The organism is Blastococcus sp. SYSU DS1024, assembly GCF_054050795.1.
On sequence record NZ_JBJHAA010000003.1, the window covers coordinates 166,937 to 223,840 of the forward strand.

General features: G+C 75.1%; 54 protein-coding genes and 2 tRNA genes. 25 read left to right on the forward strand and 31 right to left on the reverse strand.

The genetic code is table 11. The annotated features are described in order from the left end of the window. Window positions 1–61 precede the first annotated feature (61 nt). Window positions 62–760 carry a YbaK/EbsC family protein gene (locus tag ACI79S_RS04180; RefSeq protein ID WP_456592182.1) on the forward strand — a complete coding sequence of 233 codons (699 nt, stop codon included), beginning with the start codon at window positions 62–64 and terminating at the stop codon, window positions 758–760. 7 nt (window positions 761–767) lie between these two features. Here the strand turns inward: ACI79S_RS04180 and mscL are convergent, their stop codons facing one another. The 3 genes from mscL to ACI79S_RS04195 form a co-directional block, all read right to left on the reverse strand. Continuing rightward, on the reverse strand, window positions 768–1,202 hold the full coding sequence (mscL, locus tag ACI79S_RS04185; protein WP_456592183.1) for a large conductance mechanosensitive channel protein MscL: 435 nt from the start codon (window positions 1,200–1,202) through the stop codon (window positions 768–770). A 32-nt stretch (window positions 1,203–1,234) separates the two neighbouring features. Further along, the gene (gene cpaB / locus ACI79S_RS04190; RefSeq protein ID WP_456592184.1) at window positions 1,235–1,864 is read right to left on the reverse strand and encodes a Flp pilus assembly protein CpaB; all 630 of its coding nucleotides are present in this window, start codon (window positions 1,862–1,864) and stop codon (window positions 1,235–1,237) included. Between the two features lie 97 nt (window positions 1,865–1,961). Next, window positions 1,962–2,294, reverse strand: a complete 333-nt coding sequence (locus ACI79S_RS04195) for an FmdB family zinc ribbon protein (protein WP_456592185.1) — start codon at window positions 2,292–2,294, stop codon at window positions 1,962–1,964. A 326-nt stretch (window positions 2,295–2,620) separates the two neighbouring features. On the opposite strand from ACI79S_RS04195, the gene ACI79S_RS04200 reads away from it, so the two are divergent. Then, window positions 2,621–3,472, forward strand: a complete 852-nt coding sequence (locus tag ACI79S_RS04200) for an alpha/beta fold hydrolase (protein WP_456592186.1) — start codon at window positions 2,621–2,623, stop codon at window positions 3,470–3,472. A gap of 62 nt (window positions 3,473–3,534) precedes the next feature. On the opposite strand, the gene ACI79S_RS04205 is transcribed toward ACI79S_RS04200, so the two are convergent. The 11 genes from ACI79S_RS04205 to ACI79S_RS04255 form a co-directional block, all read right to left on the reverse strand. Further along, window positions 3,535–4,791, reverse strand: a complete 1,257-nt coding sequence (locus ACI79S_RS04205) for an APC family permease (RefSeq protein ID WP_456592187.1) — start codon at window positions 4,789–4,791, stop codon at window positions 3,535–3,537. A gap of 40 nt (window positions 4,792–4,831) precedes the next feature. Further along, entirely contained in the window at window positions 4,832–5,755 is a 924-nt protein-coding gene (locus ACI79S_RS04210; protein WP_456592188.1) for a cation diffusion facilitator family transporter, read from the reverse strand. Further along, complete coding sequence (locus tag ACI79S_RS04215) at window positions 5,752–6,444, reverse strand: cation diffusion facilitator family transporter (protein WP_456592189.1); 693 nt, start codon at window positions 6,442–6,444, stop codon at window positions 5,752–5,754. The genes ACI79S_RS04210 and ACI79S_RS04215 overlap by 4 nt, the downstream gene beginning before the upstream one ends. Then, window positions 6,441–6,830, reverse strand: a complete 390-nt coding sequence (locus tag ACI79S_RS04220; protein ID WP_456592190.1) for an ArsR/SmtB family transcription factor — start codon at window positions 6,828–6,830, stop codon at window positions 6,441–6,443. Before ACI79S_RS04220 ends, ACI79S_RS04215 begins: the two co-directional genes overlap by 4 nt. Window positions 6,831–6,866: 36 nt before the next feature. Next, entirely contained in the window at window positions 6,867–9,242 is a 2,376-nt protein-coding gene (locus ACI79S_RS04225; RefSeq protein ID WP_456592191.1) for an ATP-binding cassette domain-containing protein, read from the reverse strand. Between the two features lie 94 nt (window positions 9,243–9,336). Next, entirely contained in the window at window positions 9,337–9,747 is a 411-nt protein-coding gene (locus ACI79S_RS04230; RefSeq protein WP_456592192.1) for a VOC family protein, read from the reverse strand. A 5-nt stretch (window positions 9,748–9,752) separates the two neighbouring features. After that, window positions 9,753–10,202 (reverse strand): helix-turn-helix transcriptional regulator, encoded by a 450-nt coding sequence (locus ACI79S_RS04235; protein ID WP_456592193.1) that lies wholly within the window; start codon window positions 10,200–10,202, stop codon window positions 9,753–9,755. Window positions 10,203–10,234: 32 nt separating this feature from the next. Further along, window positions 10,235–10,714: a DUF5313 family protein gene (locus tag ACI79S_RS04240; protein ID WP_456592194.1), complete on the reverse strand. Its 480-nt coding sequence runs from the start codon at window positions 10,712–10,714 to the stop codon at window positions 10,235–10,237. A 134-nt stretch (window positions 10,715–10,848) separates the two neighbouring features. Beyond that, complete coding sequence (locus ACI79S_RS04245) at window positions 10,849–12,378, reverse strand: carboxyl transferase domain-containing protein (protein WP_456592195.1); 1,530 nt, start codon at window positions 12,376–12,378, stop codon at window positions 10,849–10,851. Next, a complete protein-coding gene (locus ACI79S_RS04250) occupies window positions 12,375–13,568 on the reverse strand; it encodes a CaiB/BaiF CoA transferase family protein (protein WP_456592196.1) in 1,194 nt (397 codons plus the stop codon). Before ACI79S_RS04250 ends, ACI79S_RS04245 begins: the two co-directional genes overlap by 4 nt. Before the next feature lie 108 nt (window positions 13,569–13,676). Beyond that, window positions 13,677–15,014: an SLC13 family permease gene (locus ACI79S_RS04255; protein ID WP_456592197.1), complete on the reverse strand. Its 1,338-nt coding sequence runs from the start codon at window positions 15,012–15,014 to the stop codon at window positions 13,677–13,679. Window positions 15,015–15,185: 171 nt separating this feature from the next. Between ACI79S_RS04255 and galU the strand changes: the two genes are divergently transcribed. The 6 genes from galU (at window position 15,186) to ACI79S_RS04285 (ending at window position 20,107) form a co-directional block, all read left to right on the forward strand. Continuing rightward, complete coding sequence (galU, locus tag ACI79S_RS04260; protein WP_456592198.1) at window positions 15,186–16,106, forward strand: UTP--glucose-1-phosphate uridylyltransferase GalU; 921 nt, start codon at window positions 15,186–15,188, stop codon at window positions 16,104–16,106. Between the two features lie 114 nt (window positions 16,107–16,220). Next, window positions 16,221–17,645 carry a molybdotransferase-like divisome protein Glp gene (glp, locus tag ACI79S_RS04265; RefSeq protein WP_456592199.1) on the forward strand — a complete coding sequence of 475 codons (1,425 nt, stop codon included), beginning with the start codon at window positions 16,221–16,223 and terminating at the stop codon, window positions 17,643–17,645. Between the two features lie 12 nt (window positions 17,646–17,657). After that, window positions 17,658–18,290: a GNAT family N-acetyltransferase gene (locus tag ACI79S_RS04270; RefSeq protein WP_456592200.1), complete on the forward strand. Its 633-nt coding sequence runs from the start codon at window positions 17,658–17,660 to the stop codon at window positions 18,288–18,290. Between the two features lie 190 nt (window positions 18,291–18,480). Next, on the forward strand, window positions 18,481–19,185 hold the full coding sequence (locus ACI79S_RS04275) for a hypothetical protein (RefSeq protein ID WP_456592201.1): 705 nt from the start codon (window positions 18,481–18,483) through the stop codon (window positions 19,183–19,185). 66 nt (window positions 19,186–19,251) lie between these two features. Next, window positions 19,252–19,325 (forward strand) — tRNA-Ala (locus ACI79S_RS04280). A 137-nt stretch (window positions 19,326–19,462) separates the two neighbouring features. Next, on the forward strand, window positions 19,463–20,107 hold the full coding sequence (locus tag ACI79S_RS04285; protein WP_456592202.1) for a ScbR family autoregulator-binding transcription factor: 645 nt from the start codon (window positions 19,463–19,465) through the stop codon (window positions 20,105–20,107). A gap of 1 nt (window position 20,108) precedes the next feature. Here the strand turns inward: ACI79S_RS04285 and ACI79S_RS04290 are convergent, their stop codons facing one another. Next, on the reverse strand, window positions 20,109–20,432 hold the full coding sequence (locus ACI79S_RS04290) for a hypothetical protein (RefSeq protein WP_456592203.1): 324 nt from the start codon (window positions 20,430–20,432) through the stop codon (window positions 20,109–20,111). Window positions 20,433–20,740: 308 nt separating this feature from the next. Beyond that, window positions 20,741–22,276: a dolichyl-phosphate-mannose--protein mannosyltransferase gene (locus ACI79S_RS04295; protein WP_456592204.1), complete on the reverse strand. Its 1,536-nt coding sequence runs from the start codon at window positions 22,274–22,276 to the stop codon at window positions 20,741–20,743. Window positions 22,277–22,379: 103 nt separating this feature from the next. Here ACI79S_RS04295 and rsmI point away from each other — a divergent pair, with 103 nt between their 5' ends. Together rsmI and ACI79S_RS04305 are read left to right on the forward strand one after the other, a co-directional pair. Beyond that, complete coding sequence (gene rsmI / locus ACI79S_RS04300) at window positions 22,380–23,219, forward strand: 16S rRNA (cytidine(1402)-2'-O)-methyltransferase (protein ID WP_456592205.1); 840 nt, start codon at window positions 22,380–22,382, stop codon at window positions 23,217–23,219. Window positions 23,220–23,343: 124 nt separating this feature from the next. Next, entirely contained in the window at window positions 23,344–24,201 is an 858-nt protein-coding gene (locus tag ACI79S_RS04305; RefSeq protein ID WP_456592206.1) for an endonuclease domain-containing protein, read from the forward strand. A 93-nt stretch (window positions 24,202–24,294) separates the two neighbouring features. On the opposite strand, the gene corA is transcribed toward ACI79S_RS04305, so the two are convergent. Further along, window positions 24,295–25,404 carry a magnesium/cobalt transporter CorA gene (gene corA, locus ACI79S_RS04310; protein ID WP_456592207.1) on the reverse strand — a complete coding sequence of 370 codons (1,110 nt, stop codon included), beginning with the start codon at window positions 25,402–25,404 and terminating at the stop codon, window positions 24,295–24,297. Between the two features lie 199 nt (window positions 25,405–25,603). Between corA and ACI79S_RS04315 the strand changes: the two genes are divergently transcribed. The 7 genes from ACI79S_RS04315 (at window position 25,604) to ACI79S_RS04345 (ending at window position 33,296) form a co-directional block, all read left to right on the forward strand. Further along, window positions 25,604–26,272: a hypothetical protein gene (locus ACI79S_RS04315; protein ID WP_456592208.1), complete on the forward strand. Its 669-nt coding sequence runs from the start codon at window positions 25,604–25,606 to the stop codon at window positions 26,270–26,272. Window positions 26,273–26,333: 61 nt separating this feature from the next. After that, complete coding sequence (metG, locus tag ACI79S_RS04320; RefSeq protein WP_456592209.1) at window positions 26,334–28,130, forward strand: methionine--tRNA ligase; 1,797 nt, start codon at window positions 26,334–26,336, stop codon at window positions 28,128–28,130. Beyond that, a complete protein-coding gene (locus ACI79S_RS04325) occupies window positions 28,127–29,020 on the forward strand; it encodes a TatD family hydrolase (protein ID WP_456592210.1) in 894 nt (297 codons plus the stop codon). Before metG ends, ACI79S_RS04325 begins: the two co-directional genes overlap by 4 nt. A gap of 196 nt (window positions 29,021–29,216) precedes the next feature. After that, window positions 29,217–30,056: a hypothetical protein gene (locus tag ACI79S_RS04330; RefSeq protein ID WP_456592211.1), complete on the forward strand. Its 840-nt coding sequence runs from the start codon at window positions 29,217–29,219 to the stop codon at window positions 30,054–30,056. A gap of 345 nt (window positions 30,057–30,401) precedes the next feature. After that, entirely contained in the window at window positions 30,402–31,493 is a 1,092-nt protein-coding gene (locus tag ACI79S_RS04335) for a ubiquitin-like domain-containing protein (RefSeq protein WP_456592212.1), read from the forward strand. Window positions 31,494–31,527: 34 nt separating this feature from the next. Then, window positions 31,528–32,364, forward strand: a complete 837-nt coding sequence (gene rsmA, locus ACI79S_RS04340) for a 16S rRNA (adenine(1518)-N(6)/adenine(1519)-N(6))-dimethyltransferase RsmA (RefSeq protein WP_456592213.1) — start codon at window positions 31,528–31,530, stop codon at window positions 32,362–32,364. Then, a complete protein-coding gene (locus tag ACI79S_RS04345; protein ID WP_456592214.1) occupies window positions 32,361–33,296 on the forward strand; it encodes a 4-(cytidine 5'-diphospho)-2-C-methyl-D-erythritol kinase in 936 nt (311 codons plus the stop codon). Before rsmA ends, ACI79S_RS04345 begins: the two co-directional genes overlap by 4 nt. A 36-nt stretch (window positions 33,297–33,332) precedes the next feature. On the opposite strand, the gene ACI79S_RS04350 is transcribed toward ACI79S_RS04345, so the two are convergent. Next, window positions 33,333–34,298: an acyl-CoA desaturase gene (locus tag ACI79S_RS04350; RefSeq protein WP_456592215.1), complete on the reverse strand. Its 966-nt coding sequence runs from the start codon at window positions 34,296–34,298 to the stop codon at window positions 33,333–33,335. Between the two features lie 232 nt (window positions 34,299–34,530). Here ACI79S_RS04350 and ACI79S_RS04355 point away from each other — a divergent pair. The 4 genes from ACI79S_RS04355 (at window position 34,531) to cysC (ending at window position 38,237) form a co-directional block, all read left to right on the forward strand. Beyond that, a tRNA-Gln gene (locus ACI79S_RS04355) sits at window positions 34,531–34,603 on the forward strand. A 73-nt stretch (window positions 34,604–34,676) separates the two neighbouring features. Continuing rightward, window positions 34,677–36,143 carry a bifunctional UDP-N-acetylglucosamine diphosphorylase/glucosamine-1-phosphate N-acetyltransferase GlmU gene (gene glmU, locus ACI79S_RS04360; protein ID WP_456592310.1) on the forward strand — a complete coding sequence of 489 codons (1,467 nt, stop codon included), beginning with the start codon at window positions 34,677–34,679 and terminating at the stop codon, window positions 36,141–36,143. A 13-nt stretch (window positions 36,144–36,156) separates the two neighbouring features. Then, window positions 36,157–37,137, forward strand: coding sequence for a ribose-phosphate diphosphokinase (locus ACI79S_RS04365; protein ID WP_456592216.1), 981 nt, complete (start codon window positions 36,157–36,159; stop codon window positions 37,135–37,137). Window positions 37,138–37,199: 62 nt separating this feature from the next. Next, entirely contained in the window at window positions 37,200–38,237 is a 1,038-nt protein-coding gene (cysC, locus tag ACI79S_RS04370) for an adenylyl-sulfate kinase (protein WP_456592217.1), read from the forward strand. Between the two features lie 3 nt (window positions 38,238–38,240). On the opposite strand, the gene ACI79S_RS04375 is transcribed toward cysC, so the two are convergent. The 4 genes from ACI79S_RS04375 to ACI79S_RS04390 all read right to left on the reverse strand — a co-directional run bounded on the left by ACI79S_RS04375 (window position 38,241) and on the right by ACI79S_RS04390 (window position 41,517). Next, window positions 38,241–38,489: a hypothetical protein gene (locus ACI79S_RS04375; RefSeq protein ID WP_456592218.1), complete on the reverse strand. Its 249-nt coding sequence runs from the start codon at window positions 38,487–38,489 to the stop codon at window positions 38,241–38,243. A gap of 102 nt (window positions 38,490–38,591) precedes the next feature. Then, entirely contained in the window at window positions 38,592–39,833 is a 1,242-nt protein-coding gene (locus tag ACI79S_RS04380; protein ID WP_456592219.1) for a sulfate adenylyltransferase subunit 1, read from the reverse strand. Further along, the gene (cysD, locus tag ACI79S_RS04385) at window positions 39,833–40,744 is read right to left on the reverse strand and encodes a sulfate adenylyltransferase subunit CysD (protein ID WP_456592220.1); all 912 of its coding nucleotides are present in this window, start codon (window positions 40,742–40,744) and stop codon (window positions 39,833–39,835) included. Before cysD ends, ACI79S_RS04380 begins: the two co-directional genes overlap by 1 nt. Then, window positions 40,741–41,517, reverse strand: a complete 777-nt coding sequence (locus tag ACI79S_RS04390) for a 3'(2'),5'-bisphosphate nucleotidase CysQ (RefSeq protein WP_456592221.1) — start codon at window positions 41,515–41,517, stop codon at window positions 40,741–40,743. Before ACI79S_RS04390 ends, cysD begins: the two co-directional genes overlap by 4 nt. 240 nt (window positions 41,518–41,757) lie before the next feature. On the opposite strand from ACI79S_RS04390, the gene ACI79S_RS04395 reads away from it, so the two are divergent. From ACI79S_RS04395 to ACI79S_RS04405, 3 genes are all read left to right on the forward strand, one after another. Beyond that, window positions 41,758–42,471 (forward strand): 50S ribosomal protein L25/general stress protein Ctc, encoded by a 714-nt coding sequence (locus tag ACI79S_RS04395; protein WP_456592222.1) that lies wholly within the window; start codon window positions 41,758–41,760, stop codon window positions 42,469–42,471. 86 nt (window positions 42,472–42,557) lie between these two features. Next, complete coding sequence (gene pth, locus ACI79S_RS04400) at window positions 42,558–43,127, forward strand: aminoacyl-tRNA hydrolase (RefSeq protein WP_456592311.1); 570 nt, start codon at window positions 42,558–42,560, stop codon at window positions 43,125–43,127. Window positions 43,128–43,325: 198 nt separating this feature from the next. Next, entirely contained in the window at window positions 43,326–44,831 is a 1,506-nt protein-coding gene (locus ACI79S_RS04405; RefSeq protein ID WP_456592223.1) for a sugar transferase, read from the forward strand. Between the two features lie 61 nt (window positions 44,832–44,892). Here ACI79S_RS04405 and ACI79S_RS04410 read toward each other — a convergent pair whose 3' ends face one another. Continuing rightward, window positions 44,893–45,840, reverse strand: coding sequence for a glycosyltransferase family 2 protein (locus tag ACI79S_RS04410; RefSeq protein ID WP_456592224.1), 948 nt, complete (start codon window positions 45,838–45,840; stop codon window positions 44,893–44,895). Then, a complete protein-coding gene (locus ACI79S_RS04415) occupies window positions 45,837–46,820 on the reverse strand; it encodes a sulfotransferase (RefSeq protein ID WP_456592225.1) in 984 nt (327 codons plus the stop codon). Before ACI79S_RS04415 ends, ACI79S_RS04410 begins: the two co-directional genes overlap by 4 nt. Window positions 46,821–46,930: 110 nt before the next feature. On the opposite strand from ACI79S_RS04415, the gene ACI79S_RS04420 reads away from it, so the two are divergent. Beyond that, window positions 46,931–47,719, forward strand: a complete 789-nt coding sequence (locus ACI79S_RS04420) for a WecB/TagA/CpsF family glycosyltransferase (RefSeq protein ID WP_456592226.1) — start codon at window positions 46,931–46,933, stop codon at window positions 47,717–47,719. 64 nt (window positions 47,720–47,783) lie between these two features. Here the strand turns inward: ACI79S_RS04420 and ACI79S_RS04425 are convergent, their stop codons facing one another. The 7 genes from ACI79S_RS04425 to ACI79S_RS04455 all read right to left on the reverse strand — a co-directional run bounded on the left by ACI79S_RS04425 (window position 47,784) and on the right by ACI79S_RS04455 (window position 56,761). Further along, a complete protein-coding gene (locus ACI79S_RS04425; RefSeq protein ID WP_456592227.1) occupies window positions 47,784–48,758 on the reverse strand; it encodes a sulfotransferase in 975 nt (324 codons plus the stop codon). Window positions 48,759–48,763: 5 nt separating this feature from the next. Next, window positions 48,764–50,374 (reverse strand): oligosaccharide flippase family protein, encoded by a 1,611-nt coding sequence (locus tag ACI79S_RS04430; protein ID WP_456592228.1) that lies wholly within the window; start codon window positions 50,372–50,374, stop codon window positions 48,764–48,766. Beyond that, complete coding sequence (locus ACI79S_RS04435) at window positions 50,358–51,245, reverse strand: sulfotransferase domain-containing protein (protein ID WP_456592229.1); 888 nt, start codon at window positions 51,243–51,245, stop codon at window positions 50,358–50,360. The genes ACI79S_RS04430 and ACI79S_RS04435 overlap by 17 nt, the downstream gene beginning before the upstream one ends. Beyond that, window positions 51,242–52,471 carry a hypothetical protein gene (locus ACI79S_RS04440; protein ID WP_456592230.1) on the reverse strand — a complete coding sequence of 410 codons (1,230 nt, stop codon included), beginning with the start codon at window positions 52,469–52,471 and terminating at the stop codon, window positions 51,242–51,244. Before ACI79S_RS04440 ends, ACI79S_RS04435 begins: the two co-directional genes overlap by 4 nt. After that, on the reverse strand, window positions 52,468–53,841 hold the full coding sequence (locus tag ACI79S_RS04445; RefSeq protein WP_456592231.1) for an O-antigen ligase family protein: 1,374 nt from the start codon (window positions 53,839–53,841) through the stop codon (window positions 52,468–52,470). The genes ACI79S_RS04440 and ACI79S_RS04445 overlap by 4 nt, the downstream gene beginning before the upstream one ends. A gap of 47 nt (window positions 53,842–53,888) precedes the next feature. Then, window positions 53,889–55,529: a Wzz/FepE/Etk N-terminal domain-containing protein gene (locus ACI79S_RS04450; protein ID WP_456592232.1), complete on the reverse strand. Its 1,641-nt coding sequence runs from the start codon at window positions 55,527–55,529 to the stop codon at window positions 53,889–53,891. 191 nt (window positions 55,530–55,720) lie between these two features. Next, on the reverse strand, window positions 55,721–56,761 hold the full coding sequence (locus ACI79S_RS04455) for a sulfite exporter TauE/SafE family protein (protein WP_456592233.1): 1,041 nt from the start codon (window positions 56,759–56,761) through the stop codon (window positions 55,721–55,723). Window positions 56,762–56,904: the final 143 nt, after the last annotated feature.

A 56,904-nucleotide genomic window follows, 5' to 3' on the forward strand; every position in this document is an offset into this window, starting at 1 on the left:
AAGGGATCCCGCCACGGGACCCGGCTGCGGTGCGCCGGCGCCGTGCCGCAGGATCGGGGGCATGCCCGACCCTGCCCCCCCTGTCCTCGGCTCCCTGCGCTGGCTGCCGGCCGCCGGGCGACCCGACCTCCTGGCCCCGCCGGTCGCCGCCGCGCTGCCGGCGCTGGCCGGCCCGGCCTGGGTCGCGGAGATCGCCGACGACCTCGCCGACACCGCCGCCTTCACCGACGCCTACGGGGTGCCGCTCGCCGCCTCGGCCAACTGCGTCGTCGTCGCCGCCCGTCGCGCCGGGGAGACGACGCTGGCCGCCTGCCTGGTCCTCGCCACCACCCGCGCCGACGTCAACGGGCTGGTGCGCCGGCACCTCGGCGCCCGCAAGGCGTCGTTCGCGCCGCAGGACGTCGCCGTCGCCGAGAGCGGCATGGCCTTCGGCGGCATCACGCCGGTCGGGCTCCCCGCGGCCTGGCCGGTGCTCGTCGACGCCGCCGTCGCGGCGGCCGACCTGGTCGTCATCGGCTCGGGCACCCGCGGCAGCAAGCTCGCCGTGCCCGGGGCGGTGCTGGCCGCGCTGCCCACGGTGCAGGTGCTCGAGGGGCTGGGGCAGCCGCTGCCCGCCGAGCCGCCGGCGCCGCCGCAGCCGCTGCGGCTGGACCGGGCGCCGGACGACACCGACGTCGGCTGGGGGGAGCGGCCCGCCGACGGCTCCGACGACGACCGGCGCTACTACGAGGACAGGCCGCCGCACTGGGGCAGCGACTGACGGGCGCTCAGGGCTGACCGGGCGGCGTGGTCGCGCGTCCGGCGGAGTCCGGGCCCGGGCCCTGGCCCTGCTGGGCCCGCAGCAGGTCGCGGATCTCGACGAGCAGCTCGACCTGCGTCGGTGCCACCGGGCCGGGCTCCTCACCGGCCGCCCGTCGGTCGAACAGCCGGCGCACCGGGAGCACGACGACGAAGTAGAGGATCGCCGCGGTGAGCACGAAGGTGATCACCTGGCTGAGGAAGGAGCCCCAGGGGAAGGTCTGACCGTCCACCTGGAAGGTCCCGCCCAGCTCGCCGCCGCCACCGACCAGGCCGATCAGCGGGGTGAGGAACGACTCGGCGAAGGCGTTGACCACGTCGGTGAAGGCCGCACCGATGACCACCGCGATGGCGAGGTCGACGACGTTGCCGCGGAACAGGAAGTCCTTGAAACCCTTCAGCACGGGATCATCCACCCACACCCGGCCCCGGGGGGTCAGCTCAGGGGTGGCGGCAGGCTGACGGTGAGCGTGCCGCCGGCCGCGGCGGCCGCGAGGCGGGCCGCGGTGTCCCCGTCGACGGCGAGGACCAGCAGCCCGGCGCCCGCCTCGGCGTCGTCCCCGGCAACGGCGGCGAGCACGAGCGCGCCGGCCGCCACCCGCTCGGCCGGGCCGCCGCCCGGTCCGGCGGACAGCACGTCGACCCGGTCGCCGGCGCGCAGCAGCGCCGCGACCGCCAGGTCGGCCAGCCGCACCGGGGCCGCCACCTGGCCGGGCGGCAGCAGGGCGGTCAGCCCGGCGCCGACCAGCCGGGCGTCGGTGAGCGGCTCCCCGCGGCGGACGGGCCCGGCGAGCACCCGGCGCTCGAGGTGCTCCGGGGCGGCCACCACGCCATCGGGCACCGCGCCGGGCGGTAGCCGGACGAGCGCCAGGTGGTCACGGGTCAGCCGGGTGCCGGCGGGGAGGTCGGCGCCGGCGGCGACGACGGGGACGTCGCGTGGCTGCGCGCCGTCGGCCGGGGCGGGGGCGGGGCGCAGCGCGAGCCCCACGGCGAGGGCGGTGAGCAGCGCGGCGGCCAGTCGGCGGGCCGTCAGCAGCGGGAAGCGGGGTCGGCGCAGTCGGAGCACGCCACCGACCCTGCCCCCGGCGGGGCCGGGCGGGGAAGCGGTCGGTCGGAGCTGTGGAGCGGCGGCGGACCTGTGGACGAGGCCCGGCCGCCCTCGCTCAGTTCGCGGCCTTGGCCCCGCTTCCGGAGGTCGACGCCGGCGTCGAGGAGGCGGTGGAAGGGCTCGGCGAGCTCTCCTTGGCCGGGGTCGACGACGAGGTGCCCGTCGAGGACCCGTTGCTGGCCGGGGCCTCCGACGTCTTGCCGTTCGACCGGCTGTCGGTGCGGTAGAAGCCCGAGCCCTTGAAGACGACGCCGACCGAGCCGTAGACCTTGCGCACCGCGGCGCCGCACTCGGGGCACTCGTTCACCGGGGCGTCGGTGAAGGACTGCACGACCTCGAACTCGTGCTTGCCCTCGGCGTTGGTGCAGGCGTACTGGTAGGTGGGCACGGCGTGGCTCTCCCTGGTCGAGCGGAGGTAGGGGTCCGAGTTGGCACTCGCACCCGGAGACTGCCAATGATGCGTCATGCGGGGACCCGCCGTCCACGTCTGTCGGCGAGCGTCACGTTTGCGCGCTGATCGGGTGTCGGTCGCCGAGGACCAGTTCGCGCCGGCCCTCCGGGTGATCGGCTGACGGCCCCGTTCGGGTCGGCGGTGGGCGCGCGCTGCTCGGGTCGTCGGCGGTGGGGGCCGGCGATGGCCGGTGCCGGTGCCGGTGGCACGCTGAGCGGGCTCGCGGCGCTCGCCCGGGTCGCCGTCGTCGAAGGAACGCACCCGTGCCCCGCCCGATGTACCGCAGCGACGATGCACGCCAGGAGATCACGGCGTGGTGCGAGCGGCGCCTGACCCGTTGGGACACACCGCACCAGCGCGCCGTCGTCGACACCGCGCTGGGCGGAACCCACCTGCTCAGCGCCGGGCGCGGCGACACCACGGTGCTGTACCTGCCCGGGACCAACTTCAACGCCGCGACGAGTCTGCCGCTGCTGGCCGCTCTGGCAGCCGAGCACAGGGTCGTGGCCGCCGATGTCCCGGGGCAGCCCGGGCTCTCCGACGGTGCCCGGCCCGCGGGTGACCGGATGGCCGCCTACGGCACCTGGACCGGCGAGCTGGTCGAGCACCTGCGCGCCGAGCGGCTGGTGCTGGTCGGGCATTCGCTGGGCGCGGCGATCGCGCTGGCCGCCGAGCCGGCCGGGGTCACCGGCCTGGTGCTGGTCAGCCCGGCCGGGCTGGTCGGCCTGCGGGTCGGCGCACCGGTCCTGGCCGCCACGTTGCCGTGGCTGTTGCGGCCGACTCCCCCCCGGAGCGCCAGTCTGCTGCGGCACCTGCACGCCGCCACCCGGCGGCCGGCGGACGACGCCGTGGAGTGGATGTCGCTGGTCGCCCGCTGCACCCGCACGGCCGGCGCCCCCGGGCCCTTGCCGGCGGCGACGGTGCAGCGGTGGCGGGCGACCCCCCGCCGAGTGCTCTCCGGGGAGGAGGACTGCTTCCTGCCGGTGCCCCGTCTGCGGGCCGCCGTCCGGGCGCAGCTCGACACCGGCGTGCAGACGCTGCCCGGAGTCGGGCACCTCGCCCCTGACGAGCAGCCGGAGGAGGTCGTCGCAGCGGTGACCAGCCTCGTCCGGTAGTGGCGCCTGAGCCGGTCGCGCAACCGGCGGGAGCGGTCGGCAGCCCCTCCACCCGGCGCCGGCTACCGCCGGGCCAGTCGCAGCCGGGTGGCGCGATAGGCGATCCCGGCGGCGAACACGAGGACGCCGCCGATCATCGCCTGCACCGGCAGCGAGACGACCAGCACGAGGCAGCCGATCACGCCGAGCACCTGCAGCGGGCGGGGGAAGCGGCGGTGCGCGCGGTCCTGGGTGAAGGCGGCGGCGTTGGCGACGGAGTAGTAGAGCAGCACGCCGAAGGAGGAGAAACCGATCGCGCCCCGCAGGTCGACGGTGAGCACCAGCAGGCAGACCACCGCGGCGAGGGCGAGCTCGGCGTGGTGCGGCACGGAGAAGCGCGGGTGCACCGCGGCCAGGAAGCGGGGCAGGTCGCCCTGCCGCGCCATCGCCAGGCCGGTGCGGCCGATGCCCGCGACCAGCGCGAGCAGCGCGCCCAGCGAGGCCGCGGCGGCGCCGATCCGGACCACCGGCTCCGCCCACGCCCACCCGCCGGCGTCCACCGCCGCGGCCAGCGGCGCCGGGGTGGCGGCGACACCGTCGGGACCCAGTGCGACGAGCACCGCCACGGCGACCACCGCGTAGACCGCGACGGCGATGCCCAGCGCCAGCGGGATCGCCCGCGGGATGGTCCGGGCCGGGTCGCGCACCTCCTCACCCATCGTCGCGATCCGGGCGAACCCGGCGAAGGCGAAGAACAGCAGGCCCGCCGACTGCAGGACCCCGTGCACGCCGCCGTCGGTGAGCGTCCAGGTCGCGAGCCCGTCCCGGCTCGCCCCGTTCCCGAGCAGGCTCGCGGGAACCGCGACGGCGAGTGCGGCGAGCACGACGGTGACGATGACGCGGGTCAGCCCGGCGGTGCGGGTCACGCCGCGGTAGTTGACCGCCGTCAGGCCCAGCACCGCCGCGACGGCCACCGGTCGCTGCCACCCGGCCGGTGCCGCGTAGGCGGCGAAGGTCAGCGCCATCGCCGCGCAGCTCGCCGTCTTCCCGACGACGAAGCCCCACCCCGCGAGGAAGCCCCACCACGGGCCCAGCCGCTCGCGGCCGTAGACGTAGGTGCCCCCGGAGGTGGGGTACTGCGCGGCCAGCTGGGCCGACGCCGTCGCGTTGCAGTAGGCGACCACCGCGGCGATCGCCAGCCCGATCAGCAGCCCCGCCCCCGCGGCCTGCGCGGCGGGGGAGAAGGCGGCGAACACCCCGGCGCCGACCATCGAGCCGAGCCCGATGACCACGGCGTCGGTGGTGCCCAGCCGGCGGACCAGGGCGGGGCCTGTGCTCACGGTGCTCCTCGCTGCGGCGTCGGCCGACGATAGCGGGGGCTCAGCGGTGCGCGGCGGGCTCGTGGTGGGCGTGCGCGGCGGTCTCGAGCTGGAAGGTGGAGTGCTCGACGGCGATCGGGAAGTGCTCGGCGAGGCACGCCTGGAGCTGGTCGAGGACCTGGGGCGCGTGCCCGTCGTGGAAGCAGCCGTCCTCGACGACGACGTGCGCCGAGAGCACGGGCAGGCCGCTGGTGATCTGGGAGGCGTGCAGGTCGTGCACCCCGATGACGTGCGGCAGCGCGAGCAGGTGCGCGCGGACGGCATCGAGGTCCAGGCCGGGCGGGGTGCTCTCCAGCAGCACCGACACCGTCTCGCGCAGCAGCGCCAGCGTGCGGGGCACGATCAGCGCCACGATGACCAGCGACGCGATCGCGTCGGCCTGCAGCCAGCCGGTCAGCGCGACGACGACCGCCGCCACCAGGACGGCGACCGACCCGAGCGCGTCGTTGACGACCTCGAGCAGCGCCGCGCGCATGTTGACGTTCCTGCTGCGCCCGCCTCGGCTGAGCACCACGATCCCGGCCACGTTGGCGGCCAGCCCGATCCCGCCGAAGACCAGCACGGCGGTGGAGGCGATCTCCGGCGGGTCGGCCAGCCGGCCGACCGCCTCGACCGTGATGTACCCGCCGACCGCCAGCAGGACGGCGGCCTGCAGGGTGGCGCCGAGCACCTCGGCGCGCCGGTACCCCCAGGTGCGCCGCGGAGTCGCCGGGCGCAGCGCCAGGGTGGCCGCCACCAGCGCGATGGCCAGGCCGGCGGCGTCGGTGGCGGCGTGCGCGGCGTCGGCGAGGAGCGCCAGCGAGCCCGAGGCCAGTGCCCCGACCAGCTGGACGACGAGCACGCCCGCCGTCAGGGCCAGCACGACCACCAGGCGGCGGCGATCGCCGGGGCCGGTGGCGTGGGAGTGGTCGTGCCCGCCGCTCACCGCGGGGTCCCCGGGCCCCCGCAGCAGCTGTCCGCCTCGGCGTCCAACCCGGGGCGGGTGGGCGCGCAGCACCCCTCGCCCCGCCAGGCCTCGATCCCCTCGCGGAGGGCGACGGCGGCGATGACCAGGCCGGCGACCGGGTCGGCCCAGCTCCAGCCGAGCCAGGCGTTGAGCACCAGCCCGGCGAGGACGGCGGCGCTCAGGTAGGTGCACAGCAGCGTCTGCGTGGAGTCGGCGACGACGGCGCCGGAGCCCAGGGCCCGGCCGGTGCGGCGCTGGGCCCAGGAGAGGAACGGCATGACGACGAGGGAGACGGCGGCCAGGCCGATGCCCACCGGCGAGGCGTCGGGGTCGCCGCCCACCACCAGAGCCCGCACCGACTCGACGGTGACGTACGCGGTCAGGGCGAAGAACGAGCAGGCCATCAGCCGCAGCGCCAGCCGTTCCCGGCTCTCCGGGAGGTGGTGGCGGAACTGCCACAGGATGATCAACCCGCTGGAGACCTCGACGACGGAGTCCAGCCCGAACCCGACGAGGGCGACCGAGCCGGCGACCAGCCCGGCGGTGATCGCGATGACGGCCTCGACGACGTTGTAGGTGACGGCGGCGCCGGCGAGCAGCTGGGCGCGACGGCCCAGCCGGGCGCGCTCGGCCGCGGTGGTGGCAGGGGCGGTGGTCGCGGCGCTCACCGGGGTGCCACCTCGCCGTAGGCGGGGCACAGCGTCACCGCGTCCCCGGTGGCGGCCAGCAGCCGCTCCGTGGCGGCGAGCAGCTCGAGGACCTCCGGCGCCGCCGCCAGCGACCACAGCGACGCCCGCCCCTGCGGGCGGGACGCGACCAGGCCGCAGTCCCGGAGGCAGGCCAGGTGCGCCGAGACGGTGGACTGCGCCAGTCCGAGGTGGCGGGTGAGCTCGACGACCTTGTGCTCCCCGAGGGCGAGGTGGCGCACGATCGCCAACCGGTTGGGGTCGCCGAGGCTGCGGAACAGGCAGGCCGCCGCGGTGAGCGCCGCCGCCTCGTCGACCGGGGCCTCGGCGCTCGTCCCGCGGTCGGTGCCGAGCACGATCATCGTCATGCGGCGATGATAGCGCCAGCGACCGACCGCACTCCCTCAGCCGGCGACGTACTCGGCGAGGTGCTGCCCCGTGAGGGTGGAGCGCGCGGCGACGAGGTCGGCCGGGGTGCCCTCGAAGACGACCCGGCCACCCTCGGACCCCGCGCCCGGACCGAGGTCGATGATCCAGTCGGCGTGCGCCATGACCGCCTGGTGGTGCTCGATGACGATCACGGTCGTCCCGGCGTCGACCAGCCGGTCGAGCAGGCCGAGCAGGTTCTCGACGTCGGCCAGGTGGAGACCGGTCGTCGGCTCGTCCAGGACGTAGACCCCGCCCTTCTCCGCCATGCGGGTGGCCAGCTTCAGCCGCTGCCGCTCGCCGCCGGAGAGGGTGGTGAGCGGCTGGCCGAGGGTGAGGTAGCCCAGCCCGACGTCGGCGAGCCGGTCGAGGATCGCGTGCGCGGCGGGGGTGCGGGCGTCCCCGTCGCCGAAGAACTCCTCGGCCTCGGCCACGCTCATCGCGAGGACCTCGGCGATGTTCCTGCCGCCCAGCGAGTACTCCAGCACCGCGGCCTGGAACCGCTTGCCCTCGCACTCCTCGCAGGTGGACTCGACCGTGGCCATGACACCGAGGTCGGTGTAGATGACGCCGGCCCCGTTGCAGGTCGGGCAGGCGCCCTCCGAGTTGGCGCTGAACAGCGCCGGCTTCACGCCGTTGGCCTTGGCGAACGCCTTGCGGATCGGCTCCAGCAGGCCGGTGTAGGTGGCCGGGTTGGACCGGCGCGATCCCCGGATCGCCGACTGGTCGACGACCACCACGCCGTCCCGGCCGGCGAGGTTGCCGTGGATGAGGGAGCTCTTGCCCGATCCGGCCACGCCGGTGACGACGGTCAGCACGCCGGTGGGGACGTCGACGTCGACGCCGCGCAGGTTGTTCTGCCGCGCGCCCCGGATCTCCAGCGCGCCGGTGGAGGTGCGCACCTCCGCCTTGAGGGCCACCCGGTCACCGAGGTGGCGGCCGGTCAGGGTGCCGCAGCGGTGCAGCTCCTCGACGCTGCCCTCGAACACGACCTCGCCGCCGTCGGTGCCGGCGCCCGGGCCGAGGTCGACGACGTGGTCGGCGATCGCGATCGTCTCCGGCTTGTGCTCGACCACGAGCACGGTGTTGCCCTTGTCGCGCAGCCGCAGGAGCAGGTCGTTCATCCGCTGGATGTCGTGCGGGTGCAGCCCGATGGTGGGCTCGTCGAAGACGTAGGTGACGTCGGTCAGCGAGGACCCGAGGTGGCGGATCATCTTCGTCCGCTGCGCCTCGCCGCCGGAGAGGGTGCCCGCCGGGCGGTCCAGGGACAGGTAGCCCAGGCCGATCTCGACGAAGGAGTCGAGGGTGTGCCGCAGCCCGGCCAGCAGCGGCGCGACGGAGGGCTCGTCGAGGTCGCGCAGCCAGCCGGCGAGGTCGCTGATCTGCATCCGGCAGAGGTCGGCGATGTTCTTGCCGCGGATCTTCGACGACAGGGCCTCGGCGCTGAGCCGGGTGCCGTCGCAGTCGGGGCAGGTCGTGAAGGTGACGGCCCGCTCGACGAAGCGCCGCACGTGCGGCTGCATCGCCTCGACGTCCTTGGCGAGCATCGACTTCTGGATCTTCGGGATGAGGCCCTCGTAGGTGAGGTTGACCCCGTCGACCTTGACCTTCGTGGGCTCCGCGTGGAGGAGCGTGTGCAGCTGCTTCTTCGAGAACTCGGCGATCGGCTTGTCCATGGGCAGGCCGGCGCCGCTGAAGACCCGGCCGTACCAGCCGTCCATGCTGTAACCGGGAACGGTGAGCGCGCCGTCGGCCAGCGACTTGCGGTCGTCGTACAGCGCGGTCAGGTCGATGTCGGTGACCGAGCCCATGCCCTCGCAGCGCGGGCACATGCCGCCGAGCCGGGTGAAGGTCACCTTCTCGGCCTTCGTGCCGGCGCCGCGCTCGACGGTGATGGCCCCGCTGGCCGAGACCGAGGGCATGTTGAACGAGTACGCGTTCGGCGAGCCGAGGCTGGGCTCCCCGAGCCGGCTGAACAGGATGCGCAGCATCGCGTTGACGTCCGTGGCGGTGCCCACCGTCGAGCGCGGGTTGGCGCCCATGCGCTCCTGGTCGACGATGATCGCCGTCGTCAGGCCCTCGAGGACGTCGACGTCGGGCCGCGCCAGCGAGGGCATGAAGCCCTGCACGAACGCGCTGTAGGTCTCGTTGATCATCCGCTGCGACTCCGCGGCGATCGTGCCGAAGACCAGCGAGCTCTTGCCCGACCCGGAGACGCCGGTGAACACCGTCAGCCGCCGCTTGGGGATCTCGACGGTGACGTCCCGGAGGTTGTTCTGCCGGGCCCCGACGACCCGGATCAGGTCGTGGCTGTCCGCGACGTGCGCGGTCGGCGACTCGGTCAGCGTGCTCATCGTGCCTCCATCCGTGCGGGCCCCCGCCGGCCTGGCGAGGGCCCGCTGTCTACCAGCGGCGTCCGACAGGGACGACTGCCCGGAGCGCCCTTTCTCAGCGCAGCTCCTGGATGCGGACGGTGTTGCCGGCGGGGTCCCGGAAGGCGCAGTCGCGCACCCCGTAGGGCTGGTCGGTCGGCTCCTGCATCACCTCGGCGCCGGTGGCCTGGATCCGGTCGAAGGCGCCGTCGAGGTCCTTGGTCGCCAGGACGACCGAGGCGTAGGTGCCCTTGGCCATCATCTCGGCGATGGTGCGCCGCTCGTCCTCGGTGATCCCGGGGTCGGCGGTCGGCGGGTGCAGCACGATCGACGTCGCCGACTCGTCGGCCGGGCCCACGGTGAGCCAGCGCATGCCGTCGTAGCCGACGTCGTTGCGCAGCTCGAAGCCGAGGGCGTCGCGGTAGAAGGCCAGCGAGGCCTCCGGGTCGTCGTGGGGGAGGAAGGTGTGGTGCACGGTGAGGTCCATGGCGGTCACGCTAGGGACGGCGCCACCGCCTGCGCTTCTCGATTCCTGACCGGTCTGGTCACCTGCTTCGCGGTGCACGAGGGCATCCCCGACGTCGCCTCCGCGGCCTCGCGGCGGTAGGTGCTCGGCGGTACCCCGACCAGCTCGCTGAAGCGGGTGCTGAAGGTGCCCAGCGACGAGCAGCCGACCGCGAAGCAGACCTCCGTGACGGTGAGGTCGCCGCGCCGCAGCAGCGCCATCGCGCGCTCGATGCGCCGCGTCATCAGGTAGGCGTAGGGCGACTCGCCGTAGGCGCGCTTGAACTCCCGGCTCAGGTGCCCGGCCGACATGTGGGCGCCGCGGGCGAGCGCCGCGACGTCCAGCGGCTGGGCGTACTCCCGGTCGATCCGGTCGCGGACGCGGCGCAGCCGCACGAGGTCGCGCAGGTGCTGGTCCGCGGCCGGTCCGCTGGTCACCTGCGGAATCGTGCCACGGACCGCCGCCTGCGTCAGCGGTGCAGACGCTCCCGGTAGCGCGCTGCCCGCCGGGCCGCCGCGGCCCGCTTCCGCTCGCTCTCGCGCTGCTGGCGCGTCAGGCCGGCGCGTTCCCGGGCGGCGGTCGCGGTACCGGCGGGGTAGCCGGCCTTCACCACCCGGTTCTCGGTGGTCTCGGGCATGTAGGCCAGGGAGAAGATCAGCCCCAGGAAGATCCCGCCGCCCGCAACCGCGAGCCGCAGCCCCAGGGGCGCGGGCAGGAAGGCCACGACGAGCGCGATGGGTACCGCCAGCTGGACCAGGGTGCGGGCGACGTGCCGGGCCCACCAGGTGCTCGTGGTCGTGTCGTGCAGCACCCAGCCCCGGTGCCGTTCGGGCAGCCCGCCGCCGAGGGCGTACCAGAACCACCGGTGCGGAGCCGGGCGGACCAGGGGCTCGCGCCGCGCGGCGTCCGCGTCCCCGGGGACGTGGGTGCTCGCCTCGCCGTCGCTCACGGTGCCATCGTCCCAGGGTCGCCGACGGGACGACGGCCCCCGGCGCCGTCCTGGCTCAGCTGGTGTGGTCCTGGCTCACCGTCCACCGTGAGCCAGGGCCCGGGATGATCAGCTCACCTGATCATCCGTCGAGGTCAGCGGCCGAGGTGGCGGTACCGGTGCAGCCGGGTCCGGAAGCGCTCGGTGTCGTCGCGGCCGAGCAGCCCGGCCAGCTCCTCGCCCAGCACCCGGCCCAGCCGCAGGCAGAACTCGGTCGGCTCGTCCGCGGCGTCGGGCCGCTCGGGCACCACCCGGTCGACGATCCCCGCCCGCCACAGGTCCGTGGCCCGCACCCCCTGGGCCGCGGCCATCTCGTCGGCCCGGTCGACGGTGCGGTGCACGATCGCCGACGCGCCCTCGGGCGGCAGCGGGCCGAGCCAGCCGTTGGCCGCGGCCAGCACCCGGTCGGCGGGCACCAGCGCGAGCGCCCCGCCGCCGGTGCCCTGGCCGAGGAGCACGGCCAGCGTGGGCGCCTTCAGCACGACGAGGTCGTGCAGGCAGCGGGCGATCTCCCCGGCCAGCCCGCCCTCCTCGGCCTCGCGGGAGAGCGCGGCGCCGGGGGTGTCGATGAGCGTCACCAGCGGCAGCCGGAGCTGCTCGGCCAGGTGCATGCCGCGCCGGGCCTCCCGCAGCGCCGCCGGGCCCAGCGGCGCCGACATCGACTGACCGCGCCGGTCCTGGCCGAGCACGACGCAGGGGGCGCCGCCGAAGCGGGCCAGGGCGAGCAGCAGCCCCGGGTCCTTCTCCCCGGCACCGGTGCCGGAGAGCCCGACGACGTCGGTGGCCGCGGTGCGCAGCAGCCGGCGCACCCCGGGCCGGTCGGTCCGCCGCGAGGCGGTGACCACCTCCCAGGCGGTGCGGTGGTCCTCCGGGTCGTCGGCGTCGGTGCCGTCCTCCGGGGTCGGCCGCTCGGCGTCGGCCACGTCGACGTGCCAGGTCTGCCGCGCGGCCAGCACCCGCAGCGCCCGGTCGGCGACGTCGGCGATCTCCTCGTGCGGGACGACGGCGTCGATGAGGCCGCGCTCGGCCAGGTTCTCGGCGGTCTGGACGCCCTCGGGGAACGGCTCGCCGTAGAGCGCCTCGTACACCCGGGGACCGAGGAAACCAATCGAGGCGCCGGGCTCGGCGATGGTCACGTGGCCGAGCGACCCCCACGAGGCGAGGACGCCACCGAACGTGGGGTGGCGCAGGTAGACCAGGTAGGGGAGCCCGGCCTCCTTGTGCCGGGCGATGGCGGCGGTGATGCCGATCATCTGCAGGAACGCGACCGTGCCCTCCTGCATGCGGGTGCCCCCGGAGACCGGCGCCGCCAGCAGCGGCAGCCCCTCGTCGGTCGCCCGCTCCACCGCGGCGATCAGCCGCTCGGCGGCGGCCACGCCGATCGACCCGGCCAGGAACCCGAACTCACCGGCCACGACGGCGACCCGGCGGCCGCGGAGCCGGCCCTCCCCGGTGATGACCGACTCGTCCTGCCGGCTCTTCCCGGCGGCCCGGGCGAGCTCGGCGGCGTAGCCCTCGGTGACGTCGCGGGGCGGGATGGGGGAGTCCCACGACTGCCACGACCCGGGGTCGAGCACCAGGTCGCGCAGGGTGCGGGCGTCCGGGTGACCGGCCCCGCCGGTCACGCGGCCGGACCGTTCAGCCAGGCGCGGATCGCGTCGCCGTCGGCGCCCAGCACCGGGGGAGCCGTGTGGTCGCGGCGCGTGGTCTCGGTCTCGCCGTCCGGCCCGGCCGAGAAGAAGCGCAGCGGCGGCCCGGGCAGCCGGAGGTCGCCCAGCGTGGCGTGCTCGACGTCGACCACGAGCCCCTGCGAGAGGGTCTGGTCCCAGCCGTAGACCTCGTCGATCGTGCGCACCTTGCCGGCGGGGATCCCGGCCGCGGCCAGCCGGGCGAGCAGGTCCTCGGGGGAGATGGCGGCGAAGGCCTCCTCCAGCAGCGCGATCACCTGGTCGCGGCGCTGCACCCGCTCGCCGTTGGTGGCCAGGCCCGGGGCCTCTGCGTCCAGGTCGAACTCGGCGCACAGCTTGCGCCACAGCGACTCGCTGCCGCAGGAGAGCTGCACGCTGCCCCCCGCGCAGCGGAACAGGCCGTAGGGCGCGATGGAGGGGTGGTGGTTGCCCTGCGCGCGCCCGACCTGACCGGCCACCGTCCACGCCGTCCCCTGGAAGGCGTGCACGCCGACGATCGCGGCCAGCAGCGAGGTGCGCACCACCTGACCGCGCCCCGTCCGCCCCCGCTCGATCAGCGCGGCGAGGACGCCGTAGGCGCCGTACATGCCGGCCAGCAGATCGCCGATCGGGACGCCGACCCGCTGCGGTTCGTCGGGCCCGGGACCGGTGAGCGACATCAGCCCGGCCTCGCCCTGGGCGATCTGGTCGTAGCCCGCCCGGCCGCCCTCCGGGCCGTCGTGGCCGAACCCGCTGATCGCCAGCGTCACCAGCCTCGGGTTGAGCTCGGCCAGCACGTCGGTGCCGAAGCCCAGGCGTGCCAGCGTGCCCGGCCGGAAGTTCTCCAGCAGCACGTCGGCGCGCTGGAGCAGCCCGGTCAGCACCGTCTTGTCCGCCTCGTCCTTGAGGTCGAGGGTGATCGACTCCTTGTTGCGGTTGGCCGCCAGGAAGTAGGTGGACTCCCGGTCCGCCGCACCGTCCTCGGGCTGCACGAACGGCGGCCCCCAGCCGCGGGTGTCGTCACCCGTGCCCGGGGTCTCCACCTTGATGACGCGGGCGCCGAGGTCGCCGAGCATCATCGCGGCGTGCGGCCCGGCGAGGGCGCGGGTCAGGTCGACGACGACGATGCCGTCCAGCGGTCCGGGCATGGTGTGCTCCCTCGCTCGGGTACGCGGCCGCAGCGGCAGCGCCCCGAAAGTGTCTCAGCGCTGAGGTATTTCTGGCAAAGCCCCTGGCACGGTCCGTGGCACAGGGGGTCACAGCCAGCCGGGGACGACGAACACCAGCCACGACAGCAGCGGTCCGACGGCCACCACGATCCCCGCGTAGGCCAGGATCTGCTTGTAGAAGCGGTCGCGGTCGACGTCCTGCGCGTTGGCCAGCACCAGTGCGCCGTTCGTGGAGAACGGGCTCACGTCCACGATCGTCGAGGCCACGGACAGGGCGACCACGACGCCGATGGCGCTGATGTCGCCGGCCTCCAGGAACGGCACGGCGAGCAGGATGGCGACGCCGATGATCGCCGTCGACGAGGCGAACGCCGACACCACGCCGCCGATGTAGGCCAGCAGCAGGGCGATCAGCAGCGGTACGCCCAGGCCGATGACCGCGTCACCGACGTAGTCGATCGTGCCGGCCTCCTCGAGCACGAACACGAAGGTCAGCACGCCGGCGATGAGCAGGATGGTCGACCAGCTGATCTGGGTCACCGCCCCCTTGTGCTGCTGGGCGGAGAACAGCGCGAGGACGACGGCGACCGTGATCGCGACGAAGCCGATGTCCAGGTCGAAGGCCAGCGCCAGGACGGCCACGACGACCAGCCCGACGAGCGTCAGCACCTGCTCGAAGCGCACCGGCGACGGGCGGTCGGGGTGGATGTGCTCGTCGTCGTCCCCGCCGACGCCGGGCCCGGGCGCGGCTCCGTGGCCCCGCACCAGCGTGCCGTGGGCGTGCTCGCTGTGGGGGACCGGCTCGGTGGCGACCTTGCGGCCGAGCAGCTTCCCGCCACCCAGGACGAAGAACAGGACGAGCGCGATGGCGATGTTGAAGAAGAGCGCGCCGAGGAAGACCGTCAGCGGGCTGCTGGGCAGGTCCTCGCGCGCGACGATGGTGTTGACCGTGACGCCGTAGACGCTGATGGGCGAGAAGCCGCCGCCCTGGGCGCCGTGGATGACCATCATCCCCATGAGCAGCGGGCTGATGTCGTGCCGCGCGGCGAAGGTGAGCGCGATCGGCGCGATGATCGCCACCGCGGCGGGGGAGAGGGCGCCGATGGCGGTCAGCACCGCGGTGACGAAGAACATGACCCACGGGATGGCGGCGACGTGGCCGCCGACCATCTTCACCGCGCCGCGGACCAGCAGGTCGACGGTGCCGTTGTTCTGCGCGATCGCGAACAGGTAGGTGACGCCGATCAGCGTCAGCACGAGCCCGGCGGGGAACCCGCTGATGATCTCGTCGGTGGTCAGGCCCACCGACAAGGTGCCGACGACGAAGGCGGCGACGAACGCCAGTGCCCCCATGTTGATCGGCAGGAACGTCGCGATCGCGAAGATCACGACCAGCGCCACGATGGTGACGATCTCGGTCGACACGGGCTCTCCACGGCGTCGGGGGGCTGGGGTGCGCCCACTGTGACAGTGACCGGTCGGTAGCGCCTGCCATCCGGCCGGCGCGGGGCGTCCCAGCGGCTCCGCGCGGAGCGCGGCCGCGGCGGCCCCCTCGGGCGAGGTGCCCGTCCGCGCGGGCTGGCTAGGCTGCGGAGCATGTCGATGCCCCTGACCCGTACGGCCCGGAAGGCGGTCATCCCCGTCGCAGGAATGGGCACCCGCTTCCTGCCGGCCACCAAGGCCGTCCCCAAGGAGCTGCTGCCGGTCGTCGACCGGCCTGCCCTCCAGTACATCGTCGAGGAGGCGGCCCGGGCGGGCCTGCCCGAGGTCCTCATGGTCACCGGCCGCAACAAGGCCGCCATCGAGGACTTCTTCGACCGCACCCCCGAGCTCGAGGCCGCCCTGGAGAAGAAGGGCGACGCCGGGCGCCTCGCGGCCGTGCACGAGTCCACCGAGGTGGCGCAGGTGCACTTCGTCCGGCAGGGCGAGGCGCGCGGGCTCGGTCACGCGGTGCTGCAGGCGGCCGCCTTCGTCGGTGACGAGCCGTTCGCCGTCCTGCTGGGCGATGACCTGATCGACGCCCGCGACCACCTGCTCGAGCAGATGCTGGCCGTCCAGGCCGAGCACGGCGGCTCGGTGATCGCCCTGCTCGACGTCGGCCGGGAGAACATCGACAAGTACGGCGCCGTGGCGGTCGAGCCCACCGCCGACGGCGGCGACGTCGTCGCCGTCACGGGGCTGGTCGAGAAGCCGCCGGTCGACGAGGCCCCCAGCAGCCTGGCCATCATCGGGCGCTACGTGCTGGCGCCGGAGGTCTTCGACGTGCTGCGCGAGACCCCGCCCGGCCGGGGCGGCGAGATCCAGCTGACCGACGCGCTGGCGACGCTCGTCGAGCGCGGGGAGCCGGTCCACGGGGTGGTCTTCGGCGGCCGCCGTTACGACACCGGGGACAAGCTCGACTACCTCAAGGCGGTCATCCGGCTGGCCGTGGAGCGCGACGACCTCGGGCCGTCGCTGCGCGGCTGGCTGCGCGACTTCGTCACCGAGCTACCCGCCGAGGGCGCGTCGCCGTCCTGACCGGCGCCCGCGAGGGCACGATCGGACCCGCGGCACCGCCCCGGACCCGTCCGGGTCCGGGGCTGCCGCAGGGCCGGTGCCGGCAGACGGCACCGCGGGACGACGGTGGTGGGGATGTCCGGGCAGAGCGACGACGACAGCAGCGAGGGCGGAGGGTTCCGGGGCCACCGGGACACCGCCCAGGTCGACATGCCCATGGCTCCGCCCCGGCGGACCGGCCCGGTCGGGGCCCCGGTCGACCAGGTGCCGGCGCAGCGCGCGCTCACCGGGCCCGTGCCGCTGCCGGCCGACGGCCGCTCTGACGCCTCCCCGCACGTGCGCACCGTCGAGCGGCACCTCGACGAGATCCTCGCCGCGGTGCCGCAGCCGGACCCGATCGAGCTGGCCGTCCTCGACGCCCAGGGGCTGCTCTGCGCCGAGGACGTGGTCAGCCAGCGGGCGCTGCCCGCATTCGACCAGGCGGCGCTCGACGGCTACGCGGCCCGCGCGGAGGACGTCGCCGAGGCCACGCTGGCGCAGCCGGTCGAACTGCCCGTCGTGGGGGAGAGCGTGGCCGGTGCCAGCGCGCCGTCGTCGATCGGCCCCGGGCTGGCGATGCGGGTCGCGGCGGGGGCGATGCTCCCGGCCGGCGCCGACGTCGTCGTCCCGGCGGTGTGGACCGACAACGGTGCGGCGCGGGTCGGCGTCCAGGTCGCGCCGCCCGTGGGCAGCTACGTGCGCCGCACCGGGGACGACGTCACCCCGGGGGACCCGGCCGTGCACGTCGGCACCCCGATCGGGCCGGCGCAGATCAGCCTGCTGGCGGCCGTCGGGCGGGACCGCGTCCTGGTGCGGCCCCGGCCGCGCGTGGCGGTGCTCAGCGCCGGCCCGGAGCTGGCGGACATCAGCTCGCCCCTCGCGCCCGGCCAGGTGGTCGACGTCAACAGCTACGCGCTGGCGGCGGCCGCCCGGGACGCCGGTGCCGACGCCTACCGCTGGGGCATCCTCCCCGCGGACCAGCGGCGCCTGGCCGAGGTGCTCGAGAGCCAGCTGCTGCGCAGCGACCTGGTGCTCATCGCCGGCACCTTCGCCGGCGGCGGGTTCGACATCGTGCAGGAGGCGCTGGCCGGCCTGGGCGAGATGCGCTTCCGCCAGGTGGCGATGCACCCCGGTCCCGCCCAGGGCTTCGGCCGGCTGGGGCGCGACCAGGTGCCGGTCATCTGCGTGCCGGGGGAGCCGGTCGCCGCGCTGGTCTCCTTCGAGGTGTTCGTGCGGCCCGCCATCCGCCTGATGCTGGGCAAGCGGCAGCTGTTCCGGCGCACCGTGCAGGCGATCTCCGGGCAGCAGCTGCTCTCCCCGCTCGGGTACCGCCAGTACCTGCACGGCACCGTGATGCGCCACCCCGACGGCGGCTACGTCGTCGAGCCGGTAGGCGAGGCCACCGACGCCCTCCTGGCGCGGATGGCCCGGGCGAACTGCCTGATCGTCATCGACGAGGACGTCACCGAGGTGGCCGCCGGCGGGCTGGTCACCGTCATGCCGCTGCTGCTCGGCGGCTGACCGGCGCCCATCGTGACCGATCCGCTGCTGCACCCGGGCTGGCCCGCCCGGCTCGCCTGGGGCCCGGTGGAGCTGCACCCCTTGCGCCGCGGGGACGCGGCGGAGTGGAGCCGCGTGCGGCTGGCCAACGAGGACTGGCTGCGCCCCTGGGAGCCGACCGCCGCCGTCTCGTGGCGGGCGCGGCACACGCCCTGGGCGTACCGGGCGATGCGGCGGGTGATGGCCCGGCGGGCGCGGGTGGGCACCTCGCTGCCGTTCGCGGTCCGGGTCGAGGGCCGGCTCGCCGGCCAGGTGACCGTGGACAACATTGTTCGCGGCGCCCTGCGCGCCGGGTACCTCGGCTACTGGATCGACCGCTCGGTTGCCGGCCGCGGGGTCGCCTCGCTGGCCGTGGCCCTGGTGTGCGACCACGCGTTCGGTCCGGCCGGGCTGCACCGGCTCCAGGCCGACATCCGGCCGGAGAACCTGCCCAGCCAGCGACTGGTGGAGCGGCTCGGTTTCCAGCGGGAGGGGCTGCTGCGCCGTTACCTCGACATCGACGGCGACTGGCGGGACCACCTGAGCTACGCGCTGCTCGCCGAGGACTTGCCCCGGGGGGTGCTCGACCGCTGGCACCGGTCGGGGCCGGGTCGACCCGTCGACTGATCGACTCGGCGGCATAGCACAGGTGGTCGTCGTGGTAGGGCTGTGCGCGGCGGACACGCCGTCGCCCGTCACACCGGTCCCACAACACATCAGCGACACGCCCGCGCGCCTCCCGGTTCTCGGTGCCGTCCCTGCTTAGCCTCGCCTGGCGAGTGACTGATGTGACAGGTGGTGTCGTATGGGATCGGGTGTGCTTCTGGCAGCTCTGGTCGTGCTGTGGTTCGTCGTGCTGGTGCCCATGGTGGTGACCCGCGGCGACGCGCAGGACGGCTGGGGAGAGCCCGCTGACTCGGGGCGGACCCTGCAGCGGCGCCGTGCGGTGGACCCCGTGCGGCACGCGGCGACCGAGCGGGTGTCGATCGACCGCGAGGTCCTGCGCACCACCGGCGAGCTGAAGGTGGACGTGCACGCGCTGCGCCGCCGGGTGCTGGGCGGCCTGGTGCTGCTCACCCTCGCGTCGCTGGCCGGTGCCCTGCTGGTCACGCCGTGGCTGTGGATCCTGCAGGCGGTCGCCACCGCCGCGACCGTCGGGTACGTGCTGGTGCTGCGCAAGGTGGCCCGGCGCGAGCGGCTGGCCGCGCGTCGCGCCGCTCGGGCGGCGGCGCGCCAGACCCTCCGTACCCCGGCGCGCCCGGCGGCACGGCCCGCCCCGGCCCCGGCCCAGCGCACGTCGCCGGAGGTGCACGAGACGGTCGCCCAGGAGGCGCTGCCGGGCCTGGTGCACCCCAGCGTCCCGCTGGCCCCGGTGCACCCCCTGCGCCCGGGTCGCGTGGTGGCCGCGCGCACGCCGGCGCCCGTGGGGTGGCAGAACAGCGCCGTCGTCGGGCTGGACGACGACGACATCGGTTTCGCCGACATCGACGAGTACCGCCCGGCCCGGGCGGCCAACGGCTGATCGGACCTCCGGCCCCGCCCCGGTGGCGGGGCCGGAGAGAGCGGGCGGTAGTCTTCACTCGCACTTGGGGCTGTGGCGCAGACCGGTAGCGCACCTCGTTCGCATCGAGGGGGTCAGGGGTTCAAATCCCCTCAGCTCCACCGGACGACGCGCCGGCACCGCCGGGGGTTCTTCCCCGGCGGCGCCGGCGTCGTCGCGTCGGAGGGTCGATCGGCCGGTCCCGACCGCTAGGCTGCCCCGCGACACGGGGCACGGCGTCCCCACGGGAGGCGGTTCCATGGTTCGGTCACCGGCCGGGGCCTCACCCGCCCCGCGGCGCGCGCGGGGGCGGGCCAGTGACAGCGCCGCCACCCGGCAGCTGATCATCGACGTCGCCGCCCGCGAGTTCGGTGAGCGTGGCTACGCCGCGACCTCGCTGAGCGACATCGTCGCCGGCACCGGGATGACCAAGGGCGCGCTCTACTGGCACTTCGAGTCCAAGGAGAGCGTGGCGGTCGCGGTCGTCGACCAGATGTTCGAGACGTGGCCGGTCATGCTGCGCGGTGTCCTGGACTCCCACGACGACGCGCTCGACGCCCTCGTCGCGGTCACCTACGTGGCGGGCCGCCAGTTCGCCACCGATCCGGTCACCCGCGCCTCCAAGCGGCTGATGGCCGAGCTGCCGCCGGAGGCGCTGGCGAAGCTGCCGCAGCCCTACGTCGGCTGGCAGCACGCGCTCACCCAGCTGATCACCCAGGGGCAGGAGCGGGGGCAGATCAGCCACCGGGCCGATCCGGTGGGTACCGCCCAGGTCATCGTCGCCAGCTTCTTCGGGATGCAGCAGGTCTCCCAGGAGCTCAGCGCGCGGCGCGACCTGGAGGGGCGGCTGGACTCGTTCTGGGCGCTGGTCCTCCCGCAGTTGCGCCCCGAGCCCCTCGCCTGAGCTAGCCGCCGAGGAGCACCCGGCCCCGGGCCACGACGTCGTCGTCCTGCCCGAGCCGCACGGGAACGCCGTCCGATCGCCCGCTGTCGGCGTCCGTGCCCACCCAGGTCGGCCGGTCGAGCTCGGCGAAGCGGTCGAAGGCGAGCGTCAGGCCGGCCAGCCGGCTGCCGGCTCCCGGCAGCTCGGGGCGGAGCGCGACCGCGCGGAGCGCCGCGTCGACGAGGAGCATCCCCGGCAGGTGGTCGACCGGCTGGTCGAAGTAGGTCGGGTCGGGTGGCCCACGGTCCCGGCCCGCCGGTCGTACCGGCCGTGCGCCGCCGGCCACCGCACCGCCACGGCGGTCCGGTCCCGCGCGAGGCCGGCCAGCTCGGTCGCCAGCACCTCGTCCGGCGCGGTCTTGTGCACCAGCGCCGGCTCGACGGGCACCCAGGTCGGGGAGCCGACGCCGGGCGGCGCCACGGTGGGGTCGTGCGGGGCGGGCCGTGCGGGTGGCGGCGTCATGGGGTCTCTCCGGTCCGGGGGCTGCGGCCGGGGCGGCACGTGCCGTCGAGTGTCGGCCAGAACCCGGCCGCACGGGTCGTTCCGGTACGCGCCGGACCGACCGTACGGGTGCGCCGGGAGCGGGCGGGCCGCTCAGTACCAGGAGGGGAACCACATCCGCTGCACCCACTCGGTGTGGGAGAGCGGCTGCCCGGTGAGCACCGGCCAGAAGAACGCGAAGGTGGCCGCCACGATCGCGATGTACCCGCAGGCGGTGGCCAGGCCCACCCGCCGACGCCACTCGTCGGCGCCCGGCCGGCCCACGACGTCCTGCAGCAGCAGGGCGACCGCCAGCACGAAGAACGGCACCACCGGCGCCATGTAGAACAGGAACATCGTGCGCTCGAGGTTCAGGAACCAGGTGAGCCAGCCCGCAGCGATCCCGACGGCCACGGGGATCGCGGCCGGGTCCCGCCGGGCGACGATCCGCCAGACCAGCCAGAGCGCGGCCGGGGCGAAGAGGAACCAGAGCGTCGGCGTCCCGACCATCAGGATGTACCGGATGACCTGCTCGCCGTCGGCGTCGACGAGGCCCTGGGGGTTCCACAGCAGGATCGGCCGGCCGGTGACCAGCCACGACCAGGGCCCGGACTCCCACGGGTGCGGGCTGGACAGCTCGTTGTGGAAGCGCAGCCACTCGGCGTGCTCGTGCCACAGCGACCGCAGGGCGTCCGGCACCCAGGGGAAGGCGGTGTCCGGGTGCTGCTGCGCCCAGGCCCTGCCCTGCGAGGTCTCGCCGAGGAACCAGCCGGTGAAGCTCGCGAGGTAGGTGAGCACCGGCACGGCGGCCAGCGCCCACAGCGCCCCGGGCAACCCCCGGCGCGCCGCCGTCCACGTGGGCCGGGGTGCCCCCGCCTCGCGCCACGCCGCGCGGTCCCAGAACAGCGACAGCACGGCGAAGAAGGCCAGGAACCAGACCCCGCTCCACTTGACCGCGCAGGCGCAGCCGAAGAGCACACCGGCCGCGATCCGCCAGCCGCGCGGGCCCAGCCGGAAGCCGGTGGCGCCGACCTGCCCGGCGGCGCGCACCCGGGCGCGGACCACGTCCCGGTCGACGACGAGGCAGGAGACGGCGGCCAGCACGAACAGCTGCAGGAAGATGTCGAGCAGCCCGATCCGCGACAGCGTGAACTGGAAGCCGTCGACGAGCAGCAGCACCCCGGCGAACAGGCCGACGACGGTCGAGCCGGTGAGCCGCCGGGCCAGCCGGAACAGCAGGACGACGGCGAGGGACCCGGCCACCGCGGAGGGGAAGCGCCAGCCGAACGAGGTGTAGCCGAACGCCTGCTCGCCCAGCGCGATCAGCCACTTGCCCAGCGGCGGGTGGACGATGAAGGAGTAGCCGCGGTTGTACTCGAAGCCCCAGGTGAGCAGCTCCTGCGCCTGGGGTGGGTAGTACGCCTCGTCGAAGACGAGCGCGCGGGGGTAGCCGATGCCCCAGAGCCGCAGGGTCAGCGCCACCACGCCGAGGACGGCGGCGATCGTCCACGCCGTCCACCGGTCGTCCGGCAGCGGGGGGACGACGTCGCGGCGGCGCGCGGGGGACGGGGGGCGGCGCACCCGCGAGGCGGCCGGCTGCGGGGGTGCCTGCGGGCCGGGGTCCGCCCGCCCGGGTGCCAGCACCGCCATGCGGTCAGGGTAGTGAAAGGACCCGCCCGCCCCCCAGCACTCGCAGGCTCGCGCCGGGACCCTGCGGGCGAGCCTGTCGGTCCGGTCGTGACAGGCTCGACGGGTGAGCGGACGGCTGGTGCTGGGTGGGGCGCCCCTGGGGCAGCCCGGTGACGTCGGCCCGCGGCTGCGGGCGGCGATGGCCACGGCCGATGTGCTGGCGTGCGAGGACACCCGCCGGCTGCACCGGCTCGCCGCCGACCTCGAGGTCACGCTCACCGGCCGGGTGGTCACCTTCCACGACTCGGTGGAGCGCGCACGCCTGCCCGGCCTGCTGGACGCGCTGGCCTCCGGCGCGACGGTGCTGCTGCTCACCGATGCCGGGATGCCGTCGGTCTCCGACCCCGGCTACACGCTCGTGCGGGCGGCGATCGACGCCGGGATCGCCGTCACCTCGGTGCCCGGGCCCTCGGCGGTGACGACCGCGCTGGCGGTCTCCGGGCTGCCGGTCGACCGGTTCTGCTTCGAGGGCTTCCTGCCGCGCAAGGCGGGGGAGCGGCGCTCGACGTTCACCGCGCTGGCCGACGAGCGGCGGACGATGGTCTTCTTCGAGTCGCCGCACCGGCTGGCCGACGCGCTGGCCGATGCAGCCGCCGTCCTGGGCGAGGAGCGGCCGGCCGCGGTCTGCCGCGAGCTGACCAAGACCTACGAGGAGGTGCGGCGCGGCGGGCTGGGGGAGCTGGCCGCGTGGGCGGCCGAGGGAGTGCGCGGCGAGATCACCCTGGTGGTCGCCGGCGCGCCGGAGCGGGCGGTGGAGCTCACCGGGCCGGAGCTCGCCGCCGCCGTCGCCGCCGAGGAGGCCGCGGGCGCCACCCGCAAGGACGCCATCCGCGCGGTCATGGAGCGCACCGGGCTGCCCAAGCGCACCGTCTTCGACGCCGTGGTCGCCGCCAAGGGCACCTGAGTCCCCGCGCGCAGTTCGTGCACATGGCGTTCCCATCCGCATCGGGAGAGGACGACATGTGCACAACCGGCTCCTTGTGGACGCGCGGGGAGCGCCGCCGGAGCCGCTCGGGCACCCTGCCGCCGTGCCGGTCCAGCCTGTCGTCCCCGATCGTCTGCGGGGCAGGTTCTTCCGCGGTAGCGCTGCGGTCCGAGCGGGGTGGCTCACCCGGCAGCAGCTCCGCGGGCCGGCGTGGCGCCGCCTGTTCCGCGACGTCTACGTCGACGCCGCGGTCCCCGACTCCCACCGGCTGCGTGCTCGCGCCGCCGCCTCGGTCCTTCTCCCCGGTGCGGTGATCTCCGGGGCCAGCGCGGCGACGGTCTGGGGTGTCGATCTGGCGGCGGCCACGGACGACGTCGAGCTCACCCTCCCGCCGGGCGCTCATCCCCGGCGGCATCCCGGCCTGGTGGTGCGGCGGGCGTCACTGGCGGCGGGGGACGTCTGCCGGCGCGACGGCGCCCTGGTCACGACGCCTTCGGCGACGGCGCTGCGGCTCGCGCGGGCCCTGGCACGGGAGGAGGCGGTCGTGGCGGTCGACCGCATGATCGCCGCTGGTGTCCTCGGGCTCGCCGAGGTCCGGGCACGGGCCGCTACGGTGCGCCAGCGTGAGGTGTGCGCGCTCGCCGACGGCCTGGCCGAGTCGCCGCAGGAGACGCGCCTGCGCCTGGTGATGCGCCGCGGCGGCCTCCCCGATCCCGTCGCCCAGCACGTCGTCCGGCACGCCGGCGAGTTCGTGGCCCGCGTCGACTTCGCCTGGCCGGAGCTGAAGGTCGCCGTGGAGTACGACGGTGCCTGGCACGGGGCGGCCGGCCAGCTGGCGAAGGATCGGCGACGCCTCAACCGCCTGCAGGAGGCGGGCTGGCGGGTGGTCTTCGTGACGGCCGCGGACCTGCACGACCCGGCGCGCCTGCTGATGACCATCCGTGCCGCGCTCGCCCGGTGACCACGCCGGGATGTGCACGAACGGTCGTCTCGGCCGGCCGGAGGGAACCGTTCGTGCACGAAACTGCCGAGGTGGGCGGCCCGGTGGGGCGTGCTACAGCCAGCCGTTGCGCTTGAACCCGCGGTACAGCAGCGTGATGACGGTGGCGATGAGCAGCAGGACGGCGAAGTAGCCGTACCGCCACTCCAGCTCGGGCATGTAGTCGAAGTTCATGCCGTAGATGCCGGCGATGGCGGTGGGGACGGCGATGATGCCCGCGTAGGCGGAGATCTTCCGCATGTCCTCGTTGTCGGCCATGGTCGTCCGTGCCAGCGAGGCCTGCAGGATCGACGTGAGCAGCTCGTCGAGCCCACCGACCTGGTCCCGCACCCGGATGGCGTGGTCGAGCACGTCGCGGAAGTAGGAGCGCATCGCGTCCGGGACGACGTCGACCGGCCGCTCGGCGAGCTTCTGCAGCGGGACCTCCAGGGGGGAGACCGCCCGTCGCAGCGACATCAGCTCCCGCTTGAGCTGGTACAGCCGGCCGATGTCGTCGGTGCGCTCCGGGCTGAAGACCGACGCCTCGAGCTCCTCGACGTCCTCCTCGACCGCGGCGGCCACCTCCACGAACGTGTCGACGACGAGGTCGGCGACCGCGTACAGCACCGCGGACGGCCCCAGGCACAGCAGCTCCCGCTGCTCCTCCAGCCGCTGCCGCAGGCCGGTCAGCCCGCCGTGCTCCCCGTGCCGCACCGTGATCACGTACCGGGGCCCGAGGAAGACCATCACCTCGCCGGTGTCCACGACCTCGCTGGTGGCGGTCAGCTCCTCGTGCTCCACGTACGTCGCGGTCTTCAGCACCATGAACAGCGCGTCGTCGTAGGGCTCGAGCTTCGGGCGCTGGTGGGCGTAGACGGCGTCCTCGACGGCGAGCGGGTGCAGGTCGTACCGCTCGCCGATCGCTCCCAGCTCCTCCTCGCTCGGCGCGTAGAGCCCGAGCCACACGAAGCCGCCGCGCTCCTCGGCGATCCGCAGCGCGTCGTCGGGCGCGATCGCCTCCTGCCGCCGGCCGTCGACGTAGACGGCGCAGTCGACGACGGCGCCGTCGACCGGGCGGCGGGTGGGCCGGCGGTGCTGGGGGCCGGCCGGCTGCGGCCGCAGCGTCGGGGGTTGCGACGGTGCCGGTGCCAGGGGTGCGGCCGGGGGATCGTCCCGGGTGCTCATCGCGGCTGCCGCCTTCCTCGCGGGTCGTCGTCCGGGAGTAGCAGCGTAGGCGCCCGACATGCCGGCCCACGCGGGCCCGGCCCGGCCCGCGACGGCGTCTCACCCCGGCGGGTGAGCCGACCGGGGTGACGCTCCAGCCACCTCTTCGATCGGCCGTCCAGTCCGGGGACACCCCCGACCGGTCAGGGAGAGATTCCTCGTGGCGAGCACCGTCCTCGACGTCCGCACCATCGCCGGTGCGGCGTACGTCCGCACGGCGCGGCCGGCCCCGGAGACCTCGGCGGCCGGCGCGGCGCGGTGGATCCCGGTCCCGGCGCTGGCGGCGGGGGTGCTCGCCGTCCTGGAGGCGGTCGGCCTGCTCGCGGTCGGCCTGTCCCGGGCCGATGCCGTGCTGGCCTCCCCGGTGCGCCCGGCCGGCTGGCTCGTCGCCGCCGGGCTGTTCGTGCTGGCCGGGTGGATCGTGCTCACCGCCGGCGCCGGCGCCGCGCTGATCGAGGGCTCCAGCCGGAACCTGCTCCTGGTCACCTCGGTGGTCGAGCTGGCCGCGGTGTCGGTGCTGGGCGGCTTCGCGCTCCTGCAGCCGCTGCCGACCGCGCTGACCGGGGGGCTGCCGTTGCCGCTGCTGTTCGCCGCCGCCTTCGCGCTGCCCATCGGCAAGCTGCTGCTCGTGGACGCGCCGTCCGCCCGGGACTGGGTGCTGCGGGGGCCGCGGGTCCGCGTGCGCCGACCCGATCCGGTGGCCGTCCACCGGTCGCTGTGCGCGGTGACCCTCGGGGGCATCGCCCTGGTGCTGGGCGGCCTCGTCGTCCTCCAGCCGGCCGACGCCGACCCGGCGGGACCCGCGACGAGCGTCGTCTCGCAGCCCTGACCCCGGCGCCGGCTGCCCGCCCGGGCGACCGGCGTCGACCGCGCCGCCTAGGCTCACCGGCGTGAGTGATCGGCACATCCTGACCGCCGTCGCGTGGCCCTACGCCAACGGCCCGCGGCACATCGGCCATGTCTCCGGCTTCGGCGTCCCCTCCGACGTCTTCAGCCGCTACCACCGGATGGCCGGTGACCGGGTGCTGATGGTGAGCGGCACCGACGAGCACGGCACCCCGATCACGGTGGCCGCCGACGCCGAGGGGATCACGCCCCGGCAGATCGCCGACCGGAACAACCGGATCATCGTGGGCGACCTGCAGTCCCTCGGGCTGAGCTACGACCTGTTCACCCGGACGACGACGGCCAACCACGCGCAGATCAGCCAGGAGATCTTCCTCGGCCTGCTCAAGAACGGGTACGTCTTCCCGAAGACGACGCTCGGTGCGATCAGCCCGAGCACCGGCCGCACCCTGCCCGACCGCTACATCGAGGGCACCTGCCCGATCTGCGGCTACGACGGGGCGCGCGGCGACCAGTGCGACAACTGCGGCAACCAGCTCGACCCGATCGAGCTGATCAACCCGGTCAGCAAGATCAACGGTGAGACGCCGAAGTTCGTGGAGGAGGAGCACTACTTCCTCGACCTGCCCGCGTTCACCCGCGCGCTGGGCGACTGGCTGGGCACCCGCAAGAGCTGGCGGCCCAACGTCCTGAACTTCAGCGTCAACCTGCTCGAGGACCTCAAGCCGCGCAGCTACACCCGCGACATCGACTGGGGTGTGCCGGTGCCGCTCGACGGCTGGCGCGACCGGCCGGACAAGCGGATCTACGTCTGGTTCGACGCCGTCGTCGGCTACCTGTCGGCGTCGATCGAGTGGGCCCGCCGCTCCGGGGACCCGGACGCCTGGCGGCAGTGGTGGCAGACGCCGGACGCCGACGCCTACTACTTCATGGGCAAGGACAACATCGTCTTCCACTCCGAGATCTGGCCCGCCCAGCTGCTCGGCTACAACGGCGAGGGCGACAAGGGCGGCACGCCCGGCTCCCTCGGCCGGCTGAACCTGCCGACCGAGGTGGTCTCCAGCGAGTTCCTGACCATGGAGGGGCGCAAGTTCTCCTCCTCCCGGCAGGTCGTCATCTACGTGCGCGACTTCCTGGCCCGGTACGACGCCGACGCGCTGCGCTACTTCATCGCCGTCGCCGGGCCGGAGAACCAGGACACCGACTTCACCTGGGCGGAGTTCCGCCGGCGCAACAACGACGAGCTGGTCGCCGGCTGGGGCAACCTGGTCAACCGGTCGGTCTCGATGGCGGCCAAGAACGTCGGCGCGGTACCGACCCCGGGGGAGCTGACCGCGGAGGACCGCGCCCTGCTGGCCACCACCTCCGGTGCCTTCGCACCCGTCGGCGAGCTGCTGGCCCGCAACCGGCAGAAGGCCGCCATCGGGGAGGCGATGCGCGTGGTCGGCGAGGCGAACAAGTACCTGTCGGACCAGGCGCCGTGGAAGCTCAAGGAGGACCCGGCCCGCCGGGACACCGTCCTGCACACCGCGCTGCAGGCGATCAAGGACTGCAACGCCCTGCTGACGCCGTTCCTCCCGCACTCCTCCCAGCAGGTGCACGAGCTGCTCGGCGGCACCGGCACCTGGTCGGTCGCGCCGCGGATCGAGGAGGTCACCGACCTCGACGACGGTTCGCCGTACCCGGTCATCACCGGCGACTACGAGCAGGGGCAGGCGGTCTGGGCCTCGACGCCGCTGGCGGCGCCCGGCACGCCGCTGACCCCGCCGAAGCCGATCTTCACCAAGCTCGACGAGTCGGTGGTGGAGGAGGAGCTCCGGCGGCTGGAGGGCGGCGAGTGAGTCGTAGCGCCGCCGCCCGCGCCAACCGGCGGGGTGAGGCGCCGCCGTCCCCGGAGCCGCTGCCGGCGCCGGCGCTGGACAGCCACACCCACCTGGACATCGTCCTGGGGGAGCGGCCGGCCGACGGTGACCACGGCGAGTGGGCGTCCGACGCCGCAGTGGACGCCGAGATCGCCGCCGCCGAGGCGGTCGGCATCCCGCGGCTGGTGCAGGTCGGCGTCGACGTCGCCTCGTCCCGGTGGTCGGCGGAGCTGGCCGCACGGCACCCGAACGTGCTCGCCGCCGTCGCCCTGCACCCCAACGAGGCGGGGGAGGGCAGGGCGACCGACGACGCGCTGGCCGAGATCGACCGGCTGGCCGCCCTCCCGCGGGTGCGGGCGGTGGGGGAGACGGGGCTGGACCGCTTCCGCACCGGGCCCGAGGGGTGGGCCGCCCAGGAGGCGTCGTTCCGGGCGCACATCCGCATCGCCAAGGAGCACGGCGTCGCGCTGGTCATCCACGACCGGGATGCGCACGAGGAGGTCCTCCGGGTCGTGGACGACGAGGGCGCGCCCGAGCACGTCGTCATGCACTGCTTCTCCGGCGACGCGGCGTTCGCACGGGCGTGCGTGGAGCGTGGGTACGTGCTGTCCTTCGCCGGCACGCTGACCTTCGCCAACGCCGGCTACCTGAGGGAGGCGGTCGCACTGGCGCCGGTGGGCCAGCTGCTCGTGGAGACCGATGCGCCGTTCCTCACCCCGGTCCCCTTCCGCGGGCGACCGAACGCCTCCCGGCTGGTGCCGCACACGGTCCGCGCGCTCGCCGAGGTGACCGGGAACGACCTGGCGGAGCTCTGCCACGCCCTCACCGCCACCGCCGAGCGCGTCTTCGGCAGCTGGCGCACCAGCTAGGTCCGATCGCGCCGAGTGGGCCCCGGAGGGGTCCGCGCAGGCGCGATGGAGGCGCTCGTCGCCGCCGGGGGACGGCACGTGGTCGCGGTGTCGTCCGGAGGACGACGATGTCATCGCGCAGGGGCGATGGACGCGCTCGTGGCAACAGGGGAACGGCTCGTGGCCGCGGTGTCCTCCGAAGGAGGACACTGTCACCGTGGGTCGTCTCATCGCCGTCGTGGTCTTCGTCGCTCTGCTGGTGCCGGGCGTCCTGCTGGCCCGGGCCTGGGGCTTGGCGGCCGGGCGGCGGGCGGTCGCCGGCGCGGGGGTGGAGCTGGCCCAGCCCACCCGGGAGGGGGCGGCGACCCTGCAGCGCCAGGCGGTGCACGGCCGTCGCTGGCGGTGGCTGGGCCTGCTCCTGGGCGTCGCCGGGATCGTGGCCAGCGTGGTGCTGCTCGCCGAGGCCTCGGTGTTCCTGTGGCTGCCGCTGCTCGTGATCGGGTCGCTGGCGGGCGTGCTGCTGGCCGAGGCCACCCGGCCGCGACCGCGCTGGCAGCTGAGCTCGCCGGCCCGCCGACCGCGCCAGGGGGAGCAGATCTCGGGCTGGCTGGTGTGGACGATGCGCGCGGTCGTCGCCGCCGAGCTGCTGCTGGCCGGGTGGTTGTGGGCCTCGGGCGACCTCGGGGGTGCCGTGGCCTGGGTGGCCGTCGCCGTGCCGCTGGCCGCCTGGTTGCTGGCCGAGGTGGCGCTGCTGCGCGCCCTCGTCCGTCCGCTGCCCGCCGACGGCGCCGACGTGCCCGTGGACGAGGCGCTGCGCACCTGGACGGCGCACCTGGTCGTCGCCGCTGCGAGCGTGAGCGCCCTGCTGCCGCTGGGCACGCTGCTGCTCCGGGTGGGCCTGGACCTCGGGGACGAGGTCGGCGAGGGCTTCGACGTGCTGCCCGTCGCGTTCGTGGCCGGGGGCTTCTCCGCGCTGGCCGCGGGGCTCGCGGTGGCCGCCTTCCTGCTGAGCTGGCTGCGCCCGGTGCGGTCCAGCGCGGTCGCGCTCACCGGCTGAGAACGGCCGCGTGCGCGCCGGAGCGGCGCCCGTGCCGTGTGCTTGGTCACCGCCGCGCGGAGTGACCGCCGCTCCGCACGGTGCCCGGGCTCGGCGCGGCCGTCACCGCGTGTGTCGGCGAGTCGACACAGCGGAGGCGCCGACTGCTGTTTCACTGCTCGTGCACCGAAGCCGTCCGCGGAGTGTTCGTTATCGTGTCGTGACCGACAGCCGGGGTGGAGGGACGGACCGGGTGGCGCCATCGCGGGGGAACCCGCAGGCTGCCGCCCGAGCCGCCGACGTGGCCGGGCCGCTCCGGCGGTCCCGTCGCCCTCCTGCCCGGGTTCTGTGACCCCTGGAAGTGTCGTGCGCCGCTCCTTGCAGCTCAGCCTCTTCGCCCTCGTCCTGCTCGGACTGGTGGGCGGGACGCTGGCCTTCTTCCTCGCCCAGAAGTCCGTCTCGCTGACCGTGGACGGGCAGACCCGGGACGTCGGCACCTACGCCGGCACGGTGGCCGAGGTGCTCGAGGAGGAGGGGCTCACGCTCACCGCCCACGACGTCGTGCTCCCGTCGGCCGATCAGGTGGTGGCCGACGGTGACGCCGTCGTCCTCACCCGGGCGCGGCCGCTCGAGCTCACCGTGGACGGCGTCTCGCGCCAGGTGCAGGTGACCGCCCTGTCGGTCGAGGAGGCGCTGGACCAGCTGGGCTTCCGCACCGACGGCCTGGTGCTCTCGGCCAGCCGCAGCGACCGCCTCCCGCTGGAGGGGATGCAGCTGAGCATCACCACGCCCAAGGAGGTCGTGCTGGTCGCCGACGGGCAGGAGCGGGTGGTCACCACGACCGCCGCCACCGCCGGCGACCTGCTCGCCGAGCACGGCATCGCGCTCAGCGAGACCGACCGCACCAGCCTGCGGCTGTCCCAGGCGCTGCTCAACCGCATGCGCCTGCAGGTGTACCGGGTGCAGGTCTCGGAGGTCACCGAGACGACCCCCGTCGCCCACGGCCGGGTGGAGACCAAGGACGCCGAGGCGTTCCAGGGTGACGAGACGGTGACCGTCCCGGGCGTGGACGGCGAGCAGGCGACGACCTACCGGGTGACCGTCGTCGACGGTCGCGAGACCAGCCGCGAGGAGCTCTCCCGCACCGTCACCCGCGCACCGGTCGACGAGCAGGTCACGGTCGGCACCAAGGCCCGCCCGACCAACCGCCCCGCCGCCGACGGCCTCAACTGGGCGGCCCTGGCCGGCTGCGAGTCCGGCGGACGCCCGAACGCGGTGAGCTCCACCGGCAAGTACCGCGGCATGTACCAGTTCTCGCAGGCCACCTGGAACTCGGTCGGCGGAAGCGGCGACCCCGCGGCCGCCTCGGCCGACGAGCAGACCTACCGCGCCCAGCTGCTCTACCAGCGCTCCGGAGCGGGTCAGTGGCCGCACTGCGGCCCCCGCCTGTTCAGCTGATCCGCTGAGCACCGCACCCGAGCAGGCCGACGGGTTGCTGGGCCCGGCCGCCATCCGCGAGCTGGCCCAGCGGCTCGACCTGCGCCCCACCAAGACCCTCGGGCAGAACTTCCTGCACGACGCCAACACCATCCGGCGGATCGTGCGCACCGCGGACCTGCGGCCCGACGACGTCGTCCTCGAGGTGGGCCCCGGGCTGGGCTCGCTCACCCTCGGCCTGCTGCCGGCCGCCGCGCAGGTGACGGCGGTGGAGATCGACCCGCGGCTGGCTGCTCTCCTGCCCGAGACCGTCGCCGCGCGCCGACCCGACCTCGCCGACCGGCTCACCGTGGTCGAGGCCGACGCGCTGCGGCTCCGCGAGCTGCCCGGGCCCCCGCCCACCGCGCTGGTGGCGAACCTGCCCTACAACATCGCGGTCCCGGTCCTGCTGCACCTGCTGGAGCTGCTGCCGACCCTCGGCCGGGCGCTGGTGCTCGTGCAGGCGGAGGTGGCCGAGCGGTTGGCCGCCGCGCCCGGGACGCCCGCGTACGGGGTCCCCTCGGTCAAGGCCGCCTGGTACGGCGAGGTGCGCCGGGCGGGCAACGTCGGGCGCCGGGTCTTCTGGCCCGAGCCCAACGTCGACTCGGGGCTGGTCGGCCTCGTCCGCCGGCCGCCCCCGCCGGGGGACCGGGAGGCGACCTTCGCCGTGGTGGACGCGGCCTTCGGCATGCGACGCAAGGGCCTGCGGGCGGCCCTGGCGCGCTGGGCGGGAGGCCCCGCCGCGGCCGAGGCGCGCCTCCGCGCCGCGGGCATCGAGCCCTCGGCCCGCGGCGAGCAGCTCTCCCTCGCCGACTTCGCCCGGCTGGCCGGCACGGAAGCCGGGCAGCCGTGAGCGGGCGGGACGCGGTGGTCGTCCGGGCGCCGGCGAAGATCAACGTGCACCTGGGCGTGGGCCCGCTGCGCGCGGACGGGTTCCACGCGCTGCAGACCGTCTACCTCGCCGTGTCGCTGCACGACACCGTCACCGCGCGGCCGGGCGAGGGGTTGTCCCTGCGGATGACGGGCGAAGGGGCCGGCGCGGGCGACGGCTCGGGACAGGTGCCCGCCGACCGCACCAACCTGGTCTGGCGGGCCGCGGAGCTGCTGGCCGCGCACGCGGGCGTCCGCGCCGACGCCGATCTGGAGGTGGCCAAGAGCATCCCGGTCGCCGGGGGGCTGGCCGGTGGCAGCGCCGACGCGGCGGCCACGCTGGTGGCGCTGGACGCGCTCTGGGGCACCCGTGCCGGCCGCGAGGACCTGCTGTCGCTCGCCGCCGACCTGGGCAGCGACGTGCCCTTCGGCCTCGTCGGCGGCGTCGCCCTGGGCACGGGCCGGGGGGAGCAGGTCTCCCCGGTGCTCACCGGCGGGCGCTGGCACTGGGTGCTCGGCATCGCCGGGGAAGGGTTGTCCACCCCGGCCGTGTACGGCGAGCTCGACCGGATGCGCGCTGCGGGCCGGCTGCCCGACGTGGCCGGGCCGACGCCGGCCGACCCGGTGCTCGCCGCGCTGCGCTCGGGCTCGACGACGGAGCTCGCCGCGGCCCTGGCCAACGACCTGCAACCGGCCGCCCTGGCCCTGCGTCCGGAACTGCGCCGGGCGCTGCGCGCGGCCGAGGACGCCGGCGCCCGCGCCGCGCTGGTGAGCGGATCGGGGCCGACGGTGGCCGCGCTCGCCGCCGACGAGCGGTCCGCGGTCCGGCTCGCGGCCGAGCTCGCCGGCGTCGGCGTGTTCCGCACGGTGCGGGCCGTCACGGGGCCGGTGCCCGGCGCCCGGACGACCGCCTGACGGAGCCCGCGGGATCGTCCCCGCGGGCTGCGGGGCTCAGCTGCCGGTGGCCGCGGGGACGCGCCGCTTGGCCGCCAGCCGCACGGGGTCGGGCCACTTGACGTTCCAGGCCCAGCCGAGCTTCTCGAACACCCAGATGGTGCGGGCGCTGATGTCGATCTGCCCGCGCAGCACACCGTGCCGGGCGCAGGTCGGGTCGGCGTGGTGCAGGTTGTGCCACGACTCGCCCGCGCTGAGGATCGCCAGCGGCCAGAAGTTCGTGGCGCGGTCACGGCCCGGGGAGACGAACGGGCGGTCGCCGATCACGTGGCAGACCGAGTTGATCGACCAGGTGACGTGGTGCAGCAGGCCGATGCGCACCAGCCCCGCCCAGAAGAAGGCCGACCAGGCACCGGCCCACGAGCCGGCGACCAGGCCGCCGATGACGGCCGGGAGGAAGAGGCTGACCGCCGCCCACACCACGAACAACCGGTCGGTGATGACCAGCGCGGAGTCCTTCATCAGGTCGGGGGCGTAGCGCTCCTGGCTGGTCTTGCGCCGCTCGAACAGCCAGCCGAGGTGGGCGTGGAACATGCCCTTGAGCAGCGCGCGGGCGTCGCTGCCGTAGCGCCACGGCGAGTGCGGGTCACCGTCGCGGTCGGAGAAGGCGTGGTGCCGCCGGTGGTCGGCCACCCACTGCACCACCGGGCCCTGCACGGCCATGGACCCGGCGACGGCCAGCAGCAGCCGCAGCGGGCGCTTGGCCTTGAAGGAGCCGTGCGTGAAGTACCGGTGGTAGCCCACGGTCACGCCGAGGAGCGTGAAGAAGTAGAAGCCGACCGCGAGCCCCACGTCCAGCCAGGACAGCCCCCAGCCCCACACGGCCGGCACGACGGCGGCCAGGGCGAGGAAGGGCACCACCACGAAGACGTAGAGCGTGACGATCTCCAGGACGCTCTTGCGCCGGCCGATCGCGTTGGCCGGGAGCCCGACGTGCGGTTCCGCAGGGCGCGGAGGAGCCATGGGCCGGGTACGGGCAGGAGCGGACAAGGGGCCTCCGAGGGCGACCGGTGGGGGGATCGGCCGGCGCGCACTGGGGCCCGGCCGCCTGGCCGTAACGTACGGCACGACCAGGGAGTCGGCGAGCCGACGGCGGAGGATCGGTCCCGACGCGGGTGCTGCCGGCGCCGGCGGGGCCCTAGGCTCGCCCCGGGCGCTGCTCCACCGGCGCCCTCCGGGCCGGCGCGGCCCGGGATGGGGGATGGGGTAATCGGCAGCCCGCCGGCCTTTGGAGCCGGGAAGTCTCGGTTCGAGTCCGAGTCCCCCAGCGCAACCCGCCGACGCCGATCGAGGAGTTCCGTGACCCACGTGCAGCCGGCCCCCGCCCCCGTCGCGCCGACAGTGGCCGCCGTCGTCGTCCTGGCCGCCGGGCAGGGCACCCGCATGCGCTCGACCACCCCGAAGGTGCTGCACCCGCTGGGTGGGCGCAGCATGCTCGGCCACGTGCTCGCCGCCACGGAGCCGCTCGGCGCCGGCGCGACGGTCGTGGTCGTGGGCTCCGGTCGCGACCAGGTGGAGGAGCACCTGGCGCAGATCGCGCCCGCCGCGCTGCCCGTCGTCCAGGAGGAGCAGCTGGGCTCGGGGCACGCGGCCGCGGTCGCCCTCGCCGCGGTCCCGGAGCTCGAGGGGCCGGTGCTGCTGGTCAACGGTGACGCGCCGCTGCTCCGGGCGGCGACCGTGGCGCGCCTGGTGGAGGAGCACCTGCGGACGGGGAACGCGCTCACCGTCCTCACCGCGGAGGTGGCCGACCCGACGGGTCTGGGGCGCATCGTGCGGGACGCCGGCGGCCGGGTGCGCGCGATCGTGGAGCAGCGCGACGCCACGCCGGAGCAGCGGCTGATCCGCGAGATCAACGCCGGCGTCTACGTCGGCGACGCCGCGGTCCTCCGGTCCTCGCTGGGCCGCATCGACGCCGGCAACGACCAGGGCGAGCTCTACGTCACCGACGTCCTCGGTCTGCTCGTCGGCGACGGGGCCCCGGTGGGCGGGGTGCTCGCCGAGGACCCCGACGACGTGCTCGGCTGCAACGACCGGGTGGAGCTGGCCGCGCGCCGGCGCACGCTCAACGACCGGGTGCTCGTCGAGCTCATGCGCAGCGGCGTCACCGTCGTCGACCCGCTCACGACGTGGGTCGACGTCACAGCGACGGTGGGCCGCGACGCGGTCCTGGAGCCCGGCACCCACCTCCAGGGGGTGACCTCGGTGGGTGATGCTGCCCACGTGGGCCCGGACACCACGCTGGTCGACACCGAGGTGGGGGAGGGGGCCACCGTGGTGCGGGCGCACGCGGTCGGTGCGCGGATCGGTGCGCGGGTGTCGGTCGGCCCGTTCGCCTACCTGCGGCCGGGCACCGATCTCGCGGCCGGGGTGAAGGTCGGCACCTTCGTGGAGACGAAGAACGCGCAGGTGGGGGAGGGGGCGAAGATCCCGCACCTGTCCTACGTCGGCGACGCCACGATCGGCCGCGGCACCAACATCGGGGCGGCCACCGTGTTCGTCAACTACGACGGCGTGGCCAAGCACCGCACGACGATCGGGGACCACGCGCGCACCGGCGCCGACAACATGTTCGTGGCGCCGGTCACGGTCGGCGACGGCGCCTACACCGCCGCGGGGTCGGTCATCACCTCCGACGTGCCCCCCGGTGCGATGGCCGTCGCCCGGGCACCCCAGCGCAATGTGGCAGGCTGGGTCCGTCGCCGACGGTCCGGAACGCCCGCTGCGGAGGCCGCGGCAGCGGCCGAGAACCGGACCGAGGCACCCGGGGAGGACCGGTCCGGGCCCTCCCGTGCGGACTCCGACAGCTAGGGGCAGCGAGCCGATGAGCGCCATCCGGCAGACGACGAACAAGAGCATGATGCTCTTCTCCGGCCGGGCCTATCCCGCACTGGCCGACGAGATCGCCGGTCACCTGGGTGTGACCCCCACCCCGACGGCCGCCTACGAGTTCGCCAACGGCGAGCTGTTCGTGCGCTTCGAGGAGTCGGTGCGCGGCTGCGACGCCTTCGTGGTGCAGAGCCACACCGCCCCGATCAACACGTGGCTGATGGAGCAGCTGATCATGGTCGACGCGCTCAAGCGCGCCTCGGCCAAGCGGATCACCGTCGTCGCGCCGTTCTTCCCCTACGCCCGGCAGGACAAGAAGCACCGCGGCCGCGAGCCCATCTCCGCCCGGCTGGTCGCCGACATGTTCAAGACCGCCGGTGCCGACCGGCTGATGACCGTCGACCTGCACACCGCCCAGATCCAGGGCTTCTTCGACGGCCCCGTCGACCACCTCTTCGCCCTCGACCTGCTGGTCAAGCACGTCTGCGACCGGTGGGGCGACCGCGACATCACCGTCGTGTCTCCCGACTCGGGCCGGGTCCGGGTCTCCGAGCGGTGGAGCGACAAGCTCGGCGGCACCCCGCTGGCCTTCATCCACAAGACCCGTGACCCGCTCGTCGCCAACCAGGTCGTCGCCAACCGCGTCGTCGGCGACGTCGAGGGCCGGGTCTGCATCCTGGTCGACGACATGATCGACACCGGCGGCACGATCGTGAAGGCCGCCGAGACGCTGTTCGAAGCGGGCGCCGCCGACGTCATCGTCACCGCCACGCACGGCGTGCTGTCGGGCCCCGCGGTCGAGCGGCTGTCCAACAGCAAGATCAGCGAGGTCATCGTGACCAACACGCTGCCGATCGAGCCCGAGCGGCAGTTCGACAAGCTCACCGTCCTCTCGATCGCCCCGCTGCTCGCGCGGGCGATCAAGGAGGTCTTCGAGGACGGCTCGGTCACCAGCCTCTTCGACGGCGCCAGCTGAGCTCACCCCGCCGGGTGACCGGTCGCGTGGTCCGCGGCCGGTCCCCTGGGAGGATGGCCGGCGTGCCCGCTCGTGCCCGACTGACCGACGCCCAGGTGGCCGCCGTGGCCCGCTACCACTTCGGCCTGGGCGCCGTGGTGCCCGACCTGCCGCCCGGGGAGGCCTTCGAGGACGCCCAGGGCGTGCCGGTGGCCGTCCGCGAGGGCGACGGGCTGGCGGTCGCCGAGATCCCGCGCTGGCGCGCGCCCGCGGCGGTGGCCCGGCGGCTGGCCGACCTCGGCTGGACGGCGCCCGCCGCCTGGGTCGGCCGACCGCCGGCCGACCCCGCGGAGCTGCCCGCCCGCGTCCTGGCGCTGCTGCCCGTGGCCGGTGCGCCGGCGGACTCCGCCTCGGTCTCCACCGGTGCCGCCGCCTGGGCGGGCGTCCGCGCGACCGGCCGCGAGGTCGAGCTGGTGCTGGTGCCGGTCACCGCCGCCCACCCGGAGCTGCCCTGGAGCGAGCTGGCCGCCCGGTACGGCGCGACCCTGCTCGGGGAGCGGGCCGATCCCGAGCCCGCCCGGACGGGCGGCACGGTGCTGTTCTTCACGGGGCTGTCGGGGGCGGGCAAGTCGACGATCGCCGGGCGCGTGGTCGAGCTGCTGCTCGAGTCCGGCTCGGCGGTCACGCTGCTCGACGGCGACGAGGTGCGCCACCACCTGTCGGCGGGGCTCGGCTTCTCGCAGCAGGACCGGGACACCAACGTGCGGCGGATCGGCTGGGTGGCCGCGCAGATCGCCAAGCACGGCGGGACCGCCGTCTGCGCGCCGATCGCCCCGTACGCGGCGGTGCGCGCCGACGTCCGGCGGGAGGTCGAGGCGCAGGCAGGGCGGGGCAGCTTCGTGCTGGTGCACGTCGCCACGCCGCTCGCCGAGTGCGAGGCCCGGGACCGCAAGGGCCTGTACGCGAAGGCGCGCCGCGGCGAGATCCCGGCGTTCACCGGGATCAGCGATCCCTACGAGGCGCCCACCGACGCGGAGCTCACCGTCGACACCACCGGCAAGGACGTCGAGGCGTGCGCCCGCCTGGTGCTCGCGGCGCTGGAGGGCGCTCCGCGGTCGTAGCGCTCAGCAGGCGCGGGCGCGGCGGTCGTGCACGACGAGCCGCGCCGACCCCAGCCGCAGGTGCTTGCGCTCCTCGCGGAGGGAGAGCTCGGCGAGCGACCGGAACCGGTGGCGGGTCCACACGAGGACGGGCTCGTCGCCGGAGTCCCCGCCCACCAGCCGGAGCTGGTACCGCGGGGCCAGCCGGTGCGACCGGTCCCCGGGGAGGGGCCGCGCACCGCCGGGTCGTCGCGACGCAGCGTCGTTCTGCACGGCACGATGATGCCCGGTCCCGGTGCCGGGCGGGTGAACGCCTCCCGTCGTCCAGCTGACCACGGGGAACACGTCCGCCCGCCCGGGGGCGGCGCGGGAGGGCTACAGCACCATCCCCGCGCCGACCGTCGCGTTGTTGCTCTCGTCCACGAGGATGAAGCTCCCGGTGGTCCGGTTGACCCGGTAGGGGTCGGTGAACAGGGGCGCGGTGACCCGCAGCCGCAGCCGGCCGATCTCGTTCAGGGAGAGCGTGGCCGCGTCCTCGTCGCGGTGCAGGGAGTTCACGTCGAGCCGGTACCGCAGGTCCTTGACCATCGCGCGCGCCGAGCGCGTCGTGTGCTTGATCGCGTACTTGCCGCCCGGCCGCATCGGTTCCTCGTGCAGCCAGCAGACCATCGCCTCGACGTCCTGGGAGGCGGCCGGCTGGTTGTTGGGCCGGCAGATCATGTCGCCGCGGGAGATGTCGATGTCGTCCTCGAGCCGGATCGTCACCGACATCGGGGGGAAGGCCTCGGCGACCGGGCCGTCCCTGGTCTCGATGGCGGCGATCCGGGACGGCAGCCCCGAGGGCAGCACGACGACCTCGTCACCGGGCTTGAGCACGCCGCCGGCCACCTGGCCCGCGTAGCCGCGGTAGTCCGGGTGGGACTCGGAGAACGGGCGGACGACGTACTGCACCGGGAACCGTGCGTCGATCAGGTTCCGGTCGGAGGCGATGTGCAGCTCCTCCAGGTGGTGCAGCAGCGAGCTGCCCTCGTACCAGGGCATGTTCGCCGACCGGGTGACGACGTTGTCGCCGGCCAGCGCCGACACCGGGATGACGGTCAGGTCGCCGACGTCCAGCTTGGCGGCGAAGTGCCGGAACTCCTCGGCGATTGCGTCGAAGACGCCCTGGTCGTAGTCGACCAGGTCCATCTTGTTCACGCACAGCACCAGGTGCGGCACCCGCAGCAGCGAGGCGAGGAAGGCGTGCCGGCGGCTCTGCTCGAGCAGGCCCTTGCGCGCGTCCACCAGGATCAGCGCGGCGTTCGCCGTGGAGGCCCCGGTGACCATGTTCCGGGTGTACTGGATGTGCCCGGGGGTGTCGGCGACGATGAACTTCCGCTTCGGCGTCGCGAAGTACCGGTAGGCGACGTCGATGGTGATGCCCTGCTCCCGCTCGGCCCGCAGGCCGTCGGTGAGCAGCGCCAGGTTGGTGTACTCGTCACCGCGCGCGGCGCTGGTGCGCTCCACCGCCTCGAGCTGGTCGCTGAAGATCGACTTGGTGTCGTACAGCAGCCGGCCGATCAGCGTCGACTTCCCGTCGTCCACCGAGCCGGCGGTGGCGACGCGCAGCATCTCCATCAGAAGTACCCCTCACGCTTGCGGTCTTCCATCGCGGCCTCGCTGGCCCGGTCGTCGGCGCGGGTCGCGCCCCGCTCGGTGACCCGCGTGGCGGCGACCTCCGCGACGATGTCGTCGACGGTGCGCGCCGCGGATTCCACGGCGCCGGTGCAGGTGACGTCCCCGACGGTGCGGTAGCGCACCGTCGCCTCGAAGACGTCCTCGCCCTCGGCCGGCCGGACGTGCTCGTTCGGCCACAGGAGCATCCCGTCGCGGAGGAAGAGCTCGCGGCGGTGGGCGAAGTAGATCGACGGCAGCTCGATGCCCTCGCGGCCGATGTACTGCCAGATGTCGAGCTCGGTCCAGTTCGACAGCGGGAAGACCCGGATGTGCTCGCCGCGGTGGTGCCGGCCGTTGTAGAGCGACCACAGCTCCGGCCGCTGGTTCTTCGGGTCCCACTGCCCGAACTCGTCGCGGAAGGAGAACACCCGCTCCTTCGCGCGGGCCTTCTCCTCGTCGCGACGGGCGCCGCCGAAGGCCGCGTCGAACCCGTGCTGCTCGATCGCGTCGAGCAGGGTGACCGTCTGCAGCGGGTTGCGGCTGGCCCGGGGCCCCTTCTGCTCGCGCACCCGGCCGGTGTCGATCGACTCCTGCACCGACGCGACGACGAGGGCGACGCCGGCCTCGGCGACCCGGCGGTCCCGGTACTCGATGACCTCGGGGAAGTTGTGCCCGGTGTCGACGTGCATCACCGGGAACGGGATGCGGGCCGGCCAGAAAGCCTTCTCCGCCAGGTGGAGCATCACGATCGAGTCCTTGCCGCCCGAGAACAGCAGCACGGGGCGCTCGAACTCGGCGGCGACCTCGCGGAAGACGTGCACAGCCTCGGCCTCGAGCGCGTCGAGGTGGCCCAGCTCGTAGCGCGTGGTCATGCGCGGTTCCCCCCATCGGTCCGGGCCGAGCCCAGGTCCGCCAGGGCGCCGAGCAGCCGCTCGGCCAGCTCCGGCCGGCAGACCACCAGGTCCGGCAGGTACGGGTCGGCCTGGTTGTAGGCCAGCGGCGAGCCGTCGAGCCGGCTCGTGTGCGCGCCGGCGGCACGGGCGACAGCGACCGGTGCCGCGGAGTCCCACTCGTACTGGCCCCCGCCGTGCACGTAGGCGTCGGCCTGGCCGCGCACCACCGCCATGGCCTTGACGCCGGCCGACCCCATGGGCACGAGCTCGGCCCCGATCGCGGTCGCCAGCTCCTGCACGAGCGCCGGCGGGCGGCTGCGGCTGACGGCCAGCCGCACCGGTCCCTCGGTGCGCACGGGCAGCGTCGCGGGCGCGGCGGTGCCCAGCGTGACGCCTTCGGCCGGCAGCGCCACCGCGCCGGCGACCAGCTCGCCGCGCTCCCAGAGCGCGACGTGGACCGCCCAGTCCGTGCGGCCGTGCTCGGCGAACTCGCGGGTGCCGTCCAGCGGGTCCACGATCCAGACCCGGTCGGCGCCCAGCCGGGCGGCGTCGTCCGCGCCCTCCTCGGAGAGCACCGCGTCGCCCGGGCGCGTGGCCCCCAGCCGGGTCACCAGGTGCGCGTGGGCGGCGGCGTCGCCGGCGTCCTTGAGCGCATCGGTGCCGGGGTACGAGCCGGCCCGGACGCGGAGGAGCACCTCGCCGGCCGAGGTGGCCAGGGCGTGCGCGAGGGCGTGGTCAGTACCTGAGTGCATTCGTCTTCCATTCACCGGCGGTGCGCCGATACTGGGCGATCCGCCGTCGGCGCAGCACCCGCCCTCATCCCTCCGGGTCAGGCGCCGGGCCGCGCCCGGCCTGGGGTACCATGTGTCCCGTTGCCCGGCGAGGGAGACGGTCCAGCCGTACTCCGTGATCGACGTGCGTGTGCCCCGTGGGGTGTGCTGCGCCCGGTCGCCGGCCCGCAGACCGATCCACCTTCCGAGGAGCACACCACCGTGGCTGACTTCCGTCTCGAGGCCGAGACCCGTACCGAGTTCGGCAAGGGCAGCGCCCGCCGCACCCGGCGTGCCGGCCGCGTCCCCGCCGTCCTCTACGGGCACGGCCAGGACGTCGTCCACCTGTCCCTGCCCGCCCGCGAGTTCGCCGCGGCGCTGCGCAACGGCGGCGCCAACGCCCTGCTGACCATCGTCCTGGACGGCAAGGAGCAGCTCGCGCTGACCAAGGCCGTGCAGCGCGACCCGCTGACCCGCGTGCACGAGCACGTCGACCTGCTGGTCGTCCGCCGCGGCGAGAAGACCACCGTCGACGTGCCGGTCGTCGTCGTGGGCCAGCCGGCGCCCGACGCCATCCCGAACCACCAGCTGAACACCGTCTCCATCGAGGCCGACGCCACGAAGCTGCCCGACAGCATCGAGGTCGACGTCACCGGCCGCGCCGCCGGGCAGAACATCACCGCCGGCGACCTGGTGCTGCCGGCCGGCTCGACGCTGGTCACCGACCCGGAGGCCCTGGTCATCGGCTTCCTGGGCGCGCCCACGGCCGAGGCGCTGGAGGCCGAGCTCGCCGAGGCCGAGGCCGAGGCGGGCATCGAGCGCGAGGAGTCCGACGAGGCGGCCGAGGGCGTCGGCGAGGGCGACGTCGTCCCCGAGCCCCTCGACCAGGGGAGCGGCGAGTCGATGGACGCCGCCGAGAACAGCAAGAACGACTGAGGCATCCGCTGATCGAGAGCACGGCCCGCAGGGGCGCCGGCACCGCCGGCGCCCCTGCGGCGTCCCCGCCGCCCGAGGGGCCCTACCTGGTCGTCGGGCTCGGCAACCCCGGTCCGGCCTACGCCGGCAACCGCCACAACGTGGGGGCGATGGTCCTCGAGGAGCTGGCCCGGCGCGCCGGCATCCGGCTGGCCCCCGGCAAGGGCGCGCGGGCCCGGGCGGTCTCCGGCGAGGGGCGGCTGGCCGGCCGGCGGGTGGTGCTCGCGGTGCCGTCGACCTACATGAACGAATCGGGTGGCCCGGTCCGCGGCCTGCTGGACTACCACAAGCTGCCCGCCGAGCAGCTGGTCGTGATCCACGACGAGCTGGACATCGACTTCGGGGTCGTGCGGCTCAAGCGCGGCGGCGGGGAGGGCGGCCACAACGGCCTGCGCTCGATCACCCGCTCGACCGGCACCAAGGACTACCTCCGGGTGCGGGTGGGCATCGGCCGCCCGCCCGGTCGCCAGGACCCCGCCGACTTCGTCCTCAAGGACTTCTCGGCGACCGAGCGCAAGGAGCTGGACCTGCTGCTGGTCGAGGCGGCGGACGCCACCGAGGCGCTCCTGGCCACCGGGCTGGAGGCCGCGCAGAACCAGGTCCACCCGCGCAGCTGATCCCGGCCGCCCGGGACCGCCGCCCGACGCCCCCGTTGGGGTGAAACGGCATGCGGTGGATTGACGTCGACCATGACTCTCTGTGAGTGTCGACGGCAGTCAGCACGTCCACGCGCCGTGAAGCCGCTGTTCACCGGCTCGCCGCCGACCTGGTGGTGCCGGAGCGGCCACGGCGCGTGATCTCGTTCGGGGGGACGCATGCTTCTGGACCGCCAGCAGGCGAGTACCGGAGCGGTCATCCTGCCGGGAGCTCCCGGCGGGTCGGCCGCCGAGCCGGGTCCGCGGCCGCGCGGGCTGGACCGTCGTCCGTCACCGGCCTGGGTGCGGTCCTACACCGTCGCCCTGGTCGCCGGGGAGACGCTGCTGGCGGGCCTGGCCGGCGCGCTGGTGCTCCTCGGCCGGGGTGGGCAGATCACCGCGGTCACCCCGCTGCTGTGGGCGACCCTGGCGCTGCTCGTGGCCTGGCCGGCGCTGCTCGCCACCACCGGCGCCTACGCCGAGCGGGTCTACGGCACCGGCAGCGACGAGTACCGGCGGGTCGGCCGCGCCGGGTTCCTGCTCCTGGCCCTCGCCAGCTTTACGTCCTACCTCTTCGCGCTGGAGCTCAGCCGGCTGCTGGTGGTCGTCGCGATCCCGGCGCTCACGGTCGCCACCCTCCTCGGCAGGTACGCGGCGCGGACCCGGCTGCGCCGGCTTCGTGCCCAGGGGCGGTGCACCAAGAAGGTGGTCGTCGTGGGCCGCGGGGGCGCCGTGCTGGACCTGGTCACCCAGCTGCAGCGGGAGCGGTACGCGGGGCTCGACGTGGTGGCCGCGGCGGTCACGCCGGCCGACCGCATCCGCGTCGCCGAGCAGTCCGGGGTGCCCGTGGGCGGCCTGGACGACGTGCTGTCGCTCGCCGCGTCGTACGGCGCGGACACGATCGCGGTCACCTCCGCGAGCGAGACCGCCGCCCAGTACCTGCGCAGGCTCTCGTGGCAGCTGGAAGGGACCGGGCTCGAGCTCCTGGTCGCCCCCGGGCTGATCGAGGTGGCCGGTCCCCGGCTGCACATCCGCCCCTTCGAGGGGCTGCCCCTGCTGTCGATCGAGCAGCCCTGCTTCGAGGGCTGGCGCCGGGTGGTCAAGGGCGGGGCCGACCGCGTCGCGGCCGCGCTCGCGCTGCTCCTGCTGTCACCGGTCCTGGCGCTGATCGCCGGCGCGGTCGGCCTGACCAGCCGCGGCCCGGTGCTCTACCGCCAGCAGCGGGTGGGCCTGGGCGGGCGCACGTTCACCATGCTGAAGTTCCGCAGCATGGTCGTCGACGCCGACCGCCAGCTGGACGTGCTCCGGGCCGGCAACATCTCCGACGGCCTGCTGTTCAAGCTGCGCGCCGACCCCCGCGTCACGCCGGTGGGGCGGCTGCTCCGCCGGTTGTCGCTCGACGAGCTGCCGCAGCTGCTCAACGTGCTCGGCGGCTCCATGTCGCTGGTCGGCCCGCGTCCTCCGCTGCCCGACGAGGTCGCCCGCTACGACACCTCGGTCAGCCGCCGGTTGCTGGTGAAGCCGGGCCTGACGGGGCTGTGGCAGATCTCCGGGCGCAGCGACCTGTCGTGGGAGGAGTCCGTCCGGCTGGACCTGCGCTACGTGGAGAACTGGTCGCTGGCGACCGACGCGCTCATCCTGGTCAAGACCGTGCGCGCGGTGCTCAGCCGCTCCGGCGCCTACTGAGCCGTCGACGACGAGGGCCCCGACCGCGCGCGGTCGGGGCCCTCGTCATCGGGGAGCCGGGTCAGACGCCGCGGCCGTGCCGGTGCAGGGTCGCCATCACGGTGTCGGCCGGCACCAGCCGGGCGGCCACGGCGAGCGCGAGGAAGGCGCGGGGCTCCGCGACGCGGCGGCGCAGCGCGCGCACGGCCCACCCGGCGGCTGCGCGGCGCCGGCCGAGAGCGGCGTGGCCGAATGCGAGCTGCCCGTAGACCCGGGCGGCCCCGGCGCGGTCGGCCGCGATCGCCGGGTGCCGCTGCAGCATCCAGGTCAGCGACTCGACCCGGGTCCGCCACTGGCGGGCGAAGTGCGAGCTGCCGCCCCACAGCACCCGGACCAGCGGCTCGTCCACGTGCGGGATCGGGGCCAGGGCGGCCGCGCGCAGCAGCATGTCCCAGTCCTCGTTCTGGCTGCCGGGGATGCCCTCGTCCACCAGGCCCAGGGGGCCCAGGAGCGCCGACCGGCGGAGCAGGAGCGTCGAGCTGTGCAGCATCGCCATGCGGCTGCGGGTCAGCTGCTCGAACGTCACCTCGTCGACGCCGGCCAGGCGCGGGACCTCCTGGTCCTCGAACCGGACGCACACCGCCGTGGTGACCAGCGCTGCCCCGGGGTGCTGCCGCGCCCGCGCCAGCTGGGCGCGGAGCTTCCCGGGCAGCCAGGTGTCGTCGTCGTCGCAGAAGGCCACCCAGTCGGTGTCCAGGGCGAGGATCCCGGTGTTCCGCGCCCCGGCGAGCCCGGGGCTGCGCTCGTTGCCGACCACCCGGACGCGGCGACCGGGCCGGCTCAGGGCCTCCAGCGACCGGTCGGGTTCGGCGCGGTCGTAGACGACGACGACGTCGAGGCCGGCCGCCTCCACGGGGTCGAGGTCCTGGCCGAGCACGGCCGCCAGGGTCTCCCTGAGCAGCTGCGGGCGGTCGTGCGTCGGGACGACGACCCCGACGGTGGGCGCTCCGGAGGCGGCCTGCGGGGTCACCGGGCGGCCCGGCGGAGGTAGCCGTAGACCGCCAGCAGCGGCAGGGTCAGCGCACCGACCAGTCGCTTGTCCCCGGTCGGCAGCTCCGTGCGCCAGGCGTCGTCCCGGCGCAGCGTCAGCGGCCCGGTGCGGAAGCGCATCGGGTTCCCCGCCACGGTGTGCGCGGGGGAGAGGACGACCGAGTGCCCGTCGACGACGCGGGTGCCCGAGCCGGCGGGGAGCCCGGCGAAGACGGCGAGGTCCTCCACCACGACCCCCGGCCGCGCCACGAAGTCCTCGTAGCGCAGGCGGCGCGTCGGGGTGCCGAGCCGGCGGAGGAGCCCGAAGAAGACGTTGTGCCCCACCCACAGGGCCGAGGACCGGGTCGGGGAGTAGCGGGTCATGAGCGCCTCGCCCCCGGCTTCGGGCCGCCGGACCTCCTTGGTCCAGGAGTAGGCGACGCCCCGCGGATCGCGGACGACGTGGACGACGCGGAGATCGAGGTCCGGCGCCGTGCGCAGGCAGAAGGCGAGCGAGGAGTGCTTGCTGGAGTCGATGACGACGGCCCCGCCCGAGACCTGGCTGATCGCCCGGTAGAGCGTCCGGTAGGCACCCACGTACTCGGCCAGCCGCGGATCGCGGCGGCGCCCGCGGGAGCGCAGCAGCCGGGGGATGTGGCGCGAGCGGTCCACCTGGGCGCGCAGGGCCACCATGCGCGCGGCCAGCGCACGGTCCCAGCCGCCGAACGCGACCGCGCCGACCTCGGTCCAGAAGGAGCACCGGCTGAACGGCTCACCGCAGCCGCACGTCTCGTCGTCCAGGACGCCGCGCTGCCAGAGGTGGACCACCTCGCCGACGGAGCAGACGCCCGGGAGCTCGCCCAGCACCCGCTCGAGCACCGTGGTGCCGCTGCGTCCGAGGCCCCCGAGGTAGAGCACCCGGGCACGCCCCCCGGCGTGGGCCGCGGGCGCGGGGGCGCCGTCGATGCTCGGGGAACTCACCCGTCGAGGATGCCACCGGCCATGATCGTTGTGACCGGCCGTTACCTCCTTGGAGGGAGGTCCGGCCGAAAGCACTGATCACGGGCGAGCGGCGCGTCGATGATCCGGGCGTGACAACGACGGAGAGTGAGCGACGCATCCAGGTCGGCGGTCTGCCGATCGACGTCCTCACCGAGGACCAGGTCGTCGAGCGCGTGCGCGCGGCGCTCGTCTTCGGGCAGGGCGGCTGGATCGCCACGCCCAACGTCGACCACCTCCGGCGGGCCTCGCGCGACCCGCTGCTGGCCAGGCTGATCAGCTCGGCCGACATCAGCGTCGCCGACGGCGCCCCGGTGGTCTGGGCGGCCCGGCTGGCCGGCCGCCCCCTGCCCACCCGCGTCACCGGCGCGGACCTGCTGTGGTCGCTCAGCGCGGCGGCGGCGGAGGACGGGCGCAGCATCTTCCTGCTCGGTGGCGCGCCCGGCGTCCCGGACCGGGCGGCCGAGGCGCTCCAGGCCGCCTACCCCGGCCTGAAGGTCGTCGGCGCCTGCTCTCCGCCGCTCGGCTTCGAGCACGATCCCGAGGAGCTCGGGAAGTGCCGCGAGATGCTGCTGTCGGCCCAGCCGGACATCGTCTTCGTGGGGCTCGGCTTCCCGAAGCAGGAGCACCTCATCGAGGCCTTCACCTCGCTGCTGCCCTCGGCCTGGTGGCTGGGGTGCGGGGCGGCGCTGCCCTTCGCGGCCGGCGAGCTCAGCCGGGCACCGCGGTGGATGGGATCGGTGGGCCTGGAGTGGCTCTACCGCCTCGCGCACGAGCCGCGGCGGCTGTTCCGCCGGTACGTGCTGGAGGACGCCCCGTACGCGCTGGTGCTGCTGAGCTGGGCGCTCGGCACCCGGATGCGCGGCGCTCGCCAGCACTGAGCTCCGCACCACGCCGGTACCGGCGCCCTCGGGCGCGGGTACCGGCGTCGTGCCGTTCCCGGGGTCAGGCCCCCGGAGCCGTGCGCGGGAGGACCCGCTCCGCGACGTCCGCGGTCAGCTCGCGGACGCGCTCCACCTCGTCGGGCGTCAGCCGGGACCGGAAGGTGGACAGCGCGGTCGCCGAGCCCATCGGCCGGTAGGCGGTGCGGGACAGGCCGCCCTTGAGGGACCACCGGTGCGAGCCCTGCTCGGCGCCGGGTCGCTCGGTGGTGGCCTCCCGGACGCGGGCCTCCGCCGCGGGCGACCAGGTCAGGCCGAACCGGCCGTAGAGGTCGGCGAACCCGTCCAGGGGCCGCTGCACCAGGGATTCGTAGGACACCACGTGCACGCCCGGGAGCGGCCGGAAGGCCCGGTCGACGACGTCGTAGGTCGCCTCCCAGAGCAGGCAGACGCGGGCCAGCCAGTCGTCGGAGCCGACGGCGCGCTGCATCCGCTCGACGTAGGGGCCCAGGTGGTCGCGCACCAGCGCCGGCTGCTCGAGCAGCTCGTGGAAGTGCATCGTCCAGCCCAGGCTCTTCCAGCTCCCGACGAAGGAGACCGGGTCGCGCACCAGCACCACCGACCGGCAGCCCATCTCCTGGGCCAGCCAGCCGGTGGAGAAGACGGCGAACGGGTCGTCGAGCATCGCCCGCCGGGCGCGCAGCCGGCCCAGCGTGAAGGTCGTGCCGTACTTGGCCATGCGGGCCAGGTCGTAGGCCGCCCGGTTCTGCCGGACCTCCGCGCGGAACTGGTAGCGCAGGCCCAGGGTGCGCGCGAAGGCGCGACGCCACTCGGCGTCGTCCTCGGCGCTGATGTACTGGAACTGCCGGGTGACCCGGGCGTCGAGGACCCCGGGCGAGTGACCCGGCGGGTGCTGCGGGTTCATCGGCTCGTTGACGTACACGACCTCGCCGGAGGCCTCCAGCATCTTGCCGACCCAGCTCGTCCCGCTGCGGGGCAGGCCGGTGACGAGCAGGGGCGAGTCGATCGGGGTGGTCATGCGGTTCACCTCACCGGAGGGACGCCGTCGAGCGCGGCATCGGTGGTTCGTGGGGGTGTCGCCCGCCGCAGGGCGCGGAGGGTGTCCAGCGCCAGCACGCGGCGCAGCCGCCAGCAACCGGCGGCGTAGAGGGCGACGCCGAGACCGGTCGCGGCCACGGCGGGCAGGAGGCCGTCGCCGGCGACCAGCCGGACGAGCAGCGGGAGGACGGCGAAGCAGCTCAGCGACAGCGCCACGGCCGTCCCCGTGCCGGCGCCGAACGGGTGCATGCGCAGCGACCGCCACACCTGCGCCAGCGGCAGGAAGTTGTTGACGCAGATGGCCGCGGCCCAGCCGATCGCGGCGCCGAGCAGGCCCATCGACGGGATGAGCAGCAGGTCGACGACGACGTTGACGGTGAGGGCGAGCAGCGCGTTGCCCAGGTTCCACCGGGACCGGCCGCCCATGAGCAGCACGACGTCCACCATGCCGATCGACGTGGCGACGAGCATGGTGGTGGCCAGGACGAGCACCACCGTGACCCCGGCGTCGTAGCCGGCGCCGAACCAGTCGAGCAGGCCGTCGGCGTAGGTCATGACGAGCAGGTAGAACGGCCAGCACAGCAGGACCAGCCACCCGGTGGCGGTGCGGTACACGGTGTTCCCGGCGGCCCGGTCGCCGACGGCGAGCAGCCGGCTCAGCCGCGGCTCGACGACGCCGGCCAGCGCCTGGTTGACGAACTGCCCGACGACCAGGAAGCGGGTGGCCGCGGTGTAGACCGCGGCGGGGACCGGGCCGGCGAGCAGCGTGAGCAGCACGATGTCCAGCCGCTGCAGGGCGAGCTGGACGACGCTGGTGACCGCGCGCGGGCCGGTGAAGACCCAGAACTCCCGCCACGTCCCCGGGCCCACCCGGGGGCCGGTCCGCGGAGCGGCGTGCGGTCGCTGCAGCCGGGCCAGCCACCAGCCGGCGGCGAGGGCGGACAGGACCCACGGCGCGGCCCACGCGGTGGTGACGGCGACGACCGAGCCGCCGGCCGCCACCGCGGCCACGGCGGCGAGCTGCACCACCGGGCGCCCGACCTTGTCGACGACCACCGTGGGCAGGATCGGCCCGTGCCCGCGGGTGGCGGCGACGAGCGTGTCCGAGACGGTGGTCAGCGGCAGCAGGACCGCCAGCACCCGCAGCGCGGTGGCGGTGCTGCCGACGGCGTCGTCGGTGAACAGCCGGGCGAGCGGCTCGGCGGCGAGCAGCAGGGCGCCGGCCAGCACCAGCGAGAGCGCGACGACCGGGGTGAGGGCCACCCACAGGAAGCCGGGGACGCGGGCCGCCGTCCCGAGGCCGTGGGCACGGGAGATGGCGTAGACCAGCCCCGTGCCGGTGCCCAGGCGGGCGACCATCTCGGCGATCAGGAAGACCGACGTCAGGGTGAAGAAGATGCCGGCGGTCTCCTGCGGCAGCGTGCGGGTGATCACCAGGACCACCAGCACCCCGGCGACGGCGGAGACGCCCGCGCCCGCCAGGCTCAGCGCACCCCCGCGGGCCAGCCCGCGCAGGCCGGCCCGGTCCCGGGCCGAGCCGGTCGCGGCCGGGGGAGCGCCGTGCACGGGAACGGCGGTGTCAGGCGAGCGGGACACCCTGCGCCCGCCAGCTCACGGGGTGCCCGAGCCAGGCCGCCAGCCGCTCGTCGTACGGGGCGAAGTGCTCCTCCAGCCGGGCCCGCAGCTCCTCGGGCATCGGCGAGCGGGGGCGGGCGTTGTGCCGCTCGAACACCGGGTAGCCGGTGTGCGGCAGGCCGAGGAAGCGCAGGACCGCGTCGTGGACCGGCTCCGGGTCGGTGAAGAAGGCGTGGCTGTCGACGACGTGCATGCGGTCGCGGCCGAAGACCGACTCCAGCCGCTCGAGGTGCTCGACGTAGCGGCCGCGCTGCAGGTAGCCGTGGTGCTGGTGGCTGTGGCTGTAGTACGACGGGTCGGCGGCGAGCCGCTCGGCCTCGCCGGCCAGCCGCTCGTCCTCCAGCGCCAGCGCCGTCTCGAAGTCCTCGGTCTCGAAGCCGCGGGCGAGCTCGTGGGCGTGCGCGGAGTACGCCCGCTCCACCGGGTCGCGCAGCAGCACGATCACCTTGACCCCGGGGAGGTCGCGGTCGATCCGCTCCGCGGCCAGCGGGTGGAACATGTAGTAGGGGCTCGACTCGAAGGTCAGCGGCCGGGTGCCGGTGCGCCGCTCGACCCGGGTCGCGGTGGCCTCCAGCGGGAAGTGGCTGCGGTACCAGCCCATGCCCCTGCCGTAGTTGGTGTCGAAGTAGTGCACGCCCTTGTGCAGCACGGCCTTGAGCACCGAGGGGTGCTGGCTGAGCGTGCGGTACATCGACGTCGTCCCGCACCGCTGCCCGCCGATGACCAGGAAGCCGGGGGTCATGCGGGCCCCGCTGGTCACCCGCCCGAACGAGGTGGTGGCGGTCTGCGCCAGGCGCTTGGCGGTGGCCGAGCGCCGCAGTCGCTGCATCATGTCCAGGTCTCTCCCTCGAGTTCCGCGATGCCCTGGTCGAGGGCGGGCAGCAGCCACGCCCCGACGTCCCCGAGGCGGGCTCCCGCCTCGAGCTGGCGGTCGGTCAGGTAACGGGTGGCCAGGTCGGCCGAGTACAGCAGTGCGGTGAGCAGCCCGGTGCGCGGCGCGACGGCCAGCGGTGCGAGGAGCCGGCCGGCTCCGAGCACCGCACCGGCGGCCGCGGCGGGCGGGTCCTCGAACCGGGCGACGAGATCGCTCTGCAGGCGGTGGTGGAGCAGGTCGAAGCCGACCGGCACCGCCGTGCGGAACCGTTCCCAGTCCCACACCAGCAGCCCACCGGCGACCGCGGCCATGTTCCAGGGCGTCCAGTCGCCGTGGGAGGCGCCGAAGGAGAGCGGCGCGCGGCCGGCCACCCGGCCGATCCGGTCGACCGACGCCCGGAGCCGCGCGGCGGCGGCCCCGTCCGGCAGCCGGTCGAGCCGGTCCCGCAGCTCCTGCCAGAAGCCCGACGAGGAGAGGACGACGTCGTCCACCCGGCCGATCGCGGCGATCTCGCCGGCGGCGGCGGCCAGCGCCGCGGCGTCCAGCGGGCGGCGCGGCTGCCAGACCGGCAGCGCGGACTGCACGAGCAGCCGGTGGCCCAGCCACGTGCCGTCGTGCAGCAGCCCGGGCACCCGCACCGATCCGGTCCCGGCGCCGGCCAGCGCGGTCAGCGCCGCGGCCTCCTGGCCGACGAGCGCGTCGGTCAGGGCGTCGACGCCGAGCTTGGCGTAGGCGAGGGTGCGCCCGGCCGGGTCGAGCAGCTGCAGCACCGGCTTGCGGTTCGCCCGCGGCGGCCCCAGGTGCATGCCCATGACCACCTCACGCTCCAGCACGGAGCCCAGGTGGGCGAGCAGACCACCCCCGGCGGCCCCGCGCGGCACGCGCACCTGCAGGCGCCGGCGCCAGACCACCGGCCCCAGCCCCGCGCGCAGGCCGAGGGCGAGCGCGGCGGCCTGCAACCGGGCGGCGGCGTGCCGGCCCTCGCCGTGGTGCCGGACGACGGCGGAGGCGGCCCGGCGGCCGGTCGGGGCCAGCAGGCGCGGGTGGCGTGCGCTGGGGAGCAGGAGGTACTCGCCGACCGTCTCCGCCCCCTCGGCCGCGGGCGCGCCGACGGTGACCGCGTGCGGGGCCGGCCAGAGGGCGGGGGCCACCTCGGTGAGGTGGGCCAGCCGGTCGTCGCTCACCGGGCGCTCCCCGGGGTCAGGGCGAGCGCGGGGCTCCCCGTACCGGGTGTCCCGTCGGCCGCGGCGCGGCGGGCCTGGTCGTTGCGCCACAGCAGGGCGACCGACAGGAAGGAGATGAGCAGGGGGACCACCAGCGCGTTGTAGAGGAACATGTACACGAACGGCAGCCCGATCGAGAGGAACGCGGCGGCGGCCAGCGCCGAGCGGTCGCGCCGGTAGGCCCACAGCACGCGGACGAAGAAGCCGAGGTAGAGCGCCGCGCCGACGAGGCCCTGGGCGATGAGGAGCAGCCACAGCTGCCCGTTGCTGCCCAGCAGCGGGTTGCCGCAGTTGGCGCAGTCCTCGTTGCGGCCGACGGCGATCGAGTTGCTGCTGCCCAGCGCCCGCCGGGTGGAGCCGAAGCCGAGCACCGGCGACTCCTGCACCACCTCGAGGGTGCGGGAGACGGTGAACCCGCGGATCCCGTCGCTCTTGGGGTTGTCCAGGCGCTGCTGGATCGTCGAGGTCAGCGGGGTGGTGAGCACCAGCACGACGACCAGCACGACCGACGCCGCCAGGCCGAGCAGGGCGACGAGGTTGCCGTTGCGGGCCAGCCAGAGGGCGGCGAAGAGGACGGTGAGCCCCAGGCCGATCCACACGCCGCGGTTCAGCGAGTGCACCACCGGGATCGCGGCCAGGGCGAGCACCAGCACGCCGGCGAGCCGGCGACCTCCGGGCCGGCGCAACCAGCCGATCGCGAACCAGCCCAGCAGCAGGCTGAGCGCGTAGCCCCAGGTGTTGGTGTAGCCGAACGGGGCGGCCGGGCGCCCGGCGGTGTAGCCGAGCACCTGCTGCAGCTGGGCCGCCGTGGGGTGCACGAGGTTCTGCACGAACGCGTTCTGCGCGACCGAGTCGGGCAGCAGCATCTCGACCGGCGACGTGAACGAGAACTGGTCGGCGAACGTGCCCAGCAGCCCCCCGGCGACCACGACGACGAAGAGGCCGGCGAGGTGCCGCACGGCGCGCGCCCGCGGGTACTCCTCCTCGGTGAGGTTGCCCAGGTACAGCATGGCGACGGCGACTGCGACGTACCCGGCGAGGTTGAAGCCGACGGAGACGAGCCGGTCGGCGGCCTCGCCCGGGAGGGTGCCGGCGGGGTCGACGCCGAGCATGACCGTGCTGGCGACGACCCACAGCAGGAACACCACCCACAGCCCGAAGCCCGGTGGCACGCGCACCGGGCGGCGGCGCCGCAGCTCCCAGGCCATCGGCAGCACCAGCACGAACACGATCAGCGTGCCCATGCCGAGCGCCCACCACACCGGGTAGAGGACGAACAGCGCGGTCAGCGGCCAGCCCGGCCGCCACACGCCGTCCGTCGCGCGTACCACCGGTGCACCGGCCGCCGGTCCCCGTGAGCGGACCGGCACCGGTGCGGTCACGACCGGGCTCGGCCGGCGGGGTCGGGCACCGTGGCCGCAGCCACGCGCGGACGGTCCCGGCCCGGGCCGTCCGCCGGTCGCGGACCGCGGGGCGCCGGGGCGTGGGTGTCCCGCGGCGCCGGCTCGTCCTCGCCCGGGGCAGGGACGTCGTCGTGGTGCACGAGCACCGCGCCGACGACCGGCGTGCCCATCGACTCGAGCTGGCCGAGGGCGGCGGCGACGTCCCGGGCGGTCGTCCGGCCGGCCTCCAGGACGAGGACGGCGATCTCCGCCACGTTGGCCAGCGTCTGGACGCTGGTGTCCTCCGTGGTGGCCGGCGCCTCGATCACGACGACGTCGGCGCCGTCCTCGAGCAGCGCGTCGACGACCTTGCGCGGGTTGCGCGTCTGGAGCAGCGCGTCGGCCCGGTCGGCGTCGGGGCCGGGGCCGACGATCCGGAGCGCCGGCAGGGCGGGGAGCCGCTCGGCCACCTCCGGCGCGGGGCGGTTCCCGGCGAGCACCTCCGCGAGACCGTGCCGCGGCGGGTCGGTCAGCAGCGAGGTGGCCGTCGCCCCGAACACGTCGGCGCAGACGAGCACGACCTCCTCGCCGGACCGGGCGAGGGAGGCGGCGAGGTTGGCCGCGACCGTTCCGCCCCCGCGCTGGGTGCCGGCCACCAGCACCACCCGGCGGGAGGCCTCGGCGAGCGCGGTCGTCACGTGGTTGCGCAACCGGGCGTGGGAGCGTCCGTCGGTGCTGAGCGGCGCGGCGAGGCGCACCTGCCCGTCGGTCAGCGGGTTCTCCGGCGCCGCGACGACCCGGACGCCGGTGCGGCGCTGCACGTCCTGGGCGTCGCGCAGGACGTCGTCCCTGCGGTGCCGGAGGACCGCCGCGCCGAGGCCGAGCAGGCCGCCGAGGACGACGCCGGCGACCAGGGTGATGTACCGGTCGGGGCTGCTCGGCGACGCGGGGAGGGTGGCCCTGGTGACGACGCGACCGGGGGACACGGTCTCGGACCGGACCTGGTTCTGCTGCGCGCCCAGGCTGGCCAGCTGCTGGTTCAGCGCGGCGGCCTGGTCCGCGGCACGGCTGCGCTCCGGGGTGCCGTTGGGCAGGGTGGCGACCGCTTCGGTGGCCTGGCGGAGCTGCTCGCCGACCGCGTCGATCCGCGCCTGCAGGGCGTCGTCCCGGAGCTCCAGGGCGTCCTCGGCGGTCGCCCGGCGGCCGTCGAGGTAGGCGTCGGCGAAGGCGCGCGCCCCGGCCTGCGCCGACTGCGCGCTCGACCCCACGAAGGCGATGCGGAGGATCTCGGTGTTCGGCGGCACGGTCACGCTGACCCGGTCGGCGAGGTCGTCGAGCTCGTCGGCGGGGACGTCGAGCGCCTCGGCGGCGGCGGAGACCGTCTCGGTGGAGGTCAGCAGCTGCGCCTCGGTGTCGAGGTTGATCTCGTCGCGGCCGGTGCCCGCGACGGAGTCTGCGTTGGTCGCCGTCACCAGGACGGCGGTCACCGAGGTGTACTCGCGCGGTGCGACCGCCAGGTAGGCCAGCGCGACGGCGACCCCCAGGGCCAGCCCCACCAGGACCGCGGCCCACTGGCGGCGGATCAGCACGAAGTAGTCGCCCAGCCGGGCAGCGGTCAGCCCGTCGTCGGTCGGCACCGTGGTCGTCCCCCCAAGTCCGCAGCTCCCGGGCCGCCACGTCCGGCGGCCCACGCCCTGGTCGGCCCGGGCGCACGCGTGGATCTGCCTGTGCCGTCAGTGGATCACCCGCCGACGCCCTGCGGGGGGCTCGCGGGCGGACCGCCACCCCTATTGGGGAGGCCCCGCGGGGACCGCCGGGCGCGCCCGGCTCAGCGGTCGGTCGTGGCGGGTACGTGGTCGTCCGCTGCCCACCGGGGAGCCGGTGGGCCGGCCCGGTCCGGGCGCCGGCGGATGGCCCAGGCGTCGCGGAGGTAGTGGGGACGGGCCGGCAGCCCGTGCCGGGAGCGCGCCGCCCACCACAGCAGCGGGCCGACGACGAGGACGATCCCCAGCACGACGACCATGGCGAGGTTGCCCAGGCCGAGCAGCTTGAGCCCGGAGGCGAGCAGCACCAGGGCCAGCGCCCGGCGGACCAGGCCGCCGGGCGCCCGTGAGGACAGCCGCGCGCCGAGGTAGACGCCGGGCAGGCAGCCGAGCAGCAGGGAGGTGGTCAGGTCGAGCCGGAAGTCGCCGAAGAGCAGGTGGCCCAGCGCCGCGGAGGCGACCAGCGGCACGGCCTGGACCAGGTCGGTCCCGACCAGCGAGGCCGCGCTGAGCCGCGGGTAGAGCGCGAGCAGGGCGATGATGATCAACGAGCCGGAACCGACCGAGGTCATGCCCACGATCACGCCGCCGACGACGCCCACGAGCACGGTCGCGAGCGGCCGGGTGCGCAGCGGGGTGTCCGCCGGTTCCTCGCGCACCGGAGCGGGCCGGCCCCCACGCCGGATCCGGGCCCGTTCGGCCGCCCGCCGGCCGCGGTCGACCATGGCCAGGTAGGCCTTGCCGATCAGCCCCGCGGCCGCCAGGAGCAGCGCGATGCCGAGCGCGAGCTTCGTCCACTCCTGCACCCCGGCGCCCGATCCCAGCGCCCGGGTGAGCAGCACCCCGCAGAACGCGGCGGGCACCGAGCCGAGGGTCAGCCACCCGACCAGGCGCATGTCGACCGTGCCCCGGCGCAGGTGGACGACGCCACCGACGGGTTTCATCACCGCGGAGACCACCAGGTCGCTGGAGACGGCGGCCAGCGGCGGGACACCGAAGAAGAGCACGAGCACCGGTGTCATGAGCGCACCGCCGCCCATGCCCGTCATGCCGACGACGACGCCGATCAGCAGCCCGGCCACGACGAGCGTGACGTCCACGTCCACGCTCCGTCCCCCTGTCCACCGCGGTACCCACCCGTGGCGACAGGTGGCCGGGTCACGGTAGGCCGGGGCGCCCGCCGGCGTCCCCGTGCCGCGTCCAGCCGTCACCCCCGAGGGTGGTTCGGGCCCGTCGGGGTCCGGGCGCG

Excerpts from the sequence above, each read along its gene's own strand:
- ACI79S_RS04230 (WP_456592192.1), bottom strand. The coding sequence starts at position 9,747 with ATGGACCTCACCGTGCACCACACCTTCCTCCCCCACGACGACCCGGAG.
- ACI79S_RS04435 (WP_456592229.1), bottom strand. The coding sequence starts at position 51,245 with ATGATGCAGCGACTGCGGCGCTCGGCCACCGCCAAGCGCCTGGCGCAG.
- galU (WP_456592198.1), top strand. The coding sequence starts at position 15,186 with ATGTCGATGCCCCTGACCCGTACGGCCCGGAAGGCGGTCATCCCCGTC.
- ACI79S_RS04285 (WP_456592202.1), top strand. The coding sequence starts at position 19,463 with ATGGTTCGGTCACCGGCCGGGGCCTCACCCGCCCCGCGGCGCGCGCGG.
- ACI79S_RS04380 (WP_456592219.1), bottom strand. The coding sequence starts at position 39,833 with ATGGAGATGCTGCGCGTCGCCACCGCCGGCTCGGTGGACGACGGGAAG.
- corA (WP_456592207.1), bottom strand. The coding sequence starts at position 25,404 with ATGAGCACCCGGGACGATCCCCCGGCCGCACCCCTGGCACCGGCACCG.
- ACI79S_RS04250 (WP_456592196.1), bottom strand. The coding sequence starts at position 13,568 with ATGCCCGGACCGCTGGACGGCATCGTCGTCGTCGACCTGACCCGCGCC.
- ACI79S_RS04425 (WP_456592227.1), bottom strand. The coding sequence starts at position 48,758 with ATGACCACCCCGATCGACTCGCCCCTGCTCGTCACCGGCCTGCCCCGC.
- ACI79S_RS04220 (WP_456592190.1), bottom strand. The coding sequence starts at position 6,830 with ATGACGATGATCGTGCTCGGCACCGACCGCGGGACGAGCGCCGAGGCC.
- cysD (WP_456592220.1), bottom strand. The coding sequence starts at position 40,744 with ATGACCACGCGCTACGAGCTGGGCCACCTCGACGCGCTCGAGGCCGAG.
- ACI79S_RS04365 (WP_456592216.1), top strand. The coding sequence starts at position 36,157 with ATGAGCGCCATCCGGCAGACGACGAACAAGAGCATGATGCTCTTCTCC.
- ACI79S_RS04225 (WP_456592191.1), bottom strand. The coding sequence starts at position 9,242 with ATGAGCACGCTGACCGAGTCGCCGACCGCGCACGTCGCGGACAGCCAC.
- glp (WP_456592199.1), top strand. The coding sequence starts at position 16,221 with ATGTCCGGGCAGAGCGACGACGACAGCAGCGAGGGCGGAGGGTTCCGG.
- ACI79S_RS04180 (WP_456592182.1), top strand. The coding sequence starts at position 62 with ATGCCCGACCCTGCCCCCCCTGTCCTCGGCTCCCTGCGCTGGCTGCCG.
- ACI79S_RS04390 (WP_456592221.1), bottom strand. The coding sequence starts at position 41,517 with ATGCACTCAGGTACTGACCACGCCCTCGCGCACGCCCTGGCCACCTCG.
- ACI79S_RS04350 (WP_456592215.1), bottom strand. The coding sequence starts at position 34,298 with ATGGCTCCTCCGCGCCCTGCGGAACCGCACGTCGGGCTCCCGGCCAAC.
- ACI79S_RS04295 (WP_456592204.1), bottom strand. The coding sequence starts at position 22,276 with ATGGCGGTGCTGGCACCCGGGCGGGCGGACCCCGGCCCGCAGGCACCC.
- ACI79S_RS04405 (WP_456592223.1), top strand. The coding sequence starts at position 43,326 with ATGCTTCTGGACCGCCAGCAGGCGAGTACCGGAGCGGTCATCCTGCCG.